The following is a 44211-nucleotide window of genomic DNA, read 5'->3' as shown; positions in this document are numbered from 1 at the left end:
CGCCGATCAACTCGAGGATCGTCCATGTCGTCAAAGTGATGTAAAAGGCTAACGCTATCCATTTTGTCTAAAAAACACTCTATGCTTCAAAAAAGATGGCTATTTTAGGTCTATTCTGTTCGTTTTTACACCGATTTATATGGGACAGCCCTGGCAACAAGGGAGGATGCGATAACCGATATGAGAGCCTATATTGCTTATTACAACTCAGGCAGAATACATTCAACACTGGGGTATTTAACCCCTATCAAATTTGAGAAATATGCTTAAAGAGGTGTCCTGCTGGACTTGACCACAACAATTTGAGACGGGCTTACAAAAAATAATATTTTCAGTAAAAAAATCTGTGAAGCTTTTTTGTGAATTTCTCTGAATAGTTTCAAAATTCATCCTTATCAGCATGCCAGCCCAAGCAGAAATAACCGGCAGGCAGATCAAGTATATATTCACTGAGCTATCACGAATTCCAGGGATGTATCGCAGGGCCAGGATAAGCAGGACCGCAGAGGGCCCAGCCTAATAACCCGTGAACTAGCTTCCCAGCGTAGCGCCACCATCGACAACAATATCCTGCATGGTCACATGTGCAGCCATATCCGAGGCCAAAAAGAGAATTGTATTAGCTACATCGTCGGTAGAGGCAATTTTATTCAGGGGGATTCCCAATTTAAATTGATCTGGACTACCCGCTATAGTCGTGCCCTTGCCACCATTTTCCCCCCATAGCTCGCGCAGCATTTGTGTATCTGTCGATCCCGGAGAGACAAGATTGCACCTGACTCCAAACTCAGCCATCTCAAGAGCGACACAATTACTCAGTCCCACCAACGCAGCCTTTGAAGCACAATACGCAGTCATTCCCATTCTTGGTACATGAGCAGCATTCGAAGCAACATTAACAATGGCACCTCGGCGCCGGCTTTTAAAGTATGGCAACAGCTCTTTAAGTAAGTTAAAAGGCCCTGTCGCATTTACAGATAGGCAGGCCTGCCAATCGGCCAAAGTTAATTCTGACATACTACCAAGACGCAGAATGCCAGCCGCATTGACCAGAATATCCGGCCCCTGATTGTCATTGAGTAAGTTCTGACAAACCTGAGCTATCTGATCTGAATTTGTAATATCCAGTGTGACCGTCTGGTAGTTGTATTCCTCATTCGGAAAGTCAATATCCAAACCGATAACGGAGGCGTTGTAGCGTTGAAACAGGTCCGCTGTGCATGCACCTATTCCCCGTCCAGCGCCCGTAATCCATACGCGCTTTCTCAAGAAACTCATAAAAATTTCACTCCGCTAGTTGCGGATATTTACCCTGAATCAATTGCCACCATCCGTTTAAGGACGGGGCAACAGCCAACTCCTCAAACGTCATGTGAACACCTAATTTTTGCCAATCAGTAATTAACCCCATCAATTGCGCAGAATCCAACCCATAGTCAATCAGATTTTCATCGGCATCAAAGAGCTCCGGCTCTTCATCAATCAGATCCAGTAATTGATCCTTGAGAAGGCTCCAACTCAGAACGGTTGCCGCCGACGCACCGATAGACAGTACATCACCTGTGGCAACAACACTGCCGCAGCGCCGCGCTACATACTCTAGGGCCATATGATGTTCCTGCTCAGAAAAATCACCCACTGCATCCGCAATCATAAAGGGCTGCACATCACGCATAAAGGCATCTAAAGCTGTTGTTAAACAACCAATATGAGCATAAATGCCACAGATAATTAGTTGATCCCTCGTGGATTCCTTAAGAATCTCCTCCAACTCAGAGCGATAAAAGGCACTGTAACGCCACTTGACCAGTACTATATCATCCCTATCCGGCGCCAACGCAGGAACAACTTTTTGTAGACTGGGGTCTGCTTTTGTAAGGCCAGGCCCCCACATATCGTTTAGTAATGCACGATCTTTGTCGCTCTGCTCTATCGGCTGCGCTGTATAGATCACCGGTATATTGTGTTGCTTCGCCCAAGCCCGTAACGCAACGATATTTTTTTCGACCCTTTTAACCAAGCCACTGTCTTCGCCAAAGAAACGCACAAAGTATTGTTGCATGTCATGGATTAGCAAGGCACTTCTGGAAGGTTCTATTTTCCAGTCGACTTTATTCTCTGGAAGCGACTTAATGACAGGAAGGCTATAATTTTCCAATGATGGAATGGACATAAAATTTAGCACCTTAAACCTTGGATGTCACTGCTTTCTCTCGCAGCACTTTACGTAATTTTTTCTTATCTGTTTTCCCAATTGGGGTAAGGGGCAAGCTCCTCACGAACTTAAACTTATCGGGCAGTTTGAATTGTGCCACACCTAAATCCCTTAAGTATTTCCTCAAAACTAGCGGCCGTAAATCAGGATCACTAGATACTAAAAAGGCACAACTTTTTTCTCCCAACAAATCATCAGGCATTGCTACCAGTGCTGCCTGGGAAATGGATTTATGGCGCAGCAGTAAATTTTCGACTTCTTCAGCAGCAATTTTCTCTCCTCCACGATTAATCTGATCTTTCTGTCGACCAACCACACGCAGGTATCCATTGCCATCGCGCTGTACCAGATCTCCGGTACGGTAGAAGCCGCCAGCATCAAATGCGGCTTGATTATGTTCACCACTTTTATAGTAGCCACGAATCGTATACGGACCCCGCGTTATCAGCATGCCTGTTTCACCGGGGGGGACTGGCTGGCAGTTTTCATCAACCACAAGTACCTCATCATCAGGGCACATGGGACAACCCTGGGTACAGAAAATTAGAGGATCATCGTCATCCAGGCGCGTGTAATTGACTAACCCTTCCGCCATACCAAAAACCTGCTGTAACTGGCAGCCCAGCTCTTCAGGTACGCGTCGTGCGATGCTCTCCGCAAAATTGGCTCCACCTACCTGCATTAAGGACAATGTGGCGAGCTTATCTCGGTGAGCCTCTGCGGCTTTTAACCACAGGGCTACAGCGGGTGGAACCAATGCGACCATATTGATTTGATGCTGGGAAATCAGTGAGAAACAGTTGAATGGTTCTGGATCGGGCGCCGTGATCACAGTTCCGCCATTGTCAAATACTCCGAGAGCGCCGGGAGAGCTAAGGGTAAAATTATGTCCAGCTGGAAGTGCACACAAAAATCGGGTTTGCGGTCCAAGACCACATAATTCAGCACTTCTCCGTACACTGTACAGGTAATCATTATGAGTTCTTGGAATCAGTTTGGGCGTGCCTGTACTTCCGCCGGACAACTGGAAAAAAGCCACCTCACCGGCCGGGGTAGGCTCTAGCTGTGCTATCTGCTCAGGGAAATTTAGTCCATCTTCCAGTAAGTCTGCATAGTGGTTCTCGCCATAAATCAACGCTTGCTGTAAAGATGGTATCTCTCGCTTTAAATCTTCGAGAAAAGATCCTTCTGAAAACAGTGGATGTGAAGCTGATGCGACAATTAACGTGGGGTGGAGTTGCTGGGCGTAGGCCGTCAGCTCCAGGCGCTGGTGACTATACAAAGCGTTTACCGGTACTACACCTATTTTTATTAATGCAAAAAATACAATATAAAATTCAGCGATATTCGGCAGCTGTACTAAAGCAGTATCGTAAGGTTTAAGGCCTCGAGCCAATAAGGACTGAGCTAAATTATTCGAGAGCCTATCAATATCGGTATAGGAAAAATATCGGTGTGCACAAATAATCGCCGTTGCGCTGGGCCTCTTTACGCAGGAAACCCGCAAAACATCACTCAGCGGCTTGTCCTCCCAGTAGCCTAGATCCCGATAACGGCGCGCCATAGGCTCCGGCCATGGTGTAAATTCAATGGTCATCAAAGTGCTTCCTGCTGTGTTATCCCTAAAGCATTGAGCATGGTACCCAGTTTTGCCCTGGTTTCCTGCCATTCCTGTTCAGGGCAGGAGTCCTCAACAATTCCCGCTCCTGCAAATAACTGAATCTGATTTCCATTCACAATTCCACAGCGAATAGTAACCACCCACTCACCGTTACCCTCAGCATCACACCAACCCACCATACCGGTGAAAACTCCTCGCTCAAAGGGTTCTACAAGGCGAATTAAATTGCGCGCATCTTTCGTAGGAAAACCACATACCGCCGGCGTTGGGTGAAGCTCGCATGCAAGCTCCAAAGCGGACAACTGTGGATCATCCAATTGTCCCCGGATCAGGGAGGATAAATGCCACATAGCTGGTGTACTAATAAGCTCGGGGCTTGTGGGGATATCGAGCTTATTACAATAGGGTGCAAGGACTTGCCGAATTTCATCTATTACCAAGCGGTGCTCATAACTATCTTTAGAAGAAGTTAGTAATGACTGACTAACAGCGAGATCTCTTTCGCTATCACCCTGGCGCTTCGCCGAGCCCGCCAACGGATTGGAAGTTAACTGGTTTGCAACCTTACGAACTAACAATTCAGGGCTGGAGCCAATAAGTTCCTGATCACCCTCAATAGGGATACGGAAGTGATATCCCAAAGGATTCTGTACAATCAATCTTGATAAAATTTCATCTACTGAAACCTTTTCTGCCAACTCAACATTGAGCACGCGAGATAATACCGCTTTACGTAAATCGCTGTGTTGGAAATTGGCTATCGCCTGCTCCACAGCTTGCTTAAATCGCCGCTCTTCAGGGACGCTCTGCATCTTTTCAACACGAGGAATCGGTGCTTCACAGTCATTCACCGTTGAAACCATCTCACTGCGATCAAAGAAATCACACTCTATCGGGATATATAATCTCGACGGCTGACCCAGATCAAAAGGTACGGCTCCGACAACCACAGGATTGCAGATCCCCGCTTTTTTCGCTGCTGTAAAAGCCTCTTGAACCGATTCATGAAACTGCTTCCTGGTATCATCAGCATTCGGCGAAACCGGTTGATTAATTTCCGCAAAAACCCCCTTGCCTCTCAAGCTACGGTAGGAAGAGGTGAACAGAAAATCGGCGGAACCCAAGGCTGAGCAGCCGCCAGACTCAATATCTGTGTTCGGGAAGAGCATAAACTGCTACTCCGTTGAATATACGAATGAGAATGACTATCATTATACTTCCCGAGGGCGAGTGTTTGTCAATTGGCGCTAGTAATATTTGAGAGATATTTACATAAATTTCAATGCGGGATACGACACTCCAGGTTGAAGCCTGAGCAAAGACTGCAGGCAACTCAGCAGGGCTCAATCTAAAAAAAATTTAATATTTATTTCTGCTGTAACCAAAAAAATCAAATTAATCACTCACGGAGGTTAAGTAAATCCTCACAAACTATTTTAAGTACCACCTTCCACATTGAATTCCAACAGCAAGTAAATCCCCATTGTTTCACTTTCTTGAAACAATCCATATAAGACGCGAATGATAATAATTTCTATTTACATCCGACACCCTCCTAAGGTAGCCTGTCGACAAATCACCACTTGATTCTTAAAAAATAGGTTCGGAACACGATTCCCCCACAAAAATCAGCGGGAAGGTAAAAATCAAAACACAAGGAAGGACCTGGCTGTAGTCATGCGCTCAACATTAACCGCTCTCAATTTTCCTAACTTGTTTGAAGTGGGTAGCGCGCCTTGGTGGTCCGAGGTGGAGCGGCATGGGCTTCCATTTATCAGTGGTAGCCCTTCTAGTGAGAAAAAACTAAACCTCACATTTATATGGAAAGACCCAAATGGCAATGAACTCCTGTCGCCGATTAAACGTGTTTATATCGATATTAATTGTGTTACCGACCACCACACATTTTCACCTCCATCCTTAGAACGATTGCCAGGCACCAATATTTGGCATTGGCAACTTGAAGTAGAAAAAAACTGGAGGGGCAGTTATCGCTTGATACCCACAACAGAAAAATGGGTTGGCAGCAATTGGCAAAAAGAGCTGCAGCGGAATGAAGACAAGTGCCAGATGCAGCGCCATTGGTGGCGCAGCCTGTTAAAGACAGCTATACCGGATCCTCTGAACCGTCAAGCCCCAAGTATTGGCCAATGGAGCAAAAAATTTTCAGCGATTCACTTGCCGGAATCGGAAGAACAGAGTGCATGGCTAAAATTCGATCTGACACCTGCATTCCAACTTTCTGAAAGTAGCTATACAGAAAACTTGGCAGAGTCTTCCTGGCAAAGCACATCACTGGGAGTCAGCCGTAAAATTTGGACCTATGTCAGTGGCGAGACATCAACCCCAAGCAAACGCCCACTCATAATTCTGTTAGACGGCGACCGGTGGGCAAAAGAAATGCCTATTTTTTCAGTGCTAGAAGAACAGACACTATCTGGAAATTTGCCACCCGCACTCTATCTATTGATTGATCCCATTGACGGTCATCAGCGGGAGCGAGACCTGACTTGCAGCGAAGATTTTTGGCAAGCCATTCAAACTGAACTCATTCCACAAGTGCGAAAAATACTCCCACACACCGACAACCCGGCTTACACAATTGTGGCGGGACAAAGCTATGGGGGCTTGGCAGCGATGTACGCTGGCCTGAATTGGCCTGAGCGATTTGGTAGTGTCATTAGTCAATCCGGCTCATTCTGGTGGCCAAATAATGAGCCGATGAGAAAAAGAAACACCAGTCATGTTAAAGGATGGCTTACTGAACATGTCCTTAAGGGATTTTACTCTCCCGCCGGCTTGAGAATTTTCCAGCAAGTCGGCACTAAAGAGCATGCGCTGAGCACAGTAAATGACCAATTAAATAAAGCGCTATGCAACAAAAATTTTGACGTCGAATACCAGAGATACACCGGTGGGCACGATATTTTGTGTTGGCGCGATGGACTGCTCAAAGGTATATCGTACTTATTACAAAACTTCAGCATTCAGGATTAAAGTTGCTATGCAATCAGAATATCAAAATCCGTTTGACGATGAGAAACACCTGTTTTTTGTTTTAAAAAACAATCGTGGCCAGCATAGTTTGTGGCCGGAATTCGCGGGCATTCCTGAAGGCTGGGAAACCATTTACGGCCCCCAGGCTCGAGGATTTTGCATAGCGTATGTTGAAGAGAACTGGAAAGGCTTGAACCACTAGCCACATAATCTCCCTGACCTTCATAAATTTAGACTAATAAATTTAAAGGCAGGTCTGATATTTTTACTGCAACGCTCCAATTATAGCGGCGGTGAAAGGAAAAGTCGTAACGGGAAAAGACCCAGTACATACTCATTCAAAATAAAATAAGCTCAATGCCCCCTATCTTTAGACTTCAGTCAGCGGCGAGTAATTAGAACAGGAAGACTTTCGGCACGTACCGTTGCTCTCATCTCGGCATTGTGCCAACTCAATAGCTTGAATAAGGATTTTTACTGTGCAAGAAAAAAGCTCATTCATTTCTGCAAGTAAACCTGATGATAACACATACCCTTTGGTAGGGCCCCAAGTTGGAATTTGGCTGGCCGACCAACTATCCGAAAGCAGCAATGCTTTTTCTGTTGCGCAGTATGTAGAAATCATGGGTTCCATTAATATCGACCTGTTAAGTCAGGCTATTCATATTGGCTTGTGTGAAGCCGACACTATTCACAGCGAATATCACCAGGAAGACCAGGGACCTGTTCAATGCTTCAAGCCGGCACCAACTCCGGAGTCTTTAAATGCTGTCGATATTGTCAGGATAGAAGAGACGGATCACCCGATTGAATTGGCCAAAGTAATCATGCTCAATGATATCCAGGGTGACGATAGAGCAGATAGCGGAATCCGTTTGTATCATCACATTATTTTTCAGCTCCCGGAAAACAGCAATGGTATTCAGATTCTTTGGTACCAGCGCTATCACCATTTAATGGTTGATGGATTCAGTTTTAACGCCCTGACAAAAAGAATTGAAGTGATTTACAATGCGCTGCTCAACAAGGCTGCAATTCCAGACTCTCCCTTTACTGCATTCACTGCCGTTATTGACGAATACCTCGATTATGCGATGTCAGAAAAATGCCAAACAGATAAGGATTTTTGGCGAAACTACGCCAAGGAAATGAGTACGCCACTATCATTATCGAATAAAAATACGGGATTGCTGGAGAATGCGAACAGCCTTGTTCATCGACGAAAATTCTGTATAGATCGAAGTATCATCGAAGAGTTAACCCAGCAGTCAGACGCAAAGAAGTTGTCTGTTATCGATATATCTACTGCAATTATTTTTATTTATTTATCCAGAATGTGTGACAGTGAACAAGTTACTGTCGGCTATCCGTTTATGCGCCGTATGGGTTCGGCAGCCTTAAGCGCCACCGGTCCTGTTGCCAACATCCTCCCTTTGCAACTTGAAGTCCGCCGCGAGCAGACCTTGTTTGACATCGCTCGATCCCTGTCCAGGGAGTTGCGGAAAATTCGTAAACATCAGCGTTATGAAGCGGAACAACTGCAAAGAGATCTCGGACTGGTAGGTTCTCACAGCCGCCTGTACGGCGCCACCATCAACTGTAAAATTTTTGACTACGCCTTGGATTTTAATGGAACCCTGGGAACTACCCAGCAACTGGCAACAGGTCCCATTGAGGATGTTGAGTTTTCAATTTATTTTGGCAACAACACTATAACCATTGAGCTGGCAGCCAACGCTCACCGCTATGAACTCAAAGAACTTGAATTGCACAAGCACAGAATCAGTAATTTATTTACTCAAGCCCATAAAAACCGTCAAATTTTAGCCAGCGAGTTTTCTCTAATCCCGGAAAACGAGCAGAGCTTGATTGACGGATGGGCGAAAGGAACTGAGATTGCCAATACAGAGCAATATATCAGTGTGCTCGACATTTTTTCCCAGCAGGTTCAGACTCGGGGCCGTGATACCGCCATTGTATTCAATGGGCAAACTGTTTCATTCGAAGCCTTGTCATATCGCGCCCTACAAATTTGTATTGCCCTACAACAAGAAGGTATTAGTACTGGTGATATTATCGCGGTGGCTCTGCCTCGATCAATTGACGCTATCGCATCTATTCTTGCCATTCTCTATTCTGGTGCCACATACCTACCACTTGATTTGACGCACCCCGATGAGCGCATTGCCGTCATGTGCGAAGATGCACAACCGGCACAGGTGATTACATTATCCAGCCAGGCAAACCGACTAGCACCTAAAATTTCTCAACTCCACTTGGATACTGTGGCCCCTCCCCAATTTGAACTGCCTTTTGATCAAGCCACCGTAACAAATGGTGATCAGCGGGCTTATATTTTTTATACCTCCGGTTCTACAGGAAAACCCAAAGGGGTGATGGTACCCCACGGAGCACTTCTAAACCTGGCATTGGCCCTACAGGACGAGATATTCAAAAACGCAAATACCCGCAGCAGCAATCAGCGGTTGAAAGTAGCGTTGACAGGTTCCTTCTCATTCGACACATCCTGGGACCCCATATTGCTGCTAATGCTCGGCCATGAACTGTATCTATTTGACGATGATGCCAAGCGGGATGTTTATGGACTTATCGATTCTATCCGTTCGCTGAAGATAGATACCCTCTCTGTAGCGCCCTCTCTGGCCACCCAGCTTTTGGAAGGCGGACTTATGGAAGCAGGCCACCACCATCCCATCTTGATGGATATTTGTGGTGAAGCGGTTTCTCCAGCCCTGTGGTCCGCACTGCGGCAATACCCCCAACTGCAGGCACACAATATTTATGGACCCACAGAATTTACGGTCTATGCGACCAGCGCACAGGTTCTACCTGAATTACCTGAGCCGGTCATTGGGCGCCCCCTTGCCAATACCGAGTTATATGTTCTGGACAAACGTCTGATGCCAGTCCCGATCGGCGTAGCTGGAGAGCTTTATCTCGCCGGGGACAATATGACCCTCGGATATCTACGTCGACCGGAAACTACCGCCATTCGCTTTGTCGCCAACCCCTACCGCTCCGGTGACGTTATGTATCTGACTGGGGACTTGGTCCGCTGGAGCACCGCAGGGCAATTGGAATTTATTGGCCGCAGTGACAACCAGGTGAAAGTACGTGGATTTCGTGTTGAGTTGGGTGATGTCGAAGCTGCCTTTTCCGCTCTGGAAGAAACCAAAGAAGTCGCCGTTATCGCCAGGCCCATTGTCACTGGCAATCAATTGCTGGCCTACTGCACCCTTAAACCCACTGTAAAATCTACCTCTAAAGATAAAGAACAAGAAGTCAGATCCAGACTTCTGCAACAATTAAAAGCGCAGCTCCCAGACTACATGGTGCCCAGCAGCCTGGTAATTCTCTCTGAGTTCCCCCTGACAGTCAGCGGAAAACTGGATAAAAAAGCATTGCCAATACCCTCTGTTCCCCCACAGCAATGTTCCAGACCCGCAAAAAATACTGAAGAACAACTTGTCTGCGATGCCATTGCGAAGATCCTCGATTTGGACAGTATCGGAGCGGAAGATGATTTCTTTCAGCTGGGAGGTGACAGTATTTCCGCAATGCGCCTTTGTACAGCAATGCGCAACGCCGGATATGACCTGCGTCCTAAAGAAATTTTCCAGCTCCGTTCGCCGGCACAAATTGCGCTAAACCTGAACGCAATACTATACCAACCCGAGCAACTGCCGCTTAACACTGCAAAATTACCACTGAACCAAGTCGAGAAAAAATATGGCCCACTCGCTGCGGTATTGCCAGTGCTGCCATTACAAGCAGGGTTATTGTTCCAAGTCCAGTTGGGGAGTGAGGAAAACTCCTACAGTTTTACCACCAAACTGGAATTGACCGGAGAACTGAATATTCCCCGATTGCGCAGCGCACTCGATAGCACTTTATCAATGCACCCCCAACTGGGAGCCCTATTCGACTGTGAATCCTGGGAGGCCCCTCTGCAGTTAATCCCCCGAGCGACCAATGACACAGGGAGTATGCCACACTGGCCGCTCACGGAAGTGGACTTGAGCCAACAGCCAGATCAGCTGCAACAGGAAATGATACTGGCCTTGGAGCTCCAGCAAGCTAAAATGCCGTTCGATATTCCCACGCATGTGGAAACCCGCACCCCGTTGTTGCATGCACATATTATCAAGATGGCGGCTAAAAATTATTCTTTGCTGATTACCGCCCATCACCTAGTTATTGATGGTTGGTCTACACCTATTCTACTGCAGGACCTGTTAGGAGCTTATCGCAAAGATTCCCATAGAGTTTCTACAGAGACCAATCGCTACATTCCGATCGTATCGCAGCTAGCGAACAGGGATCAACGAGACACCAGAGAACATTGGCACAGCCTGCTCCGGGGGGTGATCCCCACTTTGGCCTTTGCCGAAAGCAGAGACAAAGAAACCGTCCACGAAATTGAACTCCCGCTGTGTGAACAACTGCACCAACAGCTCAATAAGTTGTGCCAACAGGAAGGACTCACGTTTAACACACTTATCCAAGGTGTTTGGGGTGCCCTGTTAGGCTCGATAACCGGTCGCAATGATGTAGTCTTTGGAAGCCCGGTGTCAGGACGCTCCAGTGCGGTCGAAGGTATCGATGAAGTGATTGGCCTATTCAGTAATACCCTGCCCGTTCGCGTTCAATTAGAGCCGCAACAACCGCTGATAAAACAGCTGCAGTCCTTGCAGGAACAGCAGATTGCACTGTTCGACCACGATGGTATTGGGCTGGGAGAGATCCAGCGTATTGCCGGCTCTGACACTCTCTTCGATACCCTCCTGGTCGTTGAGAACTATCCGGCTGATAAAGTACTACTGCAGCAAGATCATGCAGGGCTTCAGTTAAACTCGGTTAAAAGTCGAGGATTTACTCACTACCCGCTAACGATATTGGTTCTGCCCGGAGACAATCCGAGAATCCTGTTTGAATACCGTGATGCCGTGGCCAATGCTGAATATCTGGCCCAGCGGTTTATCAACCTGCTTACCCAGCTTGCGGAAAGCCCGAAGCAACCACTGGCATCAATGTCTCTGCAAGTCCTCGATGAACAACTACTCATCCAAAGGATTAACGATACGAATCAGCATATTGCACCGGCAACTTTACGCGACTTAATGATCCTGCAAGCGCAAAAAAGCCCAACAGGAAAGGCGCTAACCGACGAAAATTTCTCCCTTGATTATCAAAGTATGCGACGACAAGTTTGCAATATTGCATCCCAGCTCAATATAAATCGAATTGGCCCCGGTGATATTGTTGCCGTAGCGATTGATCGCAGTATCCCGCTCAGCCTCGCTCTTCAGGCCGTTATTGAAGCCGGAGCAGCTTATCTACCACTGGATATCGATTATCCCGACGAGCGCTTAGCACTCATGCTGGAAGACGCCAACCCCAAGTTGATTCTCGCAGGTGCTAACCAGGTTCAGCGCTTTGGGGATAACTGCCCGGTGCCCTGCCCTGGGCCGGTGCTCTCAATCGAAACCTTGCTTTGCAAGGAAGCTCCCAGAGAAAGGGTAGCGACAGAAATTCGCCCGGAAGATCCCGCCTACTTGATTTACACCTCCGGATCTACCGGTCGCCCCAAAGGCGTGCTGGTTTCCCACGCTGCCATTGTGAACCGGCTCCAGTGGATGCAGAGTGAATATCGGCTCCAAGCAAGTGATGTCGTATTACAAAAAACGCCATCGAGTTTTGATGTATCCGTGTGGGAATTCTTTTGGCCGCTGATACAAGGCGCAGAACTGGTAATGGCTCCCGCTGAAGCCCATCGAGACCCGAAACAGTTACTTGAGACAATCTTGCAGCACCAGGTGACAACCATGCACTTTGTTCCCTCTATGCTGGCTGCCATGATGGATTACCTGGACAGCCAGCCATCGGCGACACCCCAAACTGCTTCGCTGAGACGAATATTCTGCAGCGGAGAAGCGCTCTCCAAAGAGCTGGCTTCTGCCTACGCAAATTATTTCAACGCACCTTTACATAATTTGTACGGCCCTACAGAAGCCGCCGTCGACGTCACCCATTGCGCGGCTAATCCCAACATTGCCCTAAGTGAAGGAACTGGAGTTCCTATAGGAAAACCGGTATGGAACACCCAGCTGCGAATTCTGGATCAGTTCTTGCGACCAGTCGGCATCGGGGTGCCGGGAGAGCTCTACCTGAGTGGCAAGCAACTCGCCATTGGTTATCTTAATCGACACAGTCTGACCGCAGAACGATTTGTCGCAGATCCTTATGCGGTAGGAGAGAGAATGTATCGTACCGGGGATGTAGTGCGCTGGCTCGCGGACGGCAATGTTGAATATATTGGCCGTAGTGACGACCAAATTAAAATCCGTGGTCTACGTATTGAAATTGGCGAAATCGAAAAAGCCCTGGTATCTCTTCCCCATGTCAGGCAAGCAGCAGTACATGCCCGTGCACTTAATCGGACCAGAACTACTGGTGACAACCGCCAGTTGGTAGCCTATGTCATTCTGGAGAATTCATCCGAGACACCAACCGCGTTACGGCCACTGCTCGATCAACTGGCACAAACCCTGCCCGCGCACATGGTCCCATCAACACTCGTCGCCGTAGACTCTTTCCCCCTCAGCGCAAATGGCAAATTAGACAGAAAAGCCCTACCCGACCCGCAAATTGCCCAGCCCAATTTGGGCCGCGCACCCAATGAAGGGACTGAACAGATCATCGCTAACAGCTTTTGCAAGCTGCTGGATATCGAATCAGTAACTGCCGAAGCCAACTTCTTTGAGCTGGGTGGGCACTCCCTCTTGGCGATGAGACTGGCTGCTGAGTTACGCCAGGCTTTAACACTTCCCGTTACCGTTGGGCAGATTATGGTTTCGCCCACCACTGAAAGTCTGGCCGCGGTACTCACTGATGAAAAACTACGTAAAGATCCCGAAAAAGCCGGTTTTGGCAATATTCTTCCCATAAGAACCGGTGCTGGTACTGCTCTTTTCTGTATTAATCCTGGCTCGGGCTTTTCCTGGCAATATACCGGATTCCCCAAATACCTGGCGGGACGCTGGCCGATCATCGGATTGCAGTCTCCCAGACCTAACGGCGCTGTGGCCATTAGTGAAAACATGGGTGAGGCGGTGGACCGCTACTTACAAACCTTGCTCAGCGTGCAACCCGAAGGCCCCTATCACTTAATGGGATACTCTTTTGGCGGTACTGTGACTGTAGCACTTGCATCCAAGCTGACCGCTCTGGGCCACGAAGTTGCTTTTGTCGGTCTGTTCGATACCTACCCACCAGAAGGCCAGGAGTGGAAAAGGCCCACCGAAAATGAAGCCAAGGAAGAGGTGGAAAGAGAAAAACGGCAGTTCCTGAATGCTGCAGAAGGAGAGTTTGCCGATGAAGCAACACTGCAGGAACAAACCAAAATGTTCAACGACATCGTAGCCAACTATGATGACGCCGTGCGCCTGCTCTCAGATGCCTATACGCAGCCTTACTCCGGCAATGTGCAACTTTTTGTCGCTGAAAAAACACTACCCGATGGTTGGGATGTAGAGAAAAGCTGGGCCTCCTTCCTCAGTAATATGCAGCAACACCGCTTACCTTTTGCCCACGACGATATTCTGTCACCCAGAGCCCTTGAGGTTCTCGGCCCACTACTCAACGGGATACTGGCAAAGGTGCCCACCTTAAACCGACAAACAAAAAATGCAGATCTCCACGAGGCTGGCGAACCCCTATGAATCCTTCTCTGTTTATGAAATTTGACTTGCTAAAAAGCAACACAAGTTTTCGCATGATTTTTATCGCCAGGATGATCTCGATTATCTCCATGGGAATGCTCACCGTCGCTGTGCCAGTTCAGATCCATTCCATGACGGGCTCTACCATCCAGGTGGGTGTGATCATGACCCTTGAAGGTATCAGCCTGTTTATTGGTCTACTTTGGGGCGGAGTACTCGCAGACCGCTACAACCGCCGCACATTAGTTTTAATTGGCCGCTCTGGTTGTGGCTTGGGCTTTGCTGCACTGGCTGTAAACTGCTTTTTTGCATCACCATCATTAATTGCTCTCTACGCCCTCTCTATCTGGAGTGGTTTGTTTGGCGCCATCGGTATCACTGCGTTAATGGCCTCCATCCCCTCGATTGTCGGCAAGGAGAATCTTGCTCCAGCCAATGCTCTCAGCATGCTCACCGTGAGAATCGGTACCGTTATCTCCCCGGCAATTGGAGGTCTTATCATTGCCGCCACAAATATCAGCTGGAACTACACGGCTGCATCAGTGGGGACTTTTGCCACTTTGATCCCGCTGACCCGATTGCCGTCAATGGTGCCGAGTAAGCAGCCCGGCAAGCGCCCCTTAAAAGCACTGGCCGAAGGTTTCTCCTTTTTGTTCAGCCATAAAATTGTTGGCAGCGCCGTGGCTGTCGGCACACTGGATTCACTCGGAAAAGGAGTCCGCGTGCTATTTCCCGCACTGGTCACAATCTCATTTGGTGGTGGTGCTTTCGAAATTGGGCTGATGTACTCGGCTGTTCCCCTGGGTGCTATGTTGGGCGCCTTAACCAGTGGCTGGGCCCCTCAACTCAAACGTCCTGGCGCTGCCCTACTTCTAAGCTGCACTCTATCCTTTGTAGCCCTCGGTGCCCTCACTCTGAGCAATCATCTCTATTTCGCATTATTGGCGTTGGTCGTCTATGGCTACCTCGGCGCGACCAGCTCACTCATTCAAATAACCCTGGTACAGAGCCACACCCCCAACCCATTACAGGGTAGAGTTAACAGCTTATGGGTCGCACAAAATGTAACTGGGGATACTGTCGGTGCTATGGGCTTTGGTCTGCTGGGTAAGGTATTTGCTCCCATGGTTGGAACTTTCTATTTTGCAGCCGTCGCAATGGGTATTACGATCGCGATGTCCCTAGGGTTCAGCAGCTTAAAGGGCGCTGCGTTTATTAAAAAAAAAGTACAAAAAGTATCAACACCCGCCCAGAACCTTACCCCACAAACAAAAAATATGGATTCAGAAGTAACAACATCATGACTCAGAAAACTGTTTGCAATACAGATATCCCGATGTCCTCTTTTCTCGGGGGGCACCAGCTTATCGAACCCGCACATTTTTCTAGCTACTTAGTGGAAAGTACCTTTAATCCAGAGAACTATAGCGACCAGCTTTTTTCCCTGTTAAATATTCCTTTTCCACAGCAGTTGAAAAAAGCTGTTACATCGCGACGCGCTGAATTCCTAGCGGGGAGAAGCTGTGCCCATTATGCACTTCAAAAGCTCGGGATACCGGTAGCTGAAATTCCCATCGGAGCGAACCGCTGCCCGGTTTGGCCCCCAGGTATTCGAGCATCGATTACTCATGCTTCGAATAGAGCTGTCTGTGCCGCCAGCAAAGAAGCAGAGGTGCTTGGCGTCGATTTTGAGACGACGATAAAAGAACAAACCGCCAGAGAGATAAAACAGAACCTAGTGAGCCCAGCGGAAGAAACGCTGCTGTCAAAAAGTGGGCTAGCGCTGGAAACCTGGCTGACTATTGCTTTTTCAGCCAAAGAAAGTCTGTTTAAAGCTATTTACTCCAAAGTTGGTCAGTACTTTGACTTTCTCGATGCCGAAATTTTGGTTTTATCTGTTCAACAACAAAAATTAGAACTGCGAATATTGCGGGACCTGTCACCCACAGTCCCTACAGGAAGCATGTTTATTGGCGCATACCAACCACATCAAGACGGCATATTGAGCATCGTTGAGCATTCATGACAACTTGCAACGCAAGCGATCAATCAGGAAAAAGAAAAGGACCTTGTTATGTCTGACATTCCCGCTATTTTGAGCGTACAGTCTCATATGCAACTTCCTCGCAATGACGAATTAATCGACACAATGCCCTGCCCTTCCACTACAGCCATGAGTATTGAACGCACCCGAGGAGAAATAGCCAGGATAGTTAACGGTGAGGATGATCGCTTATTGGTGGTCGTGGGTCCCTGCTCAATCCATGATCCGGACGCAGCACTGGACTACGCACAACGGCTATCAGAAATAAAAGCCCAATTTGAAAATACTCTCTGTCTGGTGATGCGGACGTATTTTGAGAAACCACGCACCACAGTAGGCTGGAAGGGCTTTATCTATGACCCCAAGCTAGATGGCAGTGCGGATATGCGCACGGGGCTTATAAAATCTCGTGATTTACTACTCAATATCAATGCTCTGGGTCTCGGTACCGCAACTGAATTCCTTTGCCCTCTCAATGCACTATATATTGCAGATCTTATTTCCTGGGGGGCTATCGGAGCACGAACAACAGAGTCACAGACACATCGGGAACTGGCCTCGGCACTGCCCTGCCCCATAGGGTTTAAAAACAGTACCGATGGCAATATACAAATTGCCATGAATGCCATTAAGGCAGCGCAATCAGAGCAAATATTTTGCACGACTATCCGCAATGGAAAATTTGAAGCGGTTCAATCTACCGGCAACCAAAACTGCCATTTGATTCTTCGTGGCGGCCGTCAGCCAAATTACTATTCAGCTGACATAGAACAGTCAGTTGTCCTACTTAAGTCTGTATCACTGACAACCAATATCATGGTTGATTGCAGTCATGGCAACAGCCAAAAAATACACAGCAATCAGGTTGTGGTGGCGGGCTCACTCTGCGAGCAGATCAGTTCAGGGCAGCAAAACATTTCAGCCGTAATGCTTGAAAGTTACCTTGAAGCGGGTAGTCAGAAAATCAGCTCAACTGGAAATATGGTTTACGGACAGTCAGTGACTGACAGCTGTATTGGTTGGGACGATACCTGCCAAACACTAGATATGCTTTCCGAAGCAGTTGTCAGGCGCCGTAATCTCTCTACCACGTCTCACACTCTACCCATAGAACTCAGTCGAAGTGCGGTATAAAAAGCAAGCAGCAGCTAAAGAACGATCGCCACCTGAGACAAACTGGCAATCTCGCTAATATCCTGCTGCAGCATAGGGACCACAATTTTTTCGGTACACCAATAAGGTTCGCTTATAAGCACAAACACATTCACTATGTTGATTTTTCGCTCGAGAATAAACACTGAGTATCCCTTGCTCTGGCCGAGATTTTGACGCCCGCTTGGAAAGTATCTCTGATTCAAAATACAAAGTATCACCCACATAAACTGGCAATATTTTGCATTCGCTCATTTCCAAGTTTGCCACAACCTTGCCAAAAGTCTTTGTGGTATGTGCCATAGCGCTCAAAATAAAAGTCTCCAAAACACGAACTCTATCTCCGTACACCCGGCGAGCGTAGACTTGATCAGTAACAAACGGGGTCAGATCAAACGAGTGAAAAGCGTAATCCAAGCAACTGGCTTCGGTAAACGTACGCCCTGGACGATGTTCAAATACCTGACCCACCTCAAAATCTTCGAAGTCTATACCTATTCTTTCAATGAATACGTTGTCTGCCACCGCCTTCAAAAAATAAAATGATTCCTTCATAAAATTTACCCGCAGCAACATTCAGGGTACTTAATAACCGTTTGCGGAGAATGGCAGATGATTACGCTTGTAAATCAGCAGATCACAACCCATTTCACACACTACCTTTTTGTCTTGATTCAATCCGCAAATAGCAACACGTACTAAACCCGTCTCAGAATGTTTATCGCCGGCTTGTAATTCTATAACTTCACTCTCAGAGTACAAGGTATCGCCACCAAAAACTGGCGCTACCATTGCAATCTTCCCCCAGCCGAGAATTTTTTTACGGCGATTATAGGTTTTCCAGATCATCCCCATTAAATGCTGAACAATCAGGGTCGTATCAATAAGGGGTTTACCGAACTCTGTTTGTGCCGCATAGTAATCATCAAAGTGCAACATCGCCTGGTTCAGGGTATTGATGCACTCTTCCTTGTTATCCTGCTGGCTAATGGTAACACCCGGCCTGTGCCGGAATAGTTGCCCCTTTGTAAAATCTTCAAAATCAAGACCAAAGCGCTCCCGATAACGCTGTTTACCGATTTGCACATAGGCGGGAAAGCGATACTGGGACATAGAAACCTCTCCCCTTGCTTATAGCATTCAGCGAAAACCGGACAGCCAGGTCAACCTACACAGTGACTTTCACACTCCTTTGGACGCCGCCACAATTTTCAGGGCCCGCTCTACGACCGGCATATCCACCATCTGGCCATCGACCACCAGAATGCCTCCATGGTTCTCTTCATAGGCTTGCACTACCCGTTGAGCATGGGATAGAGCCTCATTTGAAGGTGCTAATCCATGGTGAATCGGTTTAATTTGTTTCGGATGGACGGCAATTTTTCCGGAGAACCCCAGTGCAGACACACGCTTGGTTTCTTCGAGTAAACCCTTTTCATCCTTCAGCTCTAACCAAGGGCCATCTACAGCATCGATTCCGGCAAATGCCGCAGCTTGCACCAATCGGCCTCGGCCATAAAGAAGTGCATCCCAACTCATATCCGATCCAACGACCGAACTATAATCAGCCGCACCAAAGGCCAAGCAAACCACGCTGTCAACCTGAGCAATACTCAATGCGTTTTCCAAGCCTTTAGGTGATTCGATCAGGGGCATTATGCAAATTTTTTTATGCGAAGGCGCCATCACCTGGGAAAATCCTATTACCTCCTCCGCAGATTGCACTTTGGGAATCATGATGATGTCCGGCAAGCGGCTCAAAGTCAGAAGCATCAGCATATCTTTAATACCAAGATCGCTATCTAGCTGGTTGATCCTTAACGCTCGCTGAGCACCAATATTTTTTTTCCCGGAGAAGAAATTGACCACTTGCTCTCTTGCCGCATCTTTTTCGCTGAGGGCTACAGAATTTTCCAGGTCTACGCAGGCAATGTCCGCCCCACTCGCAATCGCTTTTTCATAACGATCCGGCCTGGTAGCGGGCACAAATAAAATACTTCGAAAAGGTCGGCTTCTATTGACGATACTACCCATCTGATATAACTCTCACACTGATATGATTTGTGACCGATTGACGCCCAGCATATCCGAACAATTCCAAGAGTAAGCTTCTCATCTATTTGCCAGTGGCAACCTACCCGAACCAATTCAACGGCTCACCAAAAATACTAGCAACTCTGATCTGAATCGCGCCAACTATCCATATTTACAATCAATCTCTGCAGAAATTTAAAACCGCATGACTGAGGGTTCCCAAATTTAATGCTCAATCATCCAGTATTAAATACTCATTGCTCTAGGATAAAGGATAGGGCAAACCTATTTTTGGTGGAATTATCCGACATGTTACCTCTCACAGGCTTGCGAATTGTGGCTGTAGAGCAGTATGGGGCTGGCCCCTTTGGCACTCTCTATCTGGCAAATTTGGGAGCAGAAGTCATAAAAGTGGAAGATATTTCCAATGGTGGCGACGTGGGGCGAAGCGTTGGTCCTTATTTCGTAGAGGGCGAATCAGGGGATAACAGCAGCTTGTTTTTTCAAGGTTTTAACCACAATAAACGCAGTTTATCCCTTAATCTTTCTTCCCCTCAGGGACAGGAAATCCTACACAGATTAATTCTCACTGCAGATGCACTGACCGATAATCTTCGCGGTGATGTCCCTGACAAACTCGGTATTACTTACAAGCAGCTTGGGAAAATAAATCCAAAGACTGTTTGCGCTCACCTGACTGCTTACGGGCGCGAAGGCGATCGAGCCAAATGGCCGGGGTATGACTACCCGATCCAAGCAGAGGTAGGCTACTTTAAGTTGACGGGTGAGCCCGACAGCCCCCCGATGCGATGTGGTCTTTCCCTGGTAGATTTATCTACCGGTGTAGCGCTTGCCCTGGCCGTCATTTCCGGCGTTTTAAATGCAAGGGAAACCGGCAAAGGCCGGGATATCGATGTCAGCCTGTTCGATAACGCTTTATATAATTTAAGCTACATCGCCATGTGGCAATTGAATGCGGGGCACAACCAGCAGCGTGTCCCGCGATCGGCCCATTTCTCCCTAAGTCCCTGCCAGCTCTACAAAACCAAGGATGACTGGATATACCTGATGTGCAACAAGGAAAAGTTTTGGGCCGCGCTGTGTCAATGCATGGGGCACTCCGAATTAATTGAAGCCCCAAAGTTTATCAATTTCCGCGAGCGGCAAAAAAACAAAGAAGAGCTGACCGGTATACTGGATAATATCCTCAGCAAAAAAAAGACTACCGAGTGGCTGTCAATCTTTGCCGGCCATGTACCGGCGGCCCCGGTATATGACATTGAGCAAGCACTTACCAACCCATTTGTCGCCAAAACTGATCGGATTCAGTCCATGTGCAGCGACTGTGGCCAGGAAATCAAAATGCTGGCACCGTCGATTCGTTGCGATGGGGAAATGGTCAAGTTTAAACGGGCACCCACCTTGGGAGAAGACACCAAAGACATTCTCACCGAATTAGGCTATTCCGCAGCCGAGATAGCCAAGCTGGCTAGCTACGGCATCATCTGAAACACTTGCGAACACGGGATTATTGATTCATAAGAATCTGAAAAGCCTCGGCCTGTAATTGCGGCAGCAGCAGCGGCCACTGGTTCTGCGGAAGTGTGATTGGCATAGTAACTTCACTGGTATATTGCACTTCGCCACAGCTGCCCTGGCAACGTCCCACCAAAAAGCGCAGACGAGCTTCCTGGGCGAAATCACAACCAATCAATACATGGTGAAGCGGAATAAAAGGCTCCAGAGAGACACCTTGTAGCGCGACTCCAACGGCACCGCGATAGGCCCGCATCAAGCCTCCAACACCCAGTTTAGTGCCACCGAAATAGCGAGTCACTACCGTTCCAACATTTCCCACCCCTTGCTTCAGCAGTAATTCCAACATCGGTCGGCCGGCGCTGCCACCGGGTTCACCGTCATCATCCGCCTGCATAACCTCAGGATTGGATGGGTTGCCAATTACCAGCGCGGTACAGTGGTGATTGGCATCTGGATATTGAGTGCGAATGAGGTCGAGCTGTCGATGGAAAACCGCTTTATCTTTTACTGGCCCCAACCAGCAGAGAAAACGGCTTTTCTTTTCTTCAGTCTCACTGACAACGGGAGATGAGGGAATCTGATAAGTCACCGGCAATATCTTCCCAGCGCTGGTTTTTTAATTTTTCATAAAGTGGCTGGAGCTTGGTCTGCCACACTTTGTTATCGACAACGCCAACATGCTTGCAGCGAATAGTCCCTTCAGAATCTACCAGAAAAGTTTCCGGCGCGCCGAAAACTCCCAGATCCAGAGCCAAGCGGCCCTCCCTATCGGCAAGGCTGTACAGATAAGGATTGTGGTATTTTTCCAGCCACTTGACTGCTGACACATCCTCATCTTTGAGGTTCACACCAACGATTGGCACCCCCTGCTCCGCCAGAGCATTCAGGTAGGGGTGCTCAACTCGACAGGCAACACACCAGGTAGCCCAAACATTGAGCAGGTGTGGACCATTGGGCAGGTCTTGTTTCTCTACAACCTGACTATTGTCAGCCACTTTTTCAAGGGAAAATTCCGGTACCGGTTTATTCAACAGTGCAGACGGCATTTCCTGCGGATTCAGCGAAAGCCCCTGTTTAAACAACAGAGCCAATGCGACAAAAATCATCAGGGGCAGAAAGAGTTTGAGTCTCGACATTACCTTTCCCCACTATTACGCCGTAGCGACATTGCCTATCACTTCCACTGATCGCGCTGCTTTCACTTTGCGGTAGCGTTTATCTGCCACAGCGATAGCACCACCGAGCGCCATTAAAAGCGCACCCAACCAAATCCAAACCACAAATGCCTTGTACTGCAGCCGCATCGCCCAGTCGCCGTTGGGGTTGGACCTGTCCAGAGGTTCGCCGAGTGCCACATAGATATCCCGGAATAAGCCGGTATCAATTGCAGCCTCCGTCATGGTGTTACCACCGGACAAATAATTGCGCTTCTGCGGATAGAGCTCCGCCACCGAATCGCCGTTTTTACTCACATGTAGCACGCCCTCAAATGCCCGATAATTGGGACCCTGGGCCATACGAATACCATCAAATTTAAAATCGTAGCCCGCCACCTGATAGCTATCCCCAGCGCCCATACGCAAGTCTTCCTCCACGCTATAGACCGTTGTCAGAACGACTCCCAGCACCGCAACTGCCAGGCCAATATGCGCTATATGCATACCGTAATAACTGGCCCGCTGGCGCTTCAGTCCGGCGAAAAATGAACTGGCGTTGCGAGTTTTCGAGATAATATCGGCGATACTGGAAGCAAACACCCAGACGCCGATAAAGATTCCGAATACGGCCCCCCAGTGGTAATCACCCAATGCCAGGGGCCACAATAGAGCAACAATCAAAGAGGCCAGGAACGGTAAGCGCCATGCGGTCAATAACTTATCCCAGCGACTGTCTTTCCAGTTGGCGCGAACCCCAATGCCTAGCAGCAAGCACAGCAACACCGTTAAGGGTACAAAGAACAAATTAAAGAACGGCGGGCCCACGCTGATCTTGCCCCAGTTCATGGCATCAGCCAGCAGAGGATACAAGGTGCCTGTCAGCACCATCCCCATAATCAGCACCAATATAATATTGTTACCGAGAAGGAAAGTTTCCAACGAGCGGAAGGAGAATACGCTGCGCGCGCTGACCGCAGGCGCACGTATAGCGAACAACAACAGAGACAGGCCGATAACAACCGCCAGGAAACTCAAAATAAAGCTGCCGCGCAGGGGATCCGTGGCAAAGGCGTGCACCGACGTAATAACTCCGGAGCGCACCAGGAAAGTACCCAGCAAGCTCAAACTAAAAGCAAAAATGGCCAGCAATATTGTCCAGCTTTTAAACAGACCGCGTTTCTCGGTTACCGCCAGGGAATGTAATAAAGCCGTGCCTACCAACCAAGGCATCAAAGAAGCGTTCTCCACCGGGTCCCAGAACCACCAGCCGCCCCAGCCCAGCTCGTAATAGGCCCACCAGCTACCCAGTGCAATACCCAGAGTGAGAAATCCCCAAGCGACAGCTGTCCAAGGTCTAACCCAGCGCGCCCAAACCGCATCCAAGTGACCGCCAAGAAGCGCAGCAATGGCAAAAGCAAATGCTACCGAGAAACCCACATAGCCCATATACAGCAAAGGCGGGTGAAAAATCATACCCGGGTCCTGCAGCAGCGGGTTCAAATCTGATCCTTCCATCGGAGGAAACGGCAGGGTGCGATCAAACGGGTTGGAGGTAAACAGGATAAAGAGGAAGAATCCGATCAGTACAAAACCGAGTACCGACAGTACACGCGCAGATAGCTCTTCGGGCAACTGACGACCAAACAGAGCCACCGCCGCAGCCCATCCGGCCTGGATCAATAGCCACAACAGGATAGAACCTTCGTGCCCCCCCCAAACAGCCGTGACTTTGTAATAAACCGGTAAAATACTATTGGAGTTATGCGCAACATAGTTAACCGTAAAGTCACTTTGCACAAACGCGGTGGTCAGACAGGCAAACGCTATCAGAACAAATACAAAAATACCCAGAGCCAGAGGGCGGCCCGCCGCCATCCAGACAGGGCGGGATGAGTAGCTTCCAGCCATCGGCACTACCGCGAGTGCAATAGCCAGCAGCAAACCAATGCTTAACGCAAAATGGCCTAGCTCTGGGATCATATCTTCCCACCATTCATACACGCTTCATGAGAAACCATCGTATCGGCAACTTCCGGCGGCGTGTAATTCTCATCGTGCTTGGCCAATACCTGGTCCGCTTGTAAAACACCACTGGGTAACAATCGCCCGGCAATCACCGCAGCTTCCCCCTCGGCAAAAAGATCCGGCAGGATTTTATCAAAGACGACCGTCAACTCAGCCACTCCATCGGTAATCACAAACTGTACATCGAGGCTGTCATCCGCACGTTGAACACTACCCGGAATAACACAACCCCCTGCACGGATGCGCTTTTCCATAGGAACTTCACCCGCAGCAAAAGCCTTTGGGGGATAGAAAAAATCGATATTGCCGCGCATCGCATAGGCTACAAAACCAACAGCTGCACTGGACAAAACCACCAGAACAAGTACGAGTATCAGGCGTTGCTTGCGTACAGGGTGCATTTTCTTAGTCCTACTCCATAATAACTTTTTAACATTGTTAAACTGATAGATTTTCCATTGCCCTATCAGCTGAATTTCTTCACAAATACGGCTGTGTGAACCTAAGCCGGCTCTTTTGCTAGATCCGGAGCTTTAGTTGCCGTGCGTTCACTCACCGCCCGGCGGCGACGTTGTGCATTTTTCTGCTGACGTAGTAATTCTGACTGCAGGCGACGGCGAGCAATGCGTGGATATATCGCCATCCCCACAAGCGCAAGAAATGTCATAAGGTAAGACACCCACACAAAAATACCGTGCCCCCCCATCGTCAAGAACTCAGATAAGTTGGCAAATTGGAATTCCACTTTATCGTCCTCCCAACAGTTCGTCCTGAGCCCATTTGGTGCGCATTTCTCGTTTGAGCAGCAGGGTGCGAGTGTGAGTGAGTAAGGTCCAGGCGTACATACAATAAAAACCGATTATCATAATCAGCAGTGGGTAGAACATAACCGGGTCAATCCTACTTTCCTCAATCACACGAAGTGTCGCTCTCTGATGCAGGGAATTCCACCAATTCACAGACCAGTAAATTATGGGAATATTGACTGTGCCTACCAGGGCCAATAACGCCGAGGCCTTATCGGCACTCTGTTCCCGGCTAGCAGCGTGGGACAATGCAATAACACCAATATAAAGAAAGAGAAGAATCAACATCGAAGTCATACGGGCTTCCCACTCCCAGTAGGTCCCCCAGGTGGGCTTACCCCAAAGTGAGCCAGTAACCAGGCAAATAAAAGACAGCACCGCGCCAATGGATGCTGCAGCGCGCATAACAGCAAAGGAGAGCTTCATTCTCCAGATCAGGCCGATAGCGCCGCTGATCGCCATAACGTAGTAACCTGCCAGCGCTAGGAGTGCTGCGGGCACATGAATATAAATAATGCGGTAACTATTGCCCTGCTGCCCGTGCTCATAGACAAACCCCAACCCCCAGACACTGCCCACAGAAAGCAATACAACACTTGCCAGCGCCAGCCAGGGCAACCAAGCTCCAGTTTTTTGATAGAACCAGCGGGGCGAACCCAGACGGTGAAACCATTGCCAATTCAAAAGGACCTCCGAATCAATTATCCAGGCTGATACGTATTGCACCCGCAGCTGCGAGTGGCGCCAGAGCCGCAGCAGTTGCTAACAGTGCCGCTAAAAACGCCAATTGAGTACTGTAGGCATAGCCATCGATAGCCGCCTGTACTGCGCCGGTGCCGAAGATTAGCACGGGCACATAAAGTGGCATAACAATTAGTGCCAGTAACAAACCGGGCCGGCGCAAGGCAACAGTCAGCGCCGCACCTATAGCCCCAATCAAACTCAGGCTTGCCGTTCCCAACAAAAGAGAAACCAGCAAACACAAATAGCCATCCACAGGTAAATTCAACATCAGGGCAAGCAGTGGCGACAGCAGTGCCAGTGGCAACCCAGTGGCAATCCAGTGCACCAGTGATTTCGCCAAAATCGCGAAATAGAGTGGTTGTGGCAACAGAGTGAGTTGCTCCAAGGTGCCATCTTCAAAGTCACCCCGGAACAGACTCTCCTGAGAGAGCATGTTGGCGAGCAATGCCATTACCCAAATCATTCCGGGTGCCATCTTTGCCAAAAGCTCGGGCTCAGGTCCTACTCCCAGCGGCAACAGCGCCAACACCGTCACAAAAAACAGCAATGGATTGGTAATATCCGCACGTTTACGTAGCGCTAAGAGCATTTCGATCCGGAACAGCGCCATAAACCCGAGGGCACTACGCACGCCACTCACCGGCTTTTGGACATCAACTGAGGACATGCTCTCCCCCAAAATCAGAAAAAGACTCGAAGACCGTGTAGTCAGACAGGTTGAGTGCGTCGAGCCCGGGCAGAGACAGCGGTTGGTGCGAGGTGAGCAGAATAGATCCGCCATTGCGAAGGTGGGCAGCCATTTGCTCCTCAAGAGCGGCAACGCCGGCCACATCGAGCGCCGTCAGCGGCTCATCGAGAATCCAAAACCGGGGGGAATTGGGAAGGAATAGGCGAGCCAGGGCGACCCGCCGGTTCTGCCCCGCAGACAAGCTGTGGCACAGGCTGTCTTCAAATCCAGTGAGATCCACACTTTCAAGCGCACTGAGCGCGGCCTCCTGATTGGCACCATACCAGGTAAGGTTTTCAAGCGGGGTCAGACCACTGCGTACGCCGCCCCGGTGCCCGATATAAAGTAGAGAATCCCGCATCGCGGGCAGTCCCTTTGGATAAGGGTCTCCGCACCACAGAATATCGCCACTAAATTCGCTACTACTTCCTATCAAGGTCCGCAACAGCGTGGTTTTACCCGCACCATTACTGCCTTTGACCTGGATCGCAGCGCCGGCATGCAGAGAGAATCGAAGGCCTTCAAATAAGCGTCGACCATCCCTTATACAGGTGAGGTCAGTCACCTGCAGGACAACTTGGGACTTGGGGGTCACAGACATTTCCAAGAAAAACCACTCTGAAGAAAATCTGAGCGACATTATACCGGCACCAGCGCTAATTGCATTGTCTCAACGAAGATCAATTTTCCGATACTTGATCTTTCGCATGATTGTCTACCCAATCACTCAGTAGGGCGCTGTTTTCGTTGGCTTGGGGCAGTAGTTTTGATATTTTCTCATCGACGTGAGAACTTGTACCTGATTAATACAGTACCCCACAAGAATGTGGTTAACCTCGTAGTCAACTCCAAATAGTTTCGTTGTAACAGAAAGGACACGCGCCCATGACGAACCTCGCAACGCACATCAACCCATGGCTTGATGCCACGACCTTGAATGACAACCAAAGCCAAATCAACCAACAGCCTTTTCCCTTTTTTGTAGCCAAGAATATTTTGGCCGAAAGTCTCATGTCCTCCTTAATTATCGACTTCCCCCAGCTCAAGGGTGCCGGATACCTCCCCTACGACAAAAGCCAGTGTGGCAGCTCTATCAACGATTTAATAGCCCAGTTTACCGCCAGTGAATTTGCCGATGCTATTGGCAACAACCTCGGTATTGAGAAGCTCTCCCAATACCCCACTTATGTTTCGATCAGCCGCTCCCTTAAGAAGCGCCATGGCAGAATACATACTGATGGCCAATCAAAGATTGCCACCGCTTTACTTTATCTTAATCCCGAGTGGACCCTCGATGGCACGGGCTGCCTACGCTTTTTAAAAAGCGGGAGTGATTTCGAAGATACCGCTGCACCAGAAATCAGGCCTTCCTATGGCACTCTTGCAGCTTTTAAGCGCGCCGATAATTCATTCCATGGGCACCTTCCCTTCTCAGGAAAGAGATTGGTCATTCAAGTAGCCTGGCTGGTGAGCTCAGCAGACAAGGATCGCAAAGCCAAACGCGGAAAACTATCTTCAAAATTAAAACGAATCCTTAACTGGTTTGGGGGAAAGCAGCCAAACACATCACAGGCGTAACTACAGTATGACGGCAGGGATTGCCCCCCTCCCTGCCAACAATCTGTAGACTACTCGCAAGATTCGTATTGATCCAAGCTGGTAGAACCCCAAGGGCTTTTCCAATCATTTCGGAGAGAGCACTTGTCGCAAAGCGAACAAAATACTACCCACCTATTCAGCCTTAGAACCTTTAGTTTGTGGCATTGCCTTCAGATATATTGAAAATTATTCCACTAAAGATAATTATGAAAGAAAACGCAGAGAATCGTAAAAAACGACAATGGAGAAACAAAGAATAGAAAATTTTGGAAGTCGCTATGCAGAGCATCAAGATGACAGCCAGTCACATATATTACTATCGGGCCTGAACCACATCACAACATCGAATGAAAACTTGGCTATAGCCTCTATCTACTACTGATACTCTGCACAGATCACCGAGGTATGTTAGTACTCCAGCATCTATCAATCGAAGTCATAATCCATTAATTCTCGCCTTAAACGCTTCTCCTCCAATTTGTCTTCTATCATTCGACGTGCATCGAGCGGCGACTGTGAAGTAGCCTGCTTTAACACTTCATTTGCAATTTGTGGAATATCCACATTATCAAAATCTAGGCGCCTTTCGTTAACGTGAACGCTCATACGAAACTCCATAATCTTGATCTGAGAAAGCACAAAAATCCCTTTCGCACCCAAAGTGCGATTGCAGATTAGCCAGCTAAATCAATCGTGGTCAAGCAAAAATTTACTAGGAAGAGGTACAACCCTTATAACGAAGCCATCAAATATTCTATGGAGCAAAGCTGTCCGCAAAAACCTCCCTTTCAAGGCTAAATTAGCGAAGATAAAAGACGAATTTATGAAATTTTTTCGAAAAATTGAAGAAATGAAGATGGCGGGAATAGGAGTAACCGAAGGGCCCTAATGTTACTCAGGGTGACACCCTTCAACGGGATAATCGGTCCCTGCTAAAAAGGATGACATGACACAACGCTTAACACAGGCTAGAATAGCGGCCCTCTAATGCTGTCGCCAATTGATGACAGTATCGGCACTAAGCCCCCGTCGGTTAACAGGATAAACCACGGACCTCCTAAGTCCGGACTGGTGGTTCGAGTCCACCCGGGGGCGCCATTCAGCGCCCTGCAATTTAAAGCATAAATGCCTTAGCTGAGTGCATAAAGAGCGCCAAGAACAGCCCAACCAATAAAAACCCACCCCACAAGAGCCTGGTAGAGCGGCTAATCGTTCGGCCGCGCCTAGTTTCATCTCTTCCCGTCTTACCCATAACGCAAATCCATTTGCACGACTTTTAACCGCCAATTAAAAATACTACCAAACTAAATTGCTGGCGAATCTCCATCTTAGGATAGACAAAGCCCGGTGAAAACCGGGCTTTTGAAAACATCAGCACCAGCACTGACGATCAGAACCCCTACTGATTGGTCCCATTGCTACCAGCACCGCCATTACTATTGTTCATCTGACTGCCATCTTGCATCTTTTTTTGCATCTTCATCATCTGCTTCTCTGCCTTGTCCTTTTTGTGATGCATTCCCACCTTGTGCCACTCCTCCTTAAACTTGGCCCAAAAGGAGTCTTTTGGCGCCTTGGTGCAGGCAGTGATCACCATTGGAGTGACTTTTTCTGTGCCATCAATATCTAGCATATCCCCCTCATCTTTACCCTTTTGCGAATAGGCTGCAGCCCAGTAGACCGCCTTGGGCTTGAACTCATCATCAATCGCCAGGAAATCTGCACATGTCCAGTCCTTCGCTGGCTTCTTGGGATGGTTATCCGCGAAGGCAGCAGAAGCAGCGAGACTGGCAATTACCAAAGGAAGGATGTACTGCTTACTTTTCACAATAAAATCTCCGGAGTTTTCGGGGCTATCACCCCTTCAATCAACTGCAGGTAATGTGCAATCCGCTCGCATCTCGACACAAAGGAGCCCGAAGCCACGGGGAAATGACGCAAAGCCCCAACCTGGCCTGATCCAGCCAACGCAACGAGCCCTGCCACAGCGGAATCGTAAAGCCAAGAATCTATAAAAAGCTACCTGACCCATAGAAAGGATAGACGCATTTTTCATTTTTGCGCCCCGCTCAACCAAAGCTCATAGATTGTGGCCCCGCACAAGAATTTGGCGTAAGAGAATTCTCCTCACAGGCATAAGGAGAGAAAGGGAATAGCATTGACTGATGACTAAAGCTAAAGGCCTGGTCAACACTTAGACTATGACAAGTGCAACACCAAAAACCACCAGAACACACAGGTGCGCCTGCAATCGCTCTTAATCACATATAAAAGCCGTAGTGGTTGCCATGGGCAGCTCATGCTCAAAGCACAGAAAGACTGTAAAAAGCTTACCGAGCACGATCTATCGAGCAAAAATAATGGAGCGGCGTGGAAGTATTAGACCACTACAGCCCGGACTATGTCCGCACTCCAATCTTCACCACCAATGCGGTGGAGGCTGCACACAGGCAGTTCCGAAAATTAACCAAGACCAAGGGCGGCTTCGCCAATGAGAATAGCTTACTGAAGCTTCTCTATGCCGGTATACTAAAAGCCTCCGAACGCTGGACGCACCCGATTCAAAATTGGAATTTGACACTGTCGCAGCTGGCGATCCACTTTCCAGATCGACTGGAGAAATATATCAGCCTATAGCTGCTTGGCTGACACAGCGCTTTGAACACCCTCCATGCTTGCCAATCTTGTATTCACTTCTGTGAAGATGAATCTACAGGCAACTTTGGAGGTGGACATAGGCGTGTCAGAAATCCAGATTTCATTTTTCGAACGCTCTCCAACTCTCTTTGTAACAAATGGGAGTTTCAAGCCAATGACTACGTTAGCCATAACGGAAAAACCAATTTTACTTAATACGGAAATGGTGCGTGCAATACTGGATGATCGTAAAACCCAGACGCGCATAAAAATAGAGCCTCATCCGCTCAACGGTACCAGCGATAAAGAGGCCATAAAAGTAATCGGGGGTCTGCCTCCTGGACTTTCCCTTCTTCAACTATTGAATAGTGCCTGGTGCAGCGGACATTTGGATATCGACTGCCCTTACGGCGAGCCCGGTGACCGCCTATAGGTGAGAAAAACCTGGAAGCCCTCCATTTCTCATTCATGTGCAATGGGCGATTGTGACTGCGAAGATGTACAGGTCGAGTATTTAGCTGATGGTAGTTTCGAATTCTTCAAAGATGACGATATCTCTGAAAGTTGGACTATGCCCGAATCAGCCCAGAAGGGAAAAATATACCTTCAATCCACATGCTCCACTGGGCCAGCCTTATCACACTGGAAATAACGGGCATCCGAGTCGAGCGTATCCAGGATATCACCGAAGAGGATGTCAAGGCTGTAGGTGTTGATGGGCCAGAATCTGCAAGCGCTCAGCTCTGTGGCGTGCACGAAAAGCCTCTCCCTGCATTCCGTAGACTATGGGAATCTATTTACGCCAATGACAGCTGGAATTTGAACCCTTGGGTATGGGTTGTTGAGTTTCGCAGAATAGAAGAACAAGAGGCAGCAGCAAGAAAACACCTCGCCGTATCTTACGCTTACGTGAAGTTGAACGGCTCACTGGCTATAAAAGCAGTAATATTTACCGGATGATTAAAGAGGAAGTATTTCCCCAGCAGAGGCGGATAGGCCTGGGTACTGTAGGTTGGGATAGCCGGGAAATTGATAGGCGGATAGAAGAGAGGCTCGAGGGTGCCGCACAATGATGTACAGCCCATTTTGGCTGGACCAACTCCCACCCTGGTACAATTGTCTAGGGAGAAATAAGTGGGGGACTGGTAAGTCTAGAAACAAAAAAGCCCTGTAAAATCAGGGCTTTTTATTCAAAATATGGCGGTGAGGGAGGGATTCGAACCCTCGATACCTTGCGGTATACACACTTTCCAGGCGTGCTCCTTCAGCCACTCGGACACCTCACCAAATTGTCACCCTCTAGAAGGGGCATTCGCCTTACGGCGACTCTCTCGAAATCACTAAATCTTCAAGGAAATCAGGAAGATAGCTGCTGTCTCGGCGAGAGAGCGCGCACTTTACCCAAATGTTTCCCGCTGTGCAAGCACTATTGTACATCCCAATGCGAAAAAAAATCATCTAGCCTCAGATTCGGCGCTTCACGGTGCGCCCTCTCCATAGTTCCGCAGTATACAAAGCCATCTATACGTTTACTTTCAGACAGCCTCAATCCTTTGGCAGCGGCAGTATTTGTCGCCAGCGGGCCGGTGCGCCAGTATATCCCGACACCTTCTGCATATGCGGCAGCAAACATCGCCTGTACCGCTGCCGCCGTAGATATATGTTGTTCCAGATAGGAAACTTTGGGGTGTTCTTGCAGGTGAGTGATAGCAACAATAATCAACGGGACGTAGAAAGGCAGCGTCAAGGTTCTCCGCTGTAGGGCTTCCGCCAGTGGGGGCGCCTTCCAGCTGCTCTGCCGCTTTGACAAAGAGTTCGCCCAAACGATTACGATCCACCCCCTCAATCAGCAGAAGTTACTATGGCGGTAGGGCGCCATGGTCTGCTGCGCGCAGTGCGGCACGAACTATATTCTCTCGCTGCTGATACGTGGAGGCTGGATCTGCCAGTTTTCCTATAGAAACTCTGTGATGCAAAGTGGTCAGGGCATCCATCTTTACCTCCGCAAACGTTCATATCGATGAATTTAGCGCAATTTAAAACAAAATCAGCCTTAGGTTCCTAGGGAAAAAAAGCATCCCCTAAGGCAGTTTTTTCGCATTCTGTCCCACGGAAGAGTAAACTCCGCCCCAAGAGTCACTGCGCGACCATACGGCGGATAGGGAAATCGGAGCCACCCTACCCCCAACGCGTAAGCTGTTCAATTTCTGCTCAAACAAAGATAAGCACAAATGCAGGACCAGTTTGATGAGAGCACAGGGCGGAACATCAACCCTCACTACTCCACCTATTTTCGCAGTCTGATTTGTTTCGCTGCCGCCGGTACTTTGGCAAATGCGATTAATTGGTCGGCGCCCTGGCAGTTGGACAAGCTGGTCGTCCTTGGAACTGCCATATTTATTGTTATCTACGCTGCTATTGCTCAGTTTATTCTCTATAAGGCCCGCGATAAAAAGGCTTTGAAAACTCGCCGCTGCCTGTCCTTTCTCGATACCGTATTAATAGGGATCACCATCTCCTTGGCAAATTTCAGCATGCTGCCCTCGCTGCTGTTTGTGACCGTGGTTCAGCTAAATGCCCTGACTGAAGGCGGCGGTCGCAGTTGGTTCGAGCACAATACCGGCTTACTCGTTGGAGTCGTTATCGGTTACCTGATGCATCAACCGTCCCTCTTAATTAGCGCAGACCTCACGATCAGCACTGTCAGTTTGATCGGTATACTGGTGTACCTCTGCGCCTACGCTTTCTTTACTCACCGACAAATTGGCCAACTTAAAGAAGCCAATCAATCCCTGACCGTCGAGCAACGAGTCAGCAAAGTCAGATCCTATAAGCTGTCAAAATACCTGCCACAAAAGCTTTGGCGCTCAGTAACAACCGGAGACGAAGAAGCCCTGGTCACCCAGCGCAAGCTGCTCACGGTATTCTTTTCTGATATTAAAGATTTCAGCCAGCTGACTGAGGAATTGGAGGCCGAGACCTTCACTCAGTTACTCAACAATTATCTCTCCGAAATGGCGCGTATCGCCGGTCAGTACGGCGGTACTATCGACAAGTTTATAGGCGATGCGGTTATGGTTGTTTTTGGAGATGATGAGAGTAAAGGACCAAAATCCGATGCTCTACGCTGTGTCGCAATGGCACTGGCCATGCGCAAGCGTGTACGTGAAATGAAGCAGGAGTGGTATAACAAAGGAATTTCCCGGCCCCTGCAGGTGCGAATGGGCATTAATACTGGTTACTGTACGGTAGGGATATTTGGCACGGCCAACTACCAGTCTTATACCGTCATGGGCACCCATGTAAACTTGGCATCGCGCCTTGAAGGAGCGGCCCAACCAGGGGAAATCCTCATCAGCCATGAAACCTGGGCCATGATCAAACACACAGTAATGTGTCGGGATAAGGGCCATATTACCGTTAAGGGTATCAGTACTCCGGTAAAGGTTTATCAAGTAACTGACCTGCGAAAAAACCTGGGCGGCCAACAAAGTTATCTGGAAGAGCATGCGCCCGGCTTCTCTATGCATTTGGATTTAGACAAAATCCGCAATTACGATAAAGAAAAAGTTTTACAGTCCCTGCAAAAAGCAGCTTCTAATTTGAAGACCAAAGTGATTATTTAGCCGCCACACGAACACCGGGTACCGGGCGCTCTGCTGCAATACCAGTCCAATAAAGTTACATTGTTGCATGCATCCGCACCGCGAGATTTCCCATAATCCATACTGTACCCAACACGATAATCAAAAGAATTAAAGTAGAAAAGGCTACCAGGGCGAGATTATCCCGATATTCTCGCTGAGTAGTCACATTAAGGAAGTATTTCAGCTGCACCACTAGCTGAGCGATACCCAATAGAGCAACGAGTAGCAAAACGCTCTTATTTTCTCTTCCAATGGTCAGCACCGCCGCAAAGGCAGCCAGGGTTAACACAACCGACAGAATATAACCGGTAATGTAGGATCGTAGGTGTTGTGCGAAACTCGGTTCATTAGCCATATACCCACCCACCGAAATAAACGATCGAAAAAATACCGATCCATATCAAATCCAGGAAGTGCCAAAATAGCGCCAAGCGTAAGAAGCGCAACTTAACCACCTGCCCCATGCCCATCGTAAAAACCTGGGCGATCAACACCAGCATCCACAAACAACCAAAAGTGACATGCAGACCGTGCAACGGCACCAGTCCAAAAAAGGCAGACAGATAACCACTGCGTGAAGGCACACCACCTTTCGAGGCCATTTCAGAAAAGTCATATAACTCCAGCGTCAGAAACCCTATTCCCAGCAGCAGGGTAATCACCACCCAGAACAAAAAGCTGGCGCGGCTGCGCTCATGCCTCATGGTGACTGTGGCAATACCCACGGTCAGGCTGCTGGTCAAAAGGAGCATGGTCTGTGCGAACAAACTGCCAAAATCAAAGAGCTCCTTAGGCCCTGGGCCTCCTGCAGTAGCCCCCACCATGGTGATGTAGATGGCAAACACCACACCGAAGAAAATCAGGTCGCTCATCATAAACACCCAAAAACCAAAGATCACCACAGCGGGATCTCTGTGGGCAGCTTCGTGGGCGTTGCCGATACTCCCCGGACTTTTACTAGATGAGCTGAGATTCATTTGAAAACCTAGAGTTCCAACTTGGAATAACCTACATTTCGTGGAGAATCTTCCAGGTCCCGGCTAACCGCTTCGCTTTTTTCAACCAGGGCTAGCCAGGCTTCGGTATCCTTCTCCAATTGACTGGCAGGAATAATGTATTCGGTCTCTTTGCGAAAAGTCGAGGCAATAACAGCGATCAAAATCGCCAATGCAGAAATCAGTGCGAGCCACCAGATATACCAAACCAAGGCAAACATCAGAATGCCACTGGTCACACATAAAATAAATCCAAGTGGGTTATTTTTTGGAAGCTCAATGTCCCGGTAATTTTTTGGCCGCTGATAGGCACGACCATGCTCTTTTGCCTCGCTGAACTCATCTCTATCGGTAACCGTCGGTAGCTCTACAAAGTTATAAGCCGGTACGGGGGCAGGTGAAGCCCATTCTAACGAACGGCCATCCCAAGGATCGCCGACGGGAACACGTGTTTTATGTCTATCCCTGATGCTCACCAAAAACTGCACAACTAATGTAATCAGTGCGGCCAATACCACCATAGCGCCAATAAAGGCCACGATCATATAAGGCTTGAAGGTAAGATCGGCATAAGTGAAGGAGCGCCGTGGCATACCCAATAAGCCTGCAACATAGAGCGGAAAAAATGTCAGCATAAAGCCTGCGAACCACAGGTATGCCGAAAGTCTCCCCAGCTTATCGTTGAGGCGGAATCCGAACGCCTTGGGGAACCAATAGTTGTACCCTGCTAATATTCCAAACAGCACGCCAGGTATCAGAACATTATGAAAATGAGCAACTAAAAACAGTGTATTATGAACCTGGAAATCGACTGTCGGGTTAGCAAGAATCACACCCGACAATCCCCCGATAACAAATAAAATCAAAAATCCAATGGCGTAAACCATTGGCGTTGTAAATCTAATACGCCCTCGATACATAGTCGCCATCCAGTCGTAAACTTTTACCCCGGTCGGCACCGCAATCAACATGGTAGCAATACCAAAAGCAATATTGATTGTGGGACTCTGTCCCATGGTGAAAAAGTGATGCAACCAAACGGTAAATGACAAGATAGCAATACACATGGTGGCAATAACCAGCGACTTATAACCGTACAGAGTCTTTGCCGAATAAGTGGAGAAAACTTCAGAAAAAATACCATACGCTGGCAATACCAGCAGGTAGACCTCCGGGTGTCCAAATAACCAAAACAGATTGGCGTAATTCATCATATTTCCACCAAGATCATTGGTGAAAAAGTGAAAATCCAGATAGCGGTCAAGCCCTAGCATCAGCGCTGCAACACTGAGCGGAGGCATTGCAAAAATCATCAAAATTGAAGCACAGAGCACGGTCCAGCAAAACAGTGGCATGCGGAACAAATGCATACCGGGTCCACGACATTTGTAGACCGTCACCGTGAAATTTATCCCCGTCAACGTTGTGCCTGCGCCAGAAAATACGATGGCCCAAATCCAATAGTCCGGCCCAACGCCCGGACTAAAATCCCCTCCAGTGTAAGGTGGGTAGGCTGACCAACCGCCCGTGGAGAATTGTCCCACGACCAGTGAGACCATCAACAGAATTCCTGAAGAAACCGTGACAGCCAGACTGATTTGATTGAGCACAGGAAATGCAACGTCGCGAGCACCTATCTGCAGTGGCATAGCAAAATTAATCAGCCCCACAAGAAAGGGGACAGCGACAAAAAACACCATAATGGTGCCATGGGTACTGAATAACTGGGCAAAATGATCCGCATGGAGAAAACCATCAGGTGCCGCAGCCTGCTGAGCACGCATCACCATTCCTTCCAGCAAACCACGAACTAACATCACAATCGCAAAAACGATATACATAATACCGATCTTTTTGTGATCTGTACTGGTCAGCCAATCACGCCAAAGGGGGCCCCAGAGCCTATACCAGGTCAGCAATCCCAGGATGGCAATACTCGCAAGAATAACAAGAGAACCCGCAGCACTAGCAACGGCCTCATTAATAGAGGGGCTTTCCAGGAAATTACTGAATACCAGGGATTCCCAACTGAGTTTGCCCAGCCAACCGTGTTCAGTAGCGCTCATGGCTGGACTCCTTCAACATCTTCTTTGCCGCGCCCAAATTTTTCCGTACCCGGTTGATCTTCAATACTCAACGGCTTACCGGAGTGATAGCGCATAACAATTTCATGAAATAGCTGAGTGCCCGGCAGAGTAAAGTAGATCACTTTTTCAGGCATCTGTGCGGTGGCCAATTCCCCATGCGCTTGTTTTTTTGTTGTTCGTTGTGCCAAGCGATTATAATTTTCAGTCGACAACTCAATTCCGGTTGAGTGCACTCTCTGTACCCATCGGTCAAAGTTATCACTATTCACTACCTGCACATTAAATTTCTGATCTGCAAATCCATCACCGGTGTATTGAGTATTCTCTCCTTCTGTTTCACCGGTTTTTGAGGCGATAAAATTGAGTTGGGTGGTCATACCCGGCATCACATAAATTTGTCCAGCTAATGCCGAAATAAAAAAGGACTGCATGACCGTATCACTGGTCAAGATCATGGATATCGGGGTGTGCACGGGAACAACCAACTCCCCGACAGTAGCAATATCCAATTCTGGATAGATAAACAACCACTTCCAGTCCAGCCCCACGACCTGCACTTTGATCGGGGGAACAACGCCCTGGATTTCCTTGTAAGGGTCAAGTCGTGCCGTTGCACGCCACAACATCACTGACAACACAATGATTACCAGAAATGGGACTCCCCACATAATCAATTCAAGGGGTCCGTAAGTCTCCCACTTGGGTGCATAAAAACCACGCCCCTTTTTGCGACGATATTTGAATAAAATTACCGGCACCAGAATAAATACTGGAAGAATCGCGACCATGGTCAACGCCATAGCCCAAAAAAAGTGGACTTTTTGTTCTTCAGCCACAGGGCCCAGTGGCATCAAAAAAGTTTCAGACGCAGATGCTGCCTGGGACAGGAATAGACAGCCCAATATAAGGGTGAGTAGGTAATAGCTAACGCCAGAAGGGCAAACTTTCTTGCACCTCTGCAAGTCCATACGTTTTAGAGCAAAAAAACCTGAAGGTTTTAGATACCAATCCATTGCATAGCCTACCGACAAAAGTCGTCAACTGACATAAATAGCCGCCAACGCACTGAATTCCATGTCGCTACTGCCAAGCACCCTGAAAGGCAGGTACGCTATCTAGTAGTTTGTCTCACCAGAATAGCTGAACACAGGTTTTCTTTAGAGGTTTAACTCTCAGACTTTAGCAGGCTGCTGAGTAGTTCCACGGAAGGGTTTTGCCAAATGTCAGTTAAAGCACGCCACTCCCCGCCATAGTGCGCATCATAGTTTGCACAAATTGGTATAGATCTCTCCGGCTCGGATGACGCAATTCCTGCCCGCTGTAGCGGTACAAAAATGTCTCGGACTGCACGGACCAATACACATCATCATCGGGTGCAATATAGAGACGGGTCTCAACGATCGCGACAGAAGCATTGCGGGTATGGGGGTCAGTTTGTTTGAGTGCCAAAAGCTGGGTGACCAGTAATGTATCAAAGCCCCCGCCCTTCAGAACTCGTGTAATTTCCCTCATTGAAGGAATACCGATCATTGGCGCCAATGCGCTCCAGGAATGAGCATCTATACCCGACTCCTGCAACTGTGATACCCACTCGCGCTCAACACTCACACCCTGCAAAGGCTGCGGAATCAGCGTATAAGCCAGCACCAGAGTTTTTCCTAAGTTTTGACTATTGATATAGGGGGAGTGCCAGACGTAGGTAACAACGGTATTTGTTGTAGTCCAACCCCATAGAAGGGAAAATACAAAGAGACTACAAACCAACTGGATAACCCTCAGCTTGTACACGCCAAGTCGCAGCCTCCTCATACCATTTCCACGCTCTACCTGAAATTCCACAAGCCCCTCCGAACTCAGCCTAAAAAGTAACTCTGGTCGTAAACTGAGTGCGCCAGAGAGACCCTCTGTCACCATTCTTGTCTTGACGGACACCATACAGAGCCTCTATTCCCACCAACCAGCGGGGAAAAGGCGTCCAAGTTAAATTAATACTCCGATATTGTGTTTTCTTATAAGAAATACCCGGCTGGAAATCATAATTTTTTTGTCTCACCCTGCCGTAAGTCGCCACCGTGTATAAGCAGGGTGTCCACCAATGCTGGTAACCCAAATACCAAGCAGATGTCGGGAGCGCCTCCAAAGAATTGTTATATATATCGTAAGCCGCATCTGGAGGCGCATCGTTCAGAAGACCACTATAGCCCTCGCCAAATGAAACAGAATAAGAGAGAAGATCCTGGGAGAGCGCACCGGGCATATTGAAAGTACCACTTAAATTGAATCCCCAGCCAGTCGTTGACACCGCAGAATCCGGATCACCACTTGCACGTAAATCCCTTAACACCAAACCCGCCTGAAGGTGCATTTGGCCGGTTTCGGAAACCAAGACAAAAACTGTATCGGGCCACCGGGCTACTTCCAATGCCTCTTCAAAGATTTGTGAGTCAGGCGCTTCTATCGCTACTTTAAAGTGATATTGAGGTCCATATTGTTTGTGCCAACGCACCATAGAGTGCCGCAATCCAATCACCGAATTTGGACCCTGAAAATCTAAAGTATTGGGAATTGCCACCAGGTCTGCAAAGGTTGTCCAATCCTGACCGACCAAAACACTACCGCCCCACAAGACATTGCTGACTTCCCCATAAGCTTTGCGCATACGGGGGTTTGGAGTAGTGACGCTGGGATCCTGCAGGAAATCCATGGAGATAATCGTTTTAAACTCGCGGCCATTCCATGGGGTTTTCGTCTCAAACAAGATGCGGGAGGTCTGCACCGTAAAGGATGTCTGGCCATCGGCCCCCTCCGCTGCGGTTTTATCGAAAGTGACAATATCGGCTGGTACAAACTGTGCGGGGCTCACAAGCGCATCGGTATCGTAATTCGCATCCAAATCAGCATAACCACTGATCTTCACTTTCATAGCGCTCCCCAACAAAGGGATAGAGCCCGGCCAATCGGTTGCCGCACTGGAGATCACCGCCTCAATATCACTCTGTTCACTGACAGCTTGGTCGAATTTTGCACGCGGTGGCGGTAGAGAATTCGATGGAATATCTCTACGGAGCTGCTCGATCTGGTGGTGTAACTCGTCGAGGTCCTGCTCGTTTACCGGTGCCTCACTGCTCTGTGGTGGTGGGTCCTGTGATGGTGGAGCCTGTGGAGGCGACGGGGATGGGCGCGCCCGATGCAATTTTTCAACTTGTTTTCGCAGGGCTTCAAGATCGGCTTTTTGGCGCTGGATTTGGGCTTCCTGCTCTTCCAACTGCTGTTGCTGAGCCTCTATCACCCGTATCAAATCATCGGCTTTCACATAAACTTCTGCAGTCGAGAGCTCGGCGAAAAGGAGTTGGGTTATACCGATTACCGCCGCAGGGATCATTGGTGATTGCGCATTGATCTCCATCTATCAGCCTCGACTCCACCTCCTGCAGGGCCGGCAAAAAAACGCTGCCTATTTTTCTCCAGCCTATCTGGGAAGCGTAGCTTAAGAATGAATAGCGCCAAGATCTGTTAGCTAAGACAAACTCGCAGGAAATCTAAAGGATAATATTCTAATAGAGGTGGTCAGCAACACCGCCAAGTTTCGATCAGCGACGGCGTTACTACCGAGGAAGGGAAAAGTCTACTGGCGGGCAAATCGGGGAGGTAAGCGTTTCTCGATACGGGTTGACCTCAGCGGATTAATATCCAAGCCACCCCGGCGAGTGTAACGAGCGCAAACCGTCAGCTCCGTAAAGTCTGCCAATTGCTGCAAATCACAAAAAATCCGCTCCACACAGTGCTCGTGGAAATCCTGGTGCTCGCGAAAGGAAATAATGTAAGCCAGGAGCGCTTCGCGCTTCAACGCCGGCCCCTTATACTCCACCATTAGGGTAGCCCAGTCCGGCTGACCGGTTACCGGACAATTGCTGCGCAACAGGTGGCTGTACAGGGTTTCGCTAACATCCTCTTCGCCGTCATCCAGTGACAGAAGTGCTGAGGCGGGTTCGTATTCATCAACCCCGATATCTAGATGGTCGAGGCAATAACCCTCTGGCTTCTCAACGGCCAAAGCCGCATTTTCAACATCCATCAGGGTGATGCCAACACTGGTACCTACCGCCGCGCTCAGATCCCGGATCAAAGCATCCTGGACCAATCGCCAGGATTCAAACTTACTCTGGTTGAAGGAGTTCAAATACAGCTTGAAGGACTTGGACTCCACCATGCAGGAACTTTCCGCCGGAAAGCTGAAGCGTGCAACCGCAACCTGTGGCTTACCTCTGGGGTTTAGCCAGGAGAGTTCAAAACCCCACCATTCGTCTTCACCAAAGAAAGGCAAAGCGCCAGCAGAAAGTCCCAACTGCGCACGGGAAACAGAGCGCTGAATAGGCTGTAATAATTCCGGGTTGTAAGTGGACCCGTAAGTCGTCTCACGCCCCAGGGGGAGATTTTGCCAGTCTTCTCTTGTCATAACTTTCTCAATACCTCAGTCGCTTGCCATGGCCCATCAGGTGAAGCCCCCAGGCTGCAAGCAGCGCAATAAATGCCAAAACGCCAACAAATGCCCAGGCAACATTAATATCGGAAACACCCAATATGCCGTATCGGAAGGAGTTCACCATATAAAGTATCGGGTTGAGCTTCGATAACCCCTGCCAAAATGGCGAGAGCAGATCGACAGAATAGAAAACACCGCCCAGGTAAGTGAGAGGGGTTAATACAAATGTCGGAACAATGGAAATCGCATCAAAACTGTTGGCAAATATAGCGTTGATAAATCCAGCCAGAGAAAACAGTACCGCAGTGAGGAATACGATAGCCACAGTAACCGCGACGTGCTCAATCGTGAGCGAAGTAAAAAACATCGCCACCAAAGTCACAATCAGGCCGACAATCAAGCCTCGCGACACCCCCCCCAGAACATAACCCGCCATAATCACCCAGTTAGGCGTTGGCGAAACCAGAAGCTCCTCAATACTGCGCTGGAATTTTGCACTGTAAAAAGAAGAGACCACATTGGCATATGAGTTGGTAATTACCGACATCATAATCAGGCCCGGCACAACAAACTCTATATACGGGTATCCCCCCATTTCCCCGATACGCCGACCTATTAGGGAACCGAAAATCACAAAATACAGCGACATAGTGATAACGGGAGGCACCAGCGTCTGGGGCCAGATACGCATAAAGCGCCGGATTTCACGGCGGAAGATCGTACTAAACGATACCCAGATTAAATTGCCTTTCACTCTTCAAGCCCCGACATTTTTTCTTCTGACAACATGGACAGGAATAACTCTTCCAAGCGGTTGGCGCGATTGCGCATACTGGTAACAGTGACACCCTGCTGCTGTAGAGACCCAAACACCTCGGTGAGAGACTGCCCCTTTTCAATAGTGACCTCTATGGAATGACTATCCCGCAGGCGCGCTTCATATCCGGGCAAGCTCGGACACTCAGAAAGAGACTCACTGCAGTCAAAGATAAAAGTTTCGCGGTTGAGTGTTTTTAACAGCGACTTGATCGAGGTGTTTTCGACAATAGTACCCTTGTCGATAATGGCAATATTGCGACAGAGGCTCTCAGCCTCCTCCAGGTAATGAGTCGTAAGGATAATGGTGGTTCCCTGTTCGTTGATTTTTTCTAGGAAACTCCACATCGAACGACGCAGTTCAATATCAACCCCGGCGGTAGGTTCATCCAAGATCAACAGCTTGGGCTCGTGAATCAGCGCCCGTGCGATCATCAACCTGCGCTTCATCCCCCCGGATAACATACGCGCCTGAGTCGCACGCTTATCCCAAAGGCCCAGCTGTTTCAGGTATTTTTCTGTACGCTCTTCCGCCAACTTGCGCGGCATGCCGTAAAAGCCACCCTGGGTCACGACAATGTCGTACACCTTCTCAAACTGGCTGAAGTTAAATTCTTGCGGGACAACCCCCAAAAGGCGCTTGGCAGCGGCAAAATCATCATCGATATCTATACCAAAGATCGATACTGTCCCACCACTTTTACGCACCAGCGAGCAAATAATCCCTATCGTGGTAGATTTTCCCGCCCCGTTGGGGCCCAACAGTGCAAAGAAGTCTCCCGGCAAGACTTCAAAGCTGATGCCTTTGAGCGCCTGAAAGCCGTTGTCGTAAGACTTTTGTAAATTGTGGATCGATAGCGCAGCGCTCATCTCTCACTCCTGTTGTGGGGAGCGTCATTCAATGCGCTTGCCCGAATAATTTCAACTTGAAGGGAAATAGGATTTTTGCCGCGTACATCCCCCTCTAGCAAGCAGGACACTCAAGCACTTTTGGATACACCCAGAAGCGCAGATGTAACAGTGCAAGCCGCAGACTAAGAAGTAATATATCGGAAAAACAAAAAGCCGCTCGATTGAGCGGCTTTTTATTTGGAGCGGGAAACCGGGTTCGAACCGGCGACCTCAACCTTGGCAAGGTTGCGCT

General features: G+C 48.6%; 41 protein-coding genes, 2 tRNA genes and 1 pseudogene. 15 read left to right on the top strand and 29 right to left on the bottom strand.

The window, feature by feature from the left end; translation table 11 throughout:
- Window positions 1-150 precede the first annotated feature (150 nt).
- Window positions 151-270 carry an IS3 family transposase gene (locus MO867_RS09305; protein ID WP_256473911.1) on the top strand — a complete coding sequence of 40 codons (120 nt, stop codon included), beginning with the start codon at window positions 151-153 and terminating at the stop codon, window positions 268-270.
- Window positions 271-531: 261 nt separating this feature from the next.
- Here the strand turns inward: MO867_RS09305 and dhbA are convergent, their stop codons facing one another.
- From dhbA to MO867_RS09285, 4 genes are read right to left on the bottom strand one after another with little or no spacing between them, the layout of a single operon-like run.
- Window positions 532-1278: a 2,3-dihydro-2,3-dihydroxybenzoate dehydrogenase gene (dhbA, locus tag MO867_RS09300; protein ID WP_252466096.1), complete on the bottom strand. Its 747-nt coding sequence runs from the start codon at window positions 1276-1278 to the stop codon at window positions 532-534.
- Window positions 1279-1285: 7 nt separating this feature from the next.
- Complete coding sequence (locus MO867_RS09295) at window positions 1286-2173, bottom strand: isochorismatase (protein WP_252466095.1); 888 nt, start codon at window positions 2171-2173, stop codon at window positions 1286-1288.
- Window positions 2174-2186: 13 nt separating this feature from the next.
- Window positions 2187-3812, bottom strand: a complete 1626-nt coding sequence (locus MO867_RS09290; RefSeq protein ID WP_252466094.1) for a (2,3-dihydroxybenzoyl)adenylate synthase — start codon at window positions 3810-3812, stop codon at window positions 2187-2189.
- The gene (locus MO867_RS09285; RefSeq protein WP_252466092.1) at window positions 3812-5005 is read right to left on the bottom strand and encodes an isochorismate synthase; all 1194 of its coding nucleotides are present in this window, start codon (window positions 5003-5005) and stop codon (window positions 3812-3814) included. The genes MO867_RS09290 and MO867_RS09285 overlap by 1 nt, the downstream gene beginning before the upstream one ends.
- A gap of 508 nt (window positions 5006-5513) precedes the next feature.
- Here MO867_RS09285 and fes point away from each other — a divergent pair.
- From fes to MO867_RS09255, 6 genes are all read left to right on the top strand, one after another.
- On the top strand, window positions 5514-6833 hold the full coding sequence (gene fes / locus MO867_RS09280) for an enterochelin esterase (RefSeq protein ID WP_252466090.1): 1320 nt from the start codon (window positions 5514-5516) through the stop codon (window positions 6831-6833).
- 7 nt (window positions 6834-6840) lie between these two features.
- Window positions 6841-7035 carry an MbtH family protein gene (locus MO867_RS09275; RefSeq protein WP_252466089.1) on the top strand — a complete coding sequence of 65 codons (195 nt, stop codon included), beginning with the start codon at window positions 6841-6843 and terminating at the stop codon, window positions 7033-7035.
- Between the two features lie 277 nt (window positions 7036-7312).
- Window positions 7313-14575 carry a non-ribosomal peptide synthetase gene (locus MO867_RS09270; protein WP_252466088.1) on the top strand — a complete coding sequence of 2421 codons (7263 nt, stop codon included), beginning with the start codon at window positions 7313-7315 and terminating at the stop codon, window positions 14573-14575.
- Window positions 14572-15879: an enterobactin transporter EntS gene (entS, locus tag MO867_RS09265; protein WP_252466087.1), complete on the top strand. Its 1308-nt coding sequence runs from the start codon at window positions 14572-14574 to the stop codon at window positions 15877-15879. The genes MO867_RS09270 and entS overlap by 4 nt, the downstream gene beginning before the upstream one ends.
- On the top strand, window positions 15876-16601 hold the full coding sequence (locus MO867_RS09260) for a 4'-phosphopantetheinyl transferase family protein (protein WP_252466086.1): 726 nt from the start codon (window positions 15876-15878) through the stop codon (window positions 16599-16601). The genes entS and MO867_RS09260 overlap by 4 nt, the downstream gene beginning before the upstream one ends.
- Before the next feature lie 48 nt (window positions 16602-16649).
- Entirely contained in the window at window positions 16650-17753 is a 1104-nt protein-coding gene (locus MO867_RS09255; RefSeq protein ID WP_252466085.1) for a 3-deoxy-7-phosphoheptulonate synthase, read from the top strand.
- A 54-nt stretch (window positions 17754-17807) separates the two neighbouring features.
- Here MO867_RS09255 and MO867_RS09250 read toward each other — a convergent pair whose 3' ends face one another.
- The 3 genes from MO867_RS09250 to MO867_RS09240 all read right to left on the bottom strand — a co-directional run bounded on the left by MO867_RS09250 (window position 17808) and on the right by MO867_RS09240 (window position 19805).
- Window positions 17808-18326 carry a MaoC family dehydratase gene (locus MO867_RS09250; protein WP_252466084.1) on the bottom strand — a complete coding sequence of 173 codons (519 nt, stop codon included), beginning with the start codon at window positions 18324-18326 and terminating at the stop codon, window positions 17808-17810.
- 30 nt (window positions 18327-18356) lie between these two features.
- Entirely contained in the window at window positions 18357-18884 is a 528-nt protein-coding gene (locus MO867_RS09245; RefSeq protein WP_252466083.1) for a MaoC family dehydratase, read from the bottom strand.
- A gap of 69 nt (window positions 18885-18953) precedes the next feature.
- Complete coding sequence (locus tag MO867_RS09240) at window positions 18954-19805, bottom strand: HpcH/HpaI aldolase/citrate lyase family protein (RefSeq protein ID WP_256473908.1); 852 nt, start codon at window positions 19803-19805, stop codon at window positions 18954-18956.
- A 309-nt stretch (window positions 19806-20114) separates the two neighbouring features.
- Between MO867_RS09240 and MO867_RS09235 the strand changes: the two genes are divergently transcribed.
- Window positions 20115-21314, top strand: coding sequence for a CaiB/BaiF CoA transferase family protein (locus MO867_RS09235; protein ID WP_252466081.1), 1200 nt, complete (start codon window positions 20115-20117; stop codon window positions 21312-21314).
- 19 nt (window positions 21315-21333) lie between these two features.
- Here the strand turns inward: MO867_RS09235 and MO867_RS09230 are convergent, their stop codons facing one another.
- From MO867_RS09230 to ccmA, 8 genes are all read right to left on the bottom strand, one after another.
- On the bottom strand, window positions 21334-21933 hold the full coding sequence (locus tag MO867_RS09230) for an IMPACT family protein (protein WP_252466079.1): 600 nt from the start codon (window positions 21931-21933) through the stop codon (window positions 21334-21336).
- Window positions 21896-22480 (bottom strand): DsbE family thiol:disulfide interchange protein, encoded by a 585-nt coding sequence (locus MO867_RS09225; RefSeq protein ID WP_252466078.1) that lies wholly within the window; start codon window positions 22478-22480, stop codon window positions 21896-21898. Before MO867_RS09225 ends, MO867_RS09230 begins: the two co-directional genes overlap by 38 nt.
- 15 nt (window positions 22481-22495) lie before the next feature.
- Window positions 22496-24481, bottom strand: a complete 1986-nt coding sequence (locus tag MO867_RS09220; protein ID WP_252466077.1) for a heme lyase CcmF/NrfE family subunit — start codon at window positions 24479-24481, stop codon at window positions 22496-22498.
- Window positions 24478-24927 (bottom strand): cytochrome c maturation protein CcmE, encoded by a 450-nt coding sequence (locus MO867_RS09215; RefSeq protein ID WP_252466075.1) that lies wholly within the window; start codon window positions 24925-24927, stop codon window positions 24478-24480. Before MO867_RS09215 ends, MO867_RS09220 begins: the two co-directional genes overlap by 4 nt.
- A gap of 101 nt (window positions 24928-25028) precedes the next feature.
- The gene (ccmD, locus tag MO867_RS09210) at window positions 25029-25271 is read right to left on the bottom strand and encodes a heme exporter protein CcmD (protein WP_252466074.1); all 243 of its coding nucleotides are present in this window, start codon (window positions 25269-25271) and stop codon (window positions 25029-25031) included.
- A 1-nt stretch (window position 25272) separates the two neighbouring features.
- On the bottom strand, window positions 25273-26016 hold the full coding sequence (ccmC, locus tag MO867_RS09205; protein ID WP_252466073.1) for a heme ABC transporter permease CcmC: 744 nt from the start codon (window positions 26014-26016) through the stop codon (window positions 25273-25275).
- A 13-nt stretch (window positions 26017-26029) separates the two neighbouring features.
- Window positions 26030-26743 carry a heme exporter protein CcmB gene (ccmB, locus tag MO867_RS09200; RefSeq protein ID WP_252466072.1) on the bottom strand — a complete coding sequence of 238 codons (714 nt, stop codon included), beginning with the start codon at window positions 26741-26743 and terminating at the stop codon, window positions 26030-26032.
- Window positions 26730-27404, bottom strand: a complete 675-nt coding sequence (gene ccmA, locus MO867_RS09195; protein ID WP_252466098.1) for a cytochrome c biogenesis heme-transporting ATPase CcmA — start codon at window positions 27402-27404, stop codon at window positions 26730-26732. Before ccmA ends, ccmB begins: the two co-directional genes overlap by 14 nt.
- 284 nt (window positions 27405-27688) lie before the next feature.
- Between ccmA and MO867_RS09190 the strand changes: the two genes are divergently transcribed.
- Window positions 27689-28381 carry a 2OG-Fe(II) oxygenase gene (locus MO867_RS09190; RefSeq protein ID WP_252466071.1) on the top strand — a complete coding sequence of 231 codons (693 nt, stop codon included), beginning with the start codon at window positions 27689-27691 and terminating at the stop codon, window positions 28379-28381.
- A gap of 447 nt (window positions 28382-28828) precedes the next feature.
- Here the strand turns inward: MO867_RS09190 and MO867_RS09185 are convergent, their stop codons facing one another.
- Window positions 28829-29008, bottom strand: a complete 180-nt coding sequence (locus MO867_RS09185; protein ID WP_252466069.1) for a PA3496 family putative envelope integrity protein — start codon at window positions 29006-29008, stop codon at window positions 28829-28831.
- A 416-nt stretch (window positions 29009-29424) separates the two neighbouring features.
- Between MO867_RS09185 and MO867_RS09180 the strand changes: the two genes are divergently transcribed.
- A tRNA-Arg gene (locus tag MO867_RS09180) sits at window positions 29425-29500 on the top strand.
- 301 nt (window positions 29501-29801) lie between these two features.
- Here the strand turns inward: MO867_RS09180 and hdeA are convergent.
- Window positions 29802-30230 (bottom strand): acid-activated periplasmic chaperone HdeA, encoded by a 429-nt coding sequence (gene hdeA, locus MO867_RS09175; RefSeq protein ID WP_252466068.1) that lies wholly within the window; start codon window positions 30228-30230, stop codon window positions 29802-29804.
- Window positions 30231-30781: 551 nt separating this feature from the next.
- Here hdeA and MO867_RS09170 point away from each other — a divergent pair.
- The 4 genes and pseudogenes from MO867_RS09170 to MO867_RS09155 form a co-directional block, all read left to right on the top strand.
- A pseudogene (locus tag MO867_RS09170) lies at window positions 30782-31039 on the top strand (transposase); the annotation flags it as partial.
- 175 nt (window positions 31040-31214) lie between these two features.
- Entirely contained in the window at window positions 31215-31472 is a 258-nt protein-coding gene (locus MO867_RS09165; RefSeq protein ID WP_252466067.1) for a hypothetical protein, read from the top strand.
- 182 nt (window positions 31473-31654) lie between these two features.
- Window positions 31655-31999, top strand: a complete 345-nt coding sequence (locus tag MO867_RS09160) for an ASCH domain-containing protein (protein WP_252466066.1) — start codon at window positions 31655-31657, stop codon at window positions 31997-31999.
- On the top strand, window positions 31936-32112 hold the full coding sequence (locus tag MO867_RS09155; protein ID WP_252466097.1) for a helix-turn-helix transcriptional regulator: 177 nt from the start codon (window positions 31936-31938) through the stop codon (window positions 32110-32112). Before MO867_RS09160 ends, MO867_RS09155 begins: the two co-directional genes overlap by 64 nt.
- A 125-nt stretch (window positions 32113-32237) precedes the next feature.
- Here the strand turns inward: MO867_RS09155 and MO867_RS09150 are convergent.
- The 3 genes from MO867_RS09150 to MO867_RS23555 all read right to left on the bottom strand — a co-directional run bounded on the left by MO867_RS09150 (window position 32238) and on the right by MO867_RS23555 (window position 33033).
- A tRNA-Ser gene (locus tag MO867_RS09150) sits at window positions 32238-32325 on the bottom strand.
- A gap of 140 nt (window positions 32326-32465) precedes the next feature.
- Entirely contained in the window at window positions 32466-32849 is a 384-nt protein-coding gene (locus MO867_RS09145) for a nitroreductase family protein (protein ID WP_252466065.1), read from the bottom strand.
- A gap of 49 nt (window positions 32850-32898) precedes the next feature.
- The gene (locus MO867_RS23555) at window positions 32899-33033 is read right to left on the bottom strand and encodes a nitroreductase family protein (RefSeq protein WP_256473906.1); all 135 of its coding nucleotides are present in this window, start codon (window positions 33031-33033) and stop codon (window positions 32899-32901) included.
- A gap of 237 nt (window positions 33034-33270) precedes the next feature.
- On the opposite strand from MO867_RS23555, the gene MO867_RS09140 reads away from it, so the two are divergent.
- Entirely contained in the window at window positions 33271-34665 is a 1395-nt protein-coding gene (locus MO867_RS09140; RefSeq protein WP_252466064.1) for an adenylate/guanylate cyclase domain-containing protein, read from the top strand.
- 55 nt (window positions 34666-34720) lie between these two features.
- Here the strand turns inward: MO867_RS09140 and cyoD are convergent, their stop codons facing one another.
- From cyoD to MO867_RS09095, 9 genes are all read right to left on the bottom strand, one after another.
- Window positions 34721-35041 (bottom strand): cytochrome o ubiquinol oxidase subunit IV, encoded by a 321-nt coding sequence (cyoD, locus tag MO867_RS09135; RefSeq protein ID WP_252466063.1) that lies wholly within the window; start codon window positions 35039-35041, stop codon window positions 34721-34723.
- A complete protein-coding gene (locus MO867_RS09130; protein WP_252466062.1) occupies window positions 35034-35663 on the bottom strand; it encodes a cytochrome c oxidase subunit 3 in 630 nt (209 codons plus the stop codon). Before MO867_RS09130 ends, cyoD begins: the two co-directional genes overlap by 8 nt.
- A gap of 8 nt (window positions 35664-35671) precedes the next feature.
- A complete protein-coding gene (locus MO867_RS09125) occupies window positions 35672-37747 on the bottom strand; it encodes a cbb3-type cytochrome c oxidase subunit I (RefSeq protein WP_252466061.1) in 2076 nt (691 codons plus the stop codon).
- Window positions 37744-38619: a cytochrome c oxidase subunit II gene (locus tag MO867_RS09120; protein ID WP_252466060.1), complete on the bottom strand. Its 876-nt coding sequence runs from the start codon at window positions 38617-38619 to the stop codon at window positions 37744-37746. Before MO867_RS09120 ends, MO867_RS09125 begins: the two co-directional genes overlap by 4 nt.
- 376 nt (window positions 38620-38995) lie before the next feature.
- Window positions 38996-39607, bottom strand: a complete 612-nt coding sequence (locus MO867_RS09115) for a hypothetical protein (protein ID WP_252466058.1) — start codon at window positions 39605-39607, stop codon at window positions 38996-38998.
- Window positions 39608-39626: 19 nt separating this feature from the next.
- Window positions 39627-41174: a DcaP family trimeric outer membrane transporter gene (locus tag MO867_RS09110; RefSeq protein WP_252466057.1), complete on the bottom strand. Its 1548-nt coding sequence runs from the start codon at window positions 41172-41174 to the stop codon at window positions 39627-39629.
- A 219-nt stretch (window positions 41175-41393) separates the two neighbouring features.
- A complete protein-coding gene (gene queF / locus MO867_RS09105) occupies window positions 41394-42224 on the bottom strand; it encodes an NADPH-dependent 7-cyano-7-deazaguanine reductase QueF (RefSeq protein WP_252466055.1) in 831 nt (276 codons plus the stop codon).
- A gap of 7 nt (window positions 42225-42231) precedes the next feature.
- Window positions 42232-43005, bottom strand: coding sequence for an ABC transporter permease (locus tag MO867_RS09100; protein ID WP_252466054.1), 774 nt, complete (start codon window positions 43003-43005; stop codon window positions 42232-42234).
- Window positions 43002-43937, bottom strand: a complete 936-nt coding sequence (locus MO867_RS09095) for an ABC transporter ATP-binding protein (protein WP_252466053.1) — start codon at window positions 43935-43937, stop codon at window positions 43002-43004. The genes MO867_RS09100 and MO867_RS09095 overlap by 4 nt, the downstream gene beginning before the upstream one ends.
- Between the last annotated feature and the right edge of the window lie 274 nt (window positions 43938-44211).

The sequence above is a fragment of the Microbulbifer okhotskensis genome (assembly GCF_023895975.1).
GTDB lineage: Bacteria > Pseudomonadota > Gammaproteobacteria > Pseudomonadales > Cellvibrionaceae > Microbulbifer > Microbulbifer okhotskensis.
Note: the sequence above shows the minus strand (reverse complement) of the source record. Positions and strands in the feature narration are given on the sequence as shown.

Bases quoted from the DNA above. Each gene is read 5' to 3' on its own strand.
- dhbA (WP_252466096.1), bottom strand. From the start codon at position 1,278: ATGAGTTTCTTGAGAAAGCGCGTATGGATTACGGGCGCTGGACGGGGA.
- MO867_RS09295 (WP_252466095.1), bottom strand. From the start codon at position 2,173: ATGTCCATTCCATCATTGGAAAATTATAGCCTTCCTGTCATTAAGTCG.
- MO867_RS09290 (WP_252466094.1), bottom strand. From the start codon at position 3,812: ATGACCATTGAATTTACACCATGGCCGGAGCCTATGGCGCGCCGTTAT.
- MO867_RS09285 (WP_252466092.1), bottom strand. From the start codon at position 5,005: ATGCTCTTCCCGAACACAGATATTGAGTCTGGCGGCTGCTCAGCCTTG.
- fes (WP_252466090.1), top strand. From the start codon at position 5,514: ATGCGCTCAACATTAACCGCTCTCAATTTTCCTAACTTGTTTGAAGTG.
- MO867_RS09275 (WP_252466089.1), top strand. From the start codon at position 6,841: ATGCAATCAGAATATCAAAATCCGTTTGACGATGAGAAACACCTGTTT.
- entS (WP_252466087.1), top strand. From the start codon at position 14,572: ATGAATCCTTCTCTGTTTATGAAATTTGACTTGCTAAAAAGCAACACA.
- MO867_RS09260 (WP_252466086.1), top strand. From the start codon at position 15,876: ATGACTCAGAAAACTGTTTGCAATACAGATATCCCGATGTCCTCTTTT.
- MO867_RS09255 (WP_252466085.1), top strand. From the start codon at position 16,650: ATGTCTGACATTCCCGCTATTTTGAGCGTACAGTCTCATATGCAACTT.
- MO867_RS09250 (WP_252466084.1), bottom strand. From the start codon at position 18,326: ATGAAGGAATCATTTTATTTTTTGAAGGCGGTGGCAGACAACGTATTC.
- MO867_RS09245 (WP_252466083.1), bottom strand. From the start codon at position 18,884: ATGTCCCAGTATCGCTTTCCCGCCTATGTGCAAATCGGTAAACAGCGT.
- MO867_RS09240 (WP_256473908.1), bottom strand. From the start codon at position 19,805: ATGGGTAGTATCGTCAATAGAAGCCGACCTTTTCGAAGTATTTTATTT.
- MO867_RS09235 (WP_252466081.1), top strand. From the start codon at position 20,115: ATGTTACCTCTCACAGGCTTGCGAATTGTGGCTGTAGAGCAGTATGGG.
- MO867_RS09225 (WP_252466078.1), bottom strand. From the start codon at position 22,480: ATGTCGAGACTCAAACTCTTTCTGCCCCTGATGATTTTTGTCGCATTG.
- MO867_RS09220 (WP_252466077.1), bottom strand. From the start codon at position 24,481: ATGATCCCAGAGCTAGGCCATTTTGCGTTAAGCATTGGTTTGCTGCTG.
- MO867_RS09215 (WP_252466075.1), bottom strand. From the start codon at position 24,927: ATGCACCCTGTACGCAAGCAACGCCTGATACTCGTACTTGTTCTGGTG.
- ccmB (WP_252466072.1), bottom strand. From the start codon at position 26,743: ATGTCCTCAGTTGATGTCCAAAAGCCGGTGAGTGGCGTGCGTAGTGCC.
- ccmA (WP_252466098.1), bottom strand. From the start codon at position 27,404: ATGTCTGTGACCCCCAAGTCCCAAGTTGTCCTGCAGGTGACTGACCTC.
- MO867_RS09190 (WP_252466071.1), top strand. From the start codon at position 27,689: ATGACGAACCTCGCAACGCACATCAACCCATGGCTTGATGCCACGACC.
- MO867_RS09185 (WP_252466069.1), bottom strand. From the start codon at position 29,008: ATGAGCGTTCACGTTAACGAAAGGCGCCTAGATTTTGATAATGTGGAT.
- MO867_RS09165 (WP_252466067.1), top strand. From the start codon at position 31,215: ATGACTACGTTAGCCATAACGGAAAAACCAATTTTACTTAATACGGAA.
- MO867_RS09160 (WP_252466066.1), top strand. From the start codon at position 31,655: ATGCTCCACTGGGCCAGCCTTATCACACTGGAAATAACGGGCATCCGA.
- MO867_RS23555 (WP_256473906.1), bottom strand. From the start codon at position 33,033: ATGGATGCCCTGACCACTTTGCATCACAGAGTTTCTATAGGAAAACTG.
- MO867_RS09140 (WP_252466064.1), top strand. From the start codon at position 33,271: ATGCAGGACCAGTTTGATGAGAGCACAGGGCGGAACATCAACCCTCAC.
- cyoD (WP_252466063.1), bottom strand. From the start codon at position 35,041: ATGGCTAATGAACCGAGTTTCGCACAACACCTACGATCCTACATTACC.
- MO867_RS09130 (WP_252466062.1), bottom strand. From the start codon at position 35,663: ATGAATCTCAGCTCATCTAGTAAAAGTCCGGGGAGTATCGGCAACGCC.
- MO867_RS09125 (WP_252466061.1), bottom strand. From the start codon at position 37,747: ATGAGCGCTACTGAACACGGTTGGCTGGGCAAACTCAGTTGGGAATCC.
- MO867_RS09120 (WP_252466060.1), bottom strand. From the start codon at position 38,619: ATGCCACTGGGCCCTGTGGCTGAAGAACAAAAAGTCCACTTTTTTTGG.
- MO867_RS09110 (WP_252466057.1), bottom strand. From the start codon at position 41,174: ATGGAGATCAATGCGCAATCACCAATGATCCCTGCGGCGGTAATCGGT.
- queF (WP_252466055.1), bottom strand. From the start codon at position 42,224: ATGACAAGAGAAGACTGGCAAAATCTCCCCCTGGGGCGTGAGACGACT.
- MO867_RS09095 (WP_252466053.1), bottom strand. From the start codon at position 43,937: ATGAGCGCTGCGCTATCGATCCACAATTTACAAAAGTCTTACGACAAC.